Below are 42,610 nucleotides of genomic sequence, written 5' to 3'. Positions count from 1 at the left end.
AAAGTAATCTTCCGCTTTTGTGGCAAATTTCGCTTGCCGTTCTTTTAAATCTAAGGCTCGGACTTGATGGCATAAGATCACACCTGTTACTTTACCGGATTGTGTGCTATTGCCGTCAAGCACTACCGTTACATTTTGTGAACGTGCAGCATTTCCACCTGAAGAAATAGGGCAACAAATTGCTGTACCTAATGCTTTGTTAAGCAACTCATCAGAAATCACAATAAAGTAATGCGGATTGCGTAGCTCGTGCCCTTTAGTTGGGTCGGGGTCAACATACCAAATTTCGCCTTTTTTAGGAATGCGCATTACCACACCTCTTTGCCAACCGCTTCAGATTGTGTGAATTCGCTCACATTGGCGTTTAAGGTTGCAATTTCTTGGCTGTCAATACCTGCTAATAATTCGGCTACGGTTTTTCGTCCGCGCGCTTGGCGTTTAGCCGGTGTAATCACAACACTTTCGCCTTGCGTTTCCAAATTAACTTTGTTGCCAATTTGCCACCCCATCTGCTGAAGTATTGCGATAGGCACGGTTAAAACGGCAGCACCGCCTTGTTGTCTTAATGTCGATTGCATAACTCCCCCTTTTGTGTTACTTTGTGTAACATTATAAGCGGATTAAGGGCAAATGCAATAGACATTGTTAAGAAATCGAAATCGTCTTAGCTGTTGAAATGGCATAGCTTAGCACCATGAATTTAGGTGTTAATTTTCTATTATTCCCAAACGTTCCACTTACTTTAATCGTTTTGCTCGTATTTTTAGGTAAAATGAAAGCATCTACATTAACACCAATAAAAGTAATATACCTATCAGTAGCTGCTGCAGTAATAGTGACTGTTGCAGAGTAGATTGTGTAGTATTCACGTATAGGAGATGACGAGTTTTCACCATATTCTTGCCCTACATACTCGCTGTGCGAACTCTCGTATTTCAACGTTCCGGAAACTTGCTCAATAACACCGCCACCAATCAATTGAGTCACTTCAAGCTCACCAGAGAATTTGCCTGTCGCACCTTCAAATCTTGTGCCTTTAATTACACCGCCTGAGATTGTTGAGCCACTTACAGTTGTTCCCGATATAGTTCCGCCTGAGATATTATTCCCGTTGATATTTGTCCCCGTGATCGTTGTACCAGAGATACTACCTCCGTTAATCGCATTACCTGTTATCGTCCCTCCGCTAATTTTAGGAGATGAGAGAGAGACGCTTGCCTTTACGGTATCCGCTGTTACCGTACCGGCACGCAGAACTTTGCCATCAATCGACCCTGCCACCATATGACCTGTGGTTACTTGACCAGCCCCGATTTTATCGGCGGTAATGGTGTTAGTTACAATACTGCCACCGTGTATCGCTGTTACGCCTGAGTTTTGCCAAGGGCTAGGTTCTTTGGTGTACTCAGTACATTCTTCGAGCATTGGGCGAGCAACATAGACATCAGGGTTAGCACCTGTCGTTGTACCACTACATCTAAAACGTAGAGATACACAACCACTAGCAGGGCACTGGAATTTAACCGCATATCTGCTCATTCCTTTAATCGTTTTCTGTGCTGAGCCATTGACAATAGGCGTTGCACTACTTGCTACACTTTTCACAAAAGCTGATCCGTCAGCACTATATTCTTCAACCAAGATGGTTCCTGTTTGGAAACGATAAGGGTTAGCGTAAACACTAAACATATACCATTGACCTGCATTTAAGAATACAGTTCTGTGAAGTGGATCAAGCCATCCAATATTTGTTGCAGTTGCAACTGTTACGGTTGTTTTAATTCGCACCTCATTGTCTAAAGCGTCATTAGGATACCAATCCGCCACACCGTTCTTTTCAGTAAATGTATTATTTACAACTAAACTTGAATTACTTCTAGTACCAACATGCCAACCATGCGCATTATTAGATAAAATAGCATTTTGTAGGAGATTTCCCCCTAACCCAATAGCCAATTTGTCAGCACTAATTTGCCCTGCTTGTAAATGGTTGGCGTTAATCGCTCCTGCCTGAATTGTACCGGCTTGTACAGCGTTCGCCGCCATCATTCGAGCAGATATCGTGCCGTCCGCAATCAAATCGCCATTAACCGCTACTTTGTTATTAACCACGCCAAACATCGGCTTAACGTTGCCATCTTGTGCGTTTTTGACCACGTTAAACTTATCAGCCATCACAATGACGGAGCTTTCGCTTCCGGTTGCGCCCATTGAGATGCCGGCAATAGCTTTCTTACCGCCACTAATTGCAACGGCTTGGATAGTGTGCAGTGCTTGCACCTTACCATCAAGCGTTGCGACAGTGCGGCTTGTGCTGGTTAAACTTGCCTCCGCACTTCCCAATCTTGCCGTATGCGCTGTGATTTGGTCAGTTTGCGCTTTGTCTACATTCGCTTGGGTTTGCTTGTAACTCGTTAGATCGGCTGATACTGCATTAACAGAGTTTTCAATATCCTCAGGGGCTGGCGTCCAGTCTGTGGCTACGTTGCCTTTTTCAAGTTTTACGCTGTGAAACGCCAACCAATCTGTATTCTCATAAGTTCCATTTACACCAATAAGAAGATAAGCTCGCTCACTTGTCCATTCCGCAGTAAAGGTTATCTTAGGTCTGTTTAATAGACTAGCTATAACTGGTATTGTCGCTAACCGTTGATTATCCCCGTCAGCACGCATTAAAAATACATAGTTGAGCCCTGTTTTTCGTATGCCAGCTGTCCCCTGCACATTAAGACTAAGGGTGTACTCTTGACCCTGCCTGATATTACTGACCTGAGTCGCTTGTGCTTGCACAATGCCAGCTACACCTGTACCGCCTAACATACTTAGCCTTAGCAATCGTCTGCCTTGATAAGAGCCACTTTTAATTACTGCCATATCAGGATTGTAATTGTCATACTTAATGTAAGAGCTATCTATCAGTAAGTTTCTTGCTCCGATCGAAAGTGAATCCACTGCAGATTTTGCATCTGCCTTCCAAACTGCCTGCAACGAACTTTGTACAAGGCTCGCAACCTCACTTTTATTCGCTTTGGTTGATTGGATCGTAGCGATATTACTTTCCGCACTGCTCATTTTGCTGTTAAGCGTATTGAGCTGGGTTGCGGTTGATTGATTTAACGTAGTGATTGCCGTGGTATTTCGGGTAATATTGCTTTCTGCTCCAGCCATTCGGGTTGTTAAGCCGGTAATCTGTTGCGATTGAGCTAAATCCGCACTTGCTTGGGTTTGTTTGTAGGTGGTTAAATCAGCTGATACCGCATTAACCGAGCTTTCAATATCCTCAGGGGCTGGTGTCCAGTCTGTGGCTACGTTGCCTTTTTCGAGTTTTAAGCTATGAAACTCAACAAACCGCCCTGAACTAGTATGACGGAAACCAACCAAGAAATAACCTTGTTGCGTGGTGAATGGGGATTTGAACGTAAGTTTGTAATAATTGAACTCTGTTTCAGAAGTAATATTAATTTTTGCTAAATTGACATTATTACCATCTTGACGCATTAGATAGATATAGTCTAATGCCACATTACCTCTAGCAAATAATGAGAGTGTATAAGTTTCTCCTTGTTGGAAATAAGATGTGAAATTGGAACTAAATGAACAAATGCCAACAGGATTTCTATCACTTGTTGAGATTACTTTGATAGTTCGCCGATTTGCATTTTTTGCAAAATCAATCTGTGGCTTACCCCATTTATTATATAAATTGAACTCGCTGTCTCTTAACAAATTCCGCCCACCAACGCTAATCCCATCAATCTTCGCATTGAGATTTTGGCTTAACTCCGACACGCTACGGTTTGCAGTCGCAACACTTGTTTGTAAGGTTGTAATACTGCTTTCAGCACTTCCCACTCTCGAGGTTAAAGCTGTTATCTTGTCCGCATTGGCTTTGTCGCCGTCTGCTCGGGCTTTTTGCTCTGCGGTTATACCGGATAAAGCGTTATCCGCTTTTGCGGTTAGCGTGGTAATTTGTTGAGCTTGTTGGGCATCAACATTTTGCAACTGATTGATTGCCGTACCTCGTGCGTTTGCTTCGTCCTGAATTTTCTTCGTGAGATTAGCGCTTTCGGCTTTGATTGCATTATTGCGGTTAGCAATCTCAGCATTGATCGCATTTTGACGGTTAGTGATTTCTTGAGTAAGGCTGTTTTTCACTTTACCTGCTTCCAGTGCGGCACTGCTTGCCGTGCTGTCGGCTCGGTTTAGTTGCTCAATCAGTGTTTGGTCTAATTGACTGCTTTCAAGTTGTCCCTCTAAATCGACCGCTTGCACTTTTGCGGTGTATTTGTTGCCGTCCCAAACATACAATTTGCCGTCTGCTTCGTTGTAAATTTGATGATGACCAAGGTTTTCCGTTGGAGTTTCGAGCCGTTCAACGGTTTTGATCATCTCCAATTTACGTGCCGGCATTGCGACATCGAAGACTTCTTCAATGATGTTCTTACCAAGCTTCTCATTGAGCAGCGCCAACTCTTCATCAATATCTGCACCGGTTTCCGCTTTTAAGCCTTGCTCTTGATAAAATGGTCCGTTGTTTTGTCCACGGGTATGTCTTACCCAGTAATAACGCACTTGTCTTGCCCCGACTTCGTGGCTGTACATCATACCGTTTACTTTGGCAATGCGTGTCGCGGTGCGAATATCGTTGGTTTCGCTTGCCCAAATTTCGGTAAAGGTCGCCTCATTGACCATTCCCCACGAGATAACCACCGCCGTTAAACCGCCGGAAACCTCAACATTAGTCGGAATAGGCGGTCGGTCAATGATAAAGGTTTGGCTTTTTTCGCTAACAATTTGACCGCTTGCATTTTTGGCAATGATCACAACCGTATAATTGCCGTCCGGTAAATCCTCTAAGGCAAATTCGGTGCTGGATACCGCTTTATGATAGGCGTAGAGTTTGCCCTCTTTGAGGATTTTAATGTCATACGTGAGCGTACCAACGCCCGAAGTAGTGGACCAAGTAATTTTCATTCCACCGTTGATGGTACCTGTTACATCGGCACTTTCGAGGGTCGGTGTTTTGAGTAGGCTGGTATTAACCGGCTCAAAACTTGCCCCGTTGTCCACAATCGCCTCTTTTTGCGGTTCGTGCTGCAGTGCCACAATGGTGTAAGTGCCTTCATCGCTGTTTTCGGTGATGGTCATACAACGATAGAGGCGTGAGGTAATTTTTGACGTAGTAAGCGACCAAACGCCATTGACCGTTAAGCCGGTCGGTACGCTGTCCAAAGTTACGACACGACCTGTCGCTGAGCTGATTTTAATGTTGCTGTGTTTGGCATTTGCATTGATAAAACTGAGGTAACTGTTACCGCTCACTTCAATTTCACGATCGAGCGTTACGCTTCGTCCGTTAATTGCCACCACACGACCGCCAATATTCGCACCGGCATAATGATTGTCCGTTACACGGATAATATCGCCAGGAATATTCATCAAGCCTTCACTGCCTACGGTAAAGGTAACCGTCTCCGTTTCTAAGCGTTCGGTTTCCAACAACCATTTACCCGTGCGAAAGGCTTGCCCACGAGAAGTACAACCGTAAGCGGTCACTTTTTTGAGATTTAAACCAAATTTGCGAATGGCTTCATCATCGGAGACGTATTCAATGGTGTTTGTATAGGCATTGCTAGCGTCCTTGTATTCCACTTGAATAGCATTATGACGTGCTTTCATTGCGGAATACTGGCGTGAGAATTCGCCACCGACAACGTTAGCATTGGTGTACGTCCAAACAGGGTCGGACGGTCTATCCATAATGAAGGTAAGTTCAGTGCCGTTCCACACGGGGATCGCACGGAAAATCGAACACAAATCTGACAACACATCATAAGCGGAACGTTGTTCTGTAATCCATAAGTTACAAGTAAAACGAGGCTCTACACCGCCAAAGCCGTTTGGAATTTGCTGGTCGCAGTACTGCGAGATTTGATACAACGCCCATTTGTCCACGCTGAATTCGCCCAAACGGTCGCCCAAGCCGTAGCGTTTATTGGTCACAATATCCATCAACACCCAAGCGGGGTTATTGGTATAGGCAATTTTGAACGAGCCGTCCCATAAGCCGGAATAAGTGCGCGCAACAGGGTCGTAATTGCTTGGCACGCGCACTTTAATACCGTAAATCTCATAAGTTCGGGTCGGAATACCGCTAAAATACTCCGAGTCGAACTTCACACCGGCATAAGCGGTATTCGGATAAGCAAATTGGCTGTCGATAATCTCGGTATAGCTTGCCCATACCGTTTTATTGGCTAAGCGGTTCGATTTGCTGTCGGCGGTAATACGCTCAACTTTAATCGTAAACGGCACGGCAGGCAAACCGCTAATCTCGATCGCACGAGAGTATGGATTGCTATGCTTGCCATTAAAGGTAAACGGGATTTCGCGCGTACCTACGGTAATTTTTAAATCAACCGTTGTCGGGTTAGTATCGCCCTGATCGTTTTGCTCAAACAGTGCCTGAACGCTCAATTTCATTCGGATACGATTGACCGAAGCATCGGTTACGGTACGGGTAATCGGGGTGGTTTTCTTCACTTCCACGCCTACCGCCACTTCTTTTTCCACCGCATTAAATTCAGGGATAACATCTTGGTCTTGCGTGCCAAGTCGCCCTTCCATTTCCACGTTTGAGAAATTGTAGCTACCGTCTGCCGCTTGAACCGGTGTGTTATCTAAGAATACCGATTTCAACCCATCGACCAAACCGCCAATTTCGCCCTCTGATAAAATCTCAACAATTTTTACTCGCTCTTTACTGCGACCGCTTTCCGGTGCTTCATATGGCGTATGACCGCCACCGCCGCTACTTCCGCCCATAGCATTTCTCCAATAAAAAACGACCATTGCTGGTCGGTTTGTTAAATAAAAAAACTTGATTGTGTGTATTTGTGTGTATATAATTATTCTTGATTAAGACAAAGGAGGATGCATGCACTCAAGCGACTTAATCAAGGAACTAAAAGAATCGGGTTGTTTCTTTGTTAGGCACGGAAAAGGCGATCACCAAATATGGCAATCGCCGATTACAGGAAAACGATTTCCTGTACCACACCCAAAACAAGATTTACCTATTGGCACTTTGCGTTCCATCAAAAAATCGGCAGGGCTTTTATAGCTCTGCCGAGCTTAGCAAAGGAGAGAACTATGTTATTTACCGTTGGTGTAGAAACCCCACAGAATGAGAATGAAGCATTTGGACTTTGTGTACCGGCACTCTTTACCGATGAATATAGTTGCTTTAGTGCAGCTGATACGATTGATGACATTATCCCTAATGTAAAAGACGCCATTCACACAATGTTAGAAATGATGGTAGAAGACGAATTTGATATTAGTACTCTTCAAGATAAGGGATTTGTCCACTACAAACAACAAGAGGATTTTTCCCACTGTGATAGCTGGTTGCTTGTTGATATAGATATTTCTGCATTCTTGGGCAAAAAACAACGGGTAAACATTGTGTTACCACAATATCTATTAGACAGAATTGACAATCGTGTCTCACATAGTAATTTTTATCGAGATAGAAGCCATTTTTTAGCCGTTGCTTCTCAACGTGAATTAATTTCTCAACAGATTTAATCAATAGGCATAAAAACCCCGAACATTCACAGTGTTCGGGGTTTTGTTTTATTTCTGTACTTTCTTACCGTTTCGATAAATCCATTTCGCTGATTGTTGAGAAGCCTCTGCCGTTTCCGCATCGAACACTTCAACCCCTTGCGAAATAATCATTGAGCCGACTAAAATTCGCCCGTAGGCAAGGGGGACTGATTGCCCTTGTGCTGCCATATTCTGTAAGCTGTTAAAGGAAGTTGAGGATTTTTTCTCTGCTTCTTTGCCTGCACCACCCATAGAGGGCATTTTTGTGAGCATTTGAGCAACACCGCCTAACATCATTGAGGCGCCCATACCGCCTAGCATTAGAGCGGCGCTTTTCCCAATCACTCCGCCAACAGGTCCAAGCAATATTGCTGCACCGACTAATGCCACGCCTAACACCGCCTGAAACACTCCAGCACGCTTAGCCCCTTTGACGACGGGCGTGATATGTACGGTCATTCCTTCTTTAAGTCGGTAGTACAAGCCTTTCTCTAAATAGCGGCTATCAATGCACTGCGAGCCAATCCGCACTTTGTAAAAGCCATTTTGCAAGGCTTGGCGTAGCCCTTTGAGTTGGGTCATTAAGGCACGTAAAACCTCCGCCGTGTCTTGGCAATCTAGCTCAAACTTCTCGCCAAACTGTTTAAGGGCGCCGTAAAATCTCACTTTGATCATATTAACCGCCGAATAATGCTAGGAAAAAATTTCCGCTTTCCGGCAAGGTAAAACAGAAAACGGTAAAACAAATAACCAGTAAAATGGCTAAAAAACGGCAGAATGAAAGTTTTTGTGTTCCCATAATTACCTCTTTTATTAGTGTTAAGCTAACCACGAATGGCATTGATTAAATCAGGCAACACCCACGCCATTCCAAAAATAAAACTTAAAATAACAACCACGTAAGCAAAACGGCGAGCGGTCGCATCTTTTGAAATTACTTCTAGCATTTTTGCTATCTCTATATTAAAATTCATTGTGTTTTATGTCCTCTTAGTGTGGTTAAGTGGATATGAAAAACCCCGAGTGCTGCAAACGCTCGGGGTTTTGTTTTTATAATGTCTTCATTGGAAGGCGGAAATCTAATTTTTCTGCCTCCATATACCGCCAGATAGAATGGGTATGTTTAAGCCAATAGCCGTCATACAAATCCCGTTTTGAGAGGCGTTGTGGGCTGTGGTGTAATACCGTTTGATCGCCCAAATAAATGGCGGCGTGATTGGCTACATCTGCGCCGACTTGCATTAAAATTACATCGCCGATTTGCAATGTTTCTTCCGAATTTAACCGCTTGAAGCCGTTTGCCTCCATATTGGCTAAATAGAGGTCTTGCCCGTTTTTCCACCAGTCGTCCTTTCGCGCAAATTGAGGTAAGTCTGCACCGGCGAGGAAGTAGAAATCTCTAAACAGCGTGTAGCAATCCGTTTCGCCGTGGACAAATTCACGCCCGACAAGCGGTTGAATTTTGGGGAATAAATGCAATTTGCCATCACACACTAAAATCCAATCGCTATCGCTTTGGCTCATCATTTGCCGATCGGCAAGCGATAAGGTCGGTTCGCCATTAGGGTGTGAATGGACAATCGCTTCAATCCAACCGAGCTTTTCCGCTTCGATTTGTGCTTCAGGGGCAATCTCAAAATAATTTTTAGGATCGCCCGCCACATTTTGGCAAGGGTAGAAAAAAGGCTTGCCGTCCATATAATCACGCAATAAAAAACCGCACATTTCGTGCGGTGCTTGAGATTTGGCGTAGGACAGGATTTCTTGTTCAATTCTGTGGGGTACTGATCTTTTTTGCATAGATAGAAATAAAAAATTTTGGCGTGAAAAAATGCGGAGGGCTTAGGAATATCAAGGCTGTCCGCATTTTTGTTTGGTTGGGCTATGCAAAAAACAAAATGAGCAGGAATAGTAAAAAAATGGGCAAAATTGTACTATTTTTTGCATAGGTATAATCGGTTTTTAAATAGTTTTTAAAATGATTTTAAAAATTTAAACTAAGCTATGCCCAATATGAACCACTTGCCCGATGATTTGCAGGTTTTGGGCTTCATCTGCAGATATTCTGATTGGGCGGTATTCTTCTTTGTTGTCGCTAATTAGCTCTACACCGTCCCATTCTATTTTTACACGTTTAACCCATACGCTGTCGCCATTTTGAACTAAATATACTTTGTTATTTTTAACTTCTTTCTTACTGAAATCAACTAACAGCTGGTCGCCGTTATGAATGGTGGGTAGCATTGATGAGCCATTCGCCCAAAATACGCCACAGTGCTTCGGTTTAACGCCTAGATTGCGTAGAAGGTTGCTGTCGTAAGGTACTTGCCCGTCTGGTTCGGTTACGCCCACGTTAAAGCTTCCAAAGCCCGCTGACACTTCAATGCTTTCAAAGCTTGATAGCATTTCAACTTCGTCCTGTTCTGTGCGTTCTTTTTCTAATGCTTCAAACGCTCGTGCCACAATGCCTTTTGCTTCTTGTGGTTGGCTTTGTTCGCCTGTTAGCAGGTAGTTAGGTGCTACCCCTAAAAATTCTGCTATCTTAATGATCATTGAAGCCTGAGGCTCTCGTTCATTCATTTCCCAGTTTTGTAGCGCAGATAGTGATACATCAAGCCTATCTGCCATTTCATTTCGACTTAAACCGAGCTTTTCTCTTTGCTCTCTAATTCGGTTTCCAATCATTGATTTGTTTTTAAACTTCTCAGTCATAACTTTAAAAAATCCTAATTTCTTTTTTAATGTTTTTAAAGTTCCAAAAAGAACAATTAAAACAATAATTTAGATTAAAAGCCTCAAAAGAAACGATTAAAATGCAATCAATTAACTTTAAAAAGAACTTTTTAAGCTTGATTTAGTTTCTTTTGAGGTTTATTATCTCTCGTGTTAAACAAATGGAGTTATCTAATGAGTACATTAACAGAGCCAAAAAAAACAGCACAAGACTGGCATAGAGCCGACATTATTGCTGCGTTACATAAGGCTGGTTGGTCGTTACGCCAGCTTTCATTACAACACGGTTATAGCCAAGCCAGTACATTAAAGAATGCCCTTGATAGACCGTGGCGAAAAGGCGAACAAATCATTGCAGATGCAATCGGTGTACCGCCTGAAGAAATTTGGGCGGGGCGATTTGCTCAGCGTAGCCTTAAAAAATTCGCTGAGAGAACGCTCTAAGGAGCTTTTATGAGTGAAAACAACTTAAAAACGCACTACTCAGCCAAAGAATTATTACTTTTAAGTTTAACCTGTTTACCGAATTCGGTGCAAGGAATTATTTATCAAGCTAAAAAACAACTTTGGGAAACTCGTAAAAGAGTTGGTCAAGGTGGCGGGAATGAATACGAGCTTAGTTCAATGCCCGAAGAAGTCCAAACCGAAATCCGCTCACGTTTTGCGGTGGCGGTGGTAGGGAGTAAACCTAAAGCACCGGCGGTACGAGCTGAGGTTGATTTAGCCAACCTAACCAACAAACAACGGGCGGTGGCAGATGCCAGAATGGCAATTATCGCCAAGGTGTTATCGCTAGAAGATAGCGGAATGAGCCGTATTAAAGCGGTGGAATTTTTCTGTGATCTTGCAAAATCCGGCAAATTACCGGAAGAAATGGCAGATTTAGTGGCAGTGGCGAATGCGAAAAAGAATGCCAAACGTACCCTTGGGGTGCGGACGTTAAATCAATGGGTAATTGATTACTGCAAGGCTGACAATGCCGAGCAACGGTTAAAAGCGACCGCACCGCAAGTGAGACAACCGGTTGATATTGCCGAGCTAAATTGGTTGCCGGCATTTTTAGCGGTGTATCGCAACACTAACGGCATCAACATTGCCGAAGCCTATCACGAATTTGAATGGCGGTGGCAATCAACCTACGCAGACCAGCCGTTATGGTTGGATATGATGCCGAGTATCTCGCAAGTACGCCGAGCGATGGCTAAATTTAGCAAGCTATTTAAAGCGATTGGTCGCAAAACAGGTGCAGAGCTTCGGGCGATGAATACTTATGTGAAGCGTGATTGGTCGGTGTTAAAAGCCAATGACGTGTGGGTGGGAGACGGTCACTCAATGAAGATGAAGGTTGCCCACCCTGACCACGGCAGACCGTTTATTCCGGAGCTTACGATGGTTATGGACGCTGCGTGCCGATTTGTTGTGGGTTGGTCGGTTAGTTTAGCGGAAAACTGTATTGCGGTCGCTGATGCCATCCGCTATGGCGTGGAACGGTACGGTATCCCTGCGGTGTACTACTCTGATAACGGGGGCGGGGAGAAAAACTGGACGTTAGATGCCGATATTACGGGGATTTTGCCAAGATTGGGCATTAACCACCAGACCGGTATTCCCGGTAACCCACAGGGGCGAGGCATTATTGAGCGGGTAAACCAAACTATCGCCTTACGCATTGCCCGACAGTTTGAAACCTATCACGGACGAGGTGCAGACCGTGAGACAGTTCGCCAAGTTTCGACCGGTGTGGTGAGTTTAGAAAAAGCCTTGCGCCAAGGCAAGACGGCATTGACCGATAAGCAGAAACGAGCAAAAGGCAAATTGCCAAGCTGGCAGCAGTTTGTTGATGCGGTTGAAGCAACGATTGATTGGTACAACAACGAACACGTCCACCGTGAAATCGGTACAACGCCGGCAAAAAAACGCCAACAGTTATTACAAGATGTGGAAGTCTTGCATATTACCCCGATTGAAGCTCGGGATATGTTCCGCCCTCAAGTTATTCGTGTGGCGCAACGTGGTTGGTTATCGCTCTTTAACAATGACTACTTTAACCAGAAGTTAATTGAGGTTGATGGCGAGAAGGTTACCGTCAGCTTTGATATCCACAATGCGGAAAGCGTGATTGTACGCCATTTAGACGGCAGATTTATTTGTGAGGCTCAATTTGACGGCAATAAACGTGCGGCATTCCCTGAAGCATTTATGGAAAAATCTCGCCGAGAACGTGCAAACCGCCGAATGAAGCTCAAACAAGAGCAAGTGGACGAAATCCAAGCGGAATTAAATCCAGTCAGAACCATTGAACATATACCGGAGTTTAGTTTTATACCAACCACGAAAGCTAAACAAGCCAAACCAATATTCCTCACTCAAGCCGATAAGGATGAGTGGGAAAAGAAACAAAGAGCCTACGGGTAAGGAGCAATAAATGAAACCTAATCAGACATCTTCAAACGGTCAAGTAACTCAGTCAAGTTGGATTGAGCGAATTCGACAACAACGTCAGGCTCGCCGTCGGGAGTTGTTATCAAAGCAAGTTGAGATTCTAGCAAAGCAACAAGCTCAGTCTGAGAAATAACTTGTTTGCTTAATAGTAAATGAAACAAATCTCCCAGCAGATCATTAGCAGCGAGGTTTGCATATTCAAGAGCTTTAACTCTTTGTTCAAGCGTTTTTAACGTGATGTTAGGCATAACAATTCCCCTACTTTAAACCAATTTTAAAACCACATTATAACGAGGTTAAAAATGAAAAACCAAGAACTTAGAACCTTAATGGATAGCAAAGGCTATCAGCAAAAACAGGTGGCACAGCTTTTAGGTGTGTCGGTGGCAACGGTGAGCCTGTATCTCAAAGGCGAATATAACGGCAACGTAAGCGATATTGACCGCAAGGTGGACGAGCTGATTGAGCGTGATAAGGCAAAAGTGGTAGAAGCGAAATATAACGCCGCTTTTGTACCAACTTTAGCGGCAAGACGTGGAATGGAAGTCATGGCATTTGCTCACGTTGAGGGCGAAATTAATGTGATTTACGGCTCGGCAGGTTTAGGCAAAACGCAGATGTTAAAAGAGTACGCACGCAGAAACAGCTCGGCGGTGTTAATTGAGGTTGATCCGAGTTGTACGCCTAAAGTGTTGCTCCGCAAGATTGCCGAAACGGTGGGGGCAAATGCACGAGGGGTGAATAACGAATTGCTCGACAGCATTGTGAGCAAGCTCAAAGGCTCAGAGCGTTTACTGATGATTGATGAGGCTGAATTGCTCTCCACTCGCTCGCTCGAATTTATCCGCCGTATCCACGATTTAACTGGTGTGGGCGTTGTGTTAGCCGGAATGCCACGCTTGCTGATTAACTTAAAAGGCAAGAATAACGAGCTGGCACAGCTTTATAGCCGAGTGGGATTTGCGTGCGATTTGGGTAATGCGTTGAGTGAGGAAGATTTAGGACTGTTAGCAGAAAGTGCATTAGGTACGAATGAATTTAATGCCCCATTGATTAAAGCCTGCCACGGTAATGCTCGCCGATTAAGCAAGTTAATGCGTGGCGTGGTGCGGTCTAGCGAGATTAACCAAACGCCAATCAGCAAAGAGTTAGTTGAGCAATATAGCAAGATGTTGATTAGTTAGGGGCAAATATGAAAAAGGTATTTAGCGAAACCGCAAACGAGTTAATGAACCCATTAAACGCTTATATTCACGACAGCCTTGTGAAGTTGGAGATTGCCACGCTTGAGTGCGAGGCGTTGGATTTGGAAATTGAGCGTGTGGAATTTGAGGCGGCAAGCCCACCTCGCCTTGTGTTGCGAGATAACCGCAAAACGCAGGATTTTGTGAAAAACGGCTTAGCGAGCCTGTTTGGAATGAAAACTAAAGGCGGCAGACGGTATGACAGTTATCAAATGCAAGTGCGAGGCGTGAAGTGTGTGTGGGAGTCCGAACGTGTTGCGAAGGTGTAGGAATGAAGAAACGGCGAATGATTTATGCCCTGTATGTTGGCGAGGAGAATGTGGCTGACGGTACGGCGGAAGAATTAGCAAAACGGTTGGGAGTGGAGGCAAAGACGATCAGATTTATGTCGTCTCCCGCTCACAATAAACGAGTGAAATATAACGGTAAAGCAGTCCGCACCGTGAAAGTTGGACTGGAATAGAGAGGAAAAAACAATGAGCAAAGTAACGATTGAAAATGAAATCTACTGGCGAGATGCAGACGGTAATTTAAAGCCGGAAGCATTAGTAAAAGAAATCGACAAAGAACGTGATGAATTAGTCCGTCAATTTGTGAGTAAAGCACAAGAGCTAAGTAAAGCGTTAGGCAATTTTAAGCAATCCGTATTTGATGATGTAGGGGCTTTTGTCAGCCTGTCGGCTGAAAAATATGGGGTAAAAATCGGCGGTGCAAAAGGCAATATCACACTATTTACCTATGATGGTGAATATAAGTTGCAGTTAGCAGTGCAAGAAAATATCCGTTTTGACGAACGAATCCACGCAGCAAAAGCCTTGATTGATGAGTGTTTGCACGATTGGTCGGAGGGGGCAAAACCGGAACTTAAAGCGTTAATTGATAATGCGTTTGAGGTGGATAAGGAAGGCAATTTATCTACGGCGAAAATCCTATCCCTACGCCGTGTTGAGATTGATGATGCACGCTGGAATCAAGCAATGACGGCAATTTCAGACAGCGTGCAGGTAATTGGTAGCAAAGGTTATATCCGTTTTTATAAACGCGATGAAAATGGCAAATATCAGCCGATTTCGTTGGATATGGCGGGGGTTTAAAGCCCTTTTAAATGCCCTTTAAAAATCTCCCCTAACCCCTCTTTTTCAAAGAGGGGAACAAGATAGAAGGGCATTTATAAAGTGTTTTAACCACAGGAGAAAAATATGAAACCTAAACCACCAAACATTAAAGCGGTTAAGTTTGACCGATATAAACACTATGCCGAAAAGGCAGCAGAAGCTGAACGCAAAGGCAACTATGCAGAAGCTAAAGATCATTGGGAAGTTGCAAAATTATCGGCGAAAACGACCGCTAACCGAGACTGGGCGGAACAGCGGGCAGAATTTTGCAAACGTATGAACAAGAAGCCTTTTAGGGGGAAATGATGACCGAAACCATAAAAGAACAACTTAACAGCCAGTTAAATGAGGCAATTATCCAGCTGATACAGGCACAGAAATATTTAAACCAAGATGATGCTATTCGTAGTGGTGTGTATGTCGGTACAGTGCAAGACCTACTACCGAAAGTACATTTAAAGTTATTAACAGTAAATCGTAAGCATTAACCAACCACACTAGGAGTTAAAAATGAAAAACAGTGATTTTATCCAAATGAGCCAATGCCATATTTTTAGCATTAAGTTCCCAACGGACAATATCAAAGGAGTCTTGGAGGAAGCCGAAATTGATGTAGGCGATAGCTACACTCAAGTTGAAATTGTAAAAAATCCAATGACAGGTCAGAAAGTGCAAGAGCTTGAAAATGGCTTGTTCTTCACGGTACGAGCCACTTTTAAGAAAGTTACCAAAGAATTACTTTCAGCCAAGATTTATGAATTAAAACAAAAAGCCAAAGAACGTCCTGATTTAGTGCCTCCAAGCAATGAAAAAGAGTGGCGGTTAGAAGCAGAAATGCAACTTTTCCACATTGTGCCGTTTTCAAGCGAGTTAGTGAATATCTTTTACAGTCCTGAAAAAGAATTGCTGATCACAAATAGCCGCTCAAAGCACACTCAATTGGCATTACATCACTTAATTAAATTATTCGGATTAGCTGGATTTAGAAGTGTAGTGGTATCTGATGAAAAACTGGGTTTAAACACACGCCTGAAAGATTACTTAGCTGAAGGCAAACCGATGTTTAAATTCTTAAATTTTGAACACGAAGCTACGTTAGGTAATCGTGACGAGGGTGACGAAACATTTTTGACTTGTCGCCACCTAGATAGTGAAAAAGGGAAAAATAAAGCCCTTGAAGCGTTAAATAACGGTTTTAGAGTGAAATCGGCAAAAATGCGATATGACGAGGGCAATTTCCCGGTGCATTTTAAGTTAGATGGTAATTTAAAAATCCGCTCAATGCGTTTTAGCGAATGTAGTGATGTTAGCAAGCAATTAAACGCACCAAATTTTGCAGCTAAATCATTGGCATTTACTGAATACTTAGAAAGTCAGCTTAATGCCTTATTGAAAATTGCAGAATGTACGGTACTGGAATTTGTGAATGAAACGAAGTTAGAAAGTTTTGTTTAAAACCCATTTACAGCCCATTTACCCCCGCTTTAAGTGGGCTGAATAATGTGTTTTACAGGAGGAAAAAATGAAGTTATGCAAATGCCCGATTTGCCATTCGGACATCTCGTTTGAGGCGTTGATTGAAGATGATGCCGCTCGGGAGTTATTTAACACGGTGATCACGATGGGAAGTGGTTGCGGTGCAGCGGTTGTGCCTTATTTGGGGTTGTTTAAGCCGGAAAAATCCAGCCTATCTAACAGTCGAGCGTTAAAGCTGGTGAAGAGTTTGTTAGAGATGTATCAACCCTCTAATGTGCTAGAAAGAGCGTTGCGAGATACGGTGGAGCAAGTCCGCCGAAATCGTAGAGAAACCGGCAGAATTGAGCCATTAGCAAACCATAATTACCTTAAAAAGGTGTATGAAAGTGTCAAAGTGCAGTTTGCCGTTGTGCGAACTGATAGCGACTTTAAGCCTCAGCATGAAAGCCCTGAACGGCAACAACGCAACCAAGAAGAGAAACTCAGAGGGGCTATCCAATATGTTGAGCGAATGAAAGGCTTGGGGCAATTAGAGCACATCAAAAACACGGAAAGCTATCAACTTTGGCTGAAATGGCAGGAGGAAAAGCAAAATGCAGCCGCAAACTAGAAAACAGATGATACAGAAAATCCATATTGGCAAAAATGAACTCAAACTTGATGATAACGCCTATAAAATGTTGTTATTAGAGGCGGTAGATAAGCCAAGTTGCTCAATGATGACCGACAGCGAATTAATGACAGTGCTGCAAACAATGAAAGCCAAAGGCTTTGTGGTGAAATCGAAAAAGTACGGCAAACGCCCAACCGCAAGCAAAACTGCCCCACATCGACAAGGGCTAATGAATAAGATTGGAGCTTTGCTTTATGAGAATAAAAAGCCGTGGGATTATGCCAACGCTATCGCCAAACGCTCTTTTGGGATTGAGCGGGTGCAATGGCTAACGGACGACCAGTTGCATAAGTTGGTGCAGATGTTGGCAAGTTATAACCATAGGCACGGAATGAGAGTATAGAGTTTATTTACAGCCTTATGCGGAGGGCTGAATAATAAATTTTACGAAATTTTTTGCATAGCCCACTTTTTAAAGTGGGCTTTTTTGTGGTAGATTTTAGGTGATTTGAGCTCATTAAAGGAAATTGAAAATGAAGAAACTATTAGCTTTTGCTTTCTTTTTGCCTGTTCTTACTCACGCAAATACTTTGAATCTACCGCTATGTGATGATCGTAATATTCAAGAAACATTAGCAGGTGTATTTAAGTTGAGAGGTGATGAAACTGGTGTTGATTTAACACCTAAAAGTATTGATTTTGTCAAAGAGGTTAAATTTCCAAATCAAGAAAAAGATATAAGAGCTTGTTCTGCTATTGTTCAAGCTAATATTTATAAATTTGATACGATATACTCCATTTCCCCTTATGAAAAAGGATTTTGGGTTCAATTAGAAGATGCTCAAATTATTATGGATCAAGAAACCCTATCGAAAGGTAAAAGCCAGTTCTCAAATTCTTTAGCAGAGGATAAATTGAAATCGTTTGAGTTAGCTAAGAAACACGGCAATATGTCGGAGGCTTGTACATCGTTGAGAGTTGCAAAGCAGTTTTATTTAGATGCTAATAATGAAGATGGATATATAAAAGTGAGTGATTTACTCAAAGAAAATAATTGTAAATAACCTTATTTTAGACCGCATAAAAGCGGTCTTTTTTTATGTTGTTATATCCAGTTATGCAAAATAAATCGCAAATAAGGCGGTTTTTAGCGGTTTTTAGCGATTTTAGTAACAAGGCAGGTTACAACTTAAGTTATATTAAAAAATGGCTTGTAGAGTGTTTTTGATAGGTTTTGCAGATCAAATCTATTGCAATGATCGGTAAAAGATTATAGAATGACTACTATCTGCTAAATAGCAGATAAAGGGAAGCCCTAAAAGGCTATAAACCTCTTAGGGCTTGTATTATTGCTAGTATATATTTTGAGTTTGCCGACCGAATATATATTAGCTAACCACGAAATCCCTTGAATACTTCAAGGAATAAGGGATTTTTGTATAAAAATACAGAAGCCAAGACTTGACTTCTGTGAAAACTGGTTACAAATTTTACCTGTTTTTCGTGAGTTTTCAAGGGTTTTTTCACTTTTTAGGAAAAATCTAATGAAAAAAGAAATTAAAAAGCAGGATAATTCTAGCTCTTGTGGCTATATTTTCAGACGTTTCAGACGAGTAAAAGGCTCTAAAGCGAAAGGTGAGGAGCGTTTCTTAGATGCTTGGGAATATGGTTATGAAGCTTGGAGAATCCCTATTAGAAAATGCTAATTTTTTCAAGACCGCTTTCACAAGCGGTCTTTTTTTATGCAAAATTTGCAAAAAAATTTTTAAGTAAGTATTACAGATTTGAACAACCCCCTTGGATAATGGCTTTCGTGGAAATTACTCAAGGGGGATTTTTATGTCTGAATTTGAAAGTGTTGAAGATTATTTGCCGGAAACGGTGAAAGAAATTGTGGGCGTGATTGGTTTGCCGGCAACTGAAAAGCTAATTAAAGCCTTTGGGGGCTTTTCATTTCAATTTTCTAACGGTAAAGTCTATTTTGACAAACTCAAAGAAGTATTAGGGCAAGATGATGCTGTGAAATTACAGGCTTATATGGGAGCTTGTGAGATCTATTTACCACGTTGCGAAACCGCATTGAGAATGTTGCGTAATCAGCAAATTTACGCCGATTATTGCCAATTAACCAAGCAAGGGGGATTAAGTGGTCGATTGGCAATTATGCAAATTTGCCCTAAATATAGCGTGTGTGATCGTGTTGCGTGGGAGGCAGTACGATATTATCAGCGTAAGCATACCGTTTCTCAAGCCACTTTGTTTTAGTGTGGAATCCTTTCGCCTGCTCCCCGTTGCTCTAAATCATTAAAGTCTCTTTAAATCATCATTGTATTTAAAGAGGCTTTTTTTATGACTGAACCTACCAAAACTAAGGCAACTCTTGCCGATTTTAATCTTGCATTTGACCGCTTAATCGGGCACGAGGGCGGTTATGTCAATGACCCGAAAGACCCGGGCGGTGAAACAAATTGGGGCATCACTATTCATACAGCTCGTGCGAATGGCTACACAGGCTCAATGCGTGCAATGAGCCGTGCAGATGCCAAAACGATTTACCTCAAAGCCTTTTGGCAACGCTACAACTGTGACCAATTCCCACCTGAGTTGGCTTTTCAGTTTTTGGATGCCTGTGTTAATCACGGCTCCGGTAATGCCAGCCGTATGTTGCAACGTGCGGTGGGTGTAGCGGATGACGGCATTATCGGCAAAGTGACTTTGGCTGCGATTGAGCGTTATTCGGTGGCTGATGTGGGCTTGCTTTTCCAGGCAGAACGTCTTGAGTTTTATACCAAGCTCAAACACTTTGACCGTTTTGGTAGAGGTTGGATTAACCGTATGGCAAGCAATTTGCGTTATTTTGCCAAAGATACAGAGGAGTAAAAATGAAACAGTTTTTACTTGATTTGATTACTAACAAAGACGGTAAGGCGAGCACTACCGGTTTTATTCAGTTTATCAGTTGGCTGGTGCTGTCGGGCATTTTAATTCACGCCTACCTTTACGATAAGCCGTTTATTTCTGATTGGTGGTTTGCCTATGCCGGTATTTGTGTGTTAGGCAGCCCTGCCACTAAAGGTGTGGTGAGTGCGTTAAAACAAAAAGAACGCTCAAGGGAGAATGAAGAATGATGACACAACAAATTGTCGGCTTTGCTGGTGTGATTGGCACGGTGCTTGCCTATGCGTTTTTTAAAGGTTGGCAATTAAAACAAGAACGTAAAAAGACCGCGATTTTAGAGGCTGAAAAACAGCAACAAGCGGTCGAAATTCAACAAAAAAATGCAGAGGTGAAAAATGCTCAAATTCAGCAAAAACACGTTAATGAAACTCGCCGCATTCAGCCTAGTGCCGTTGATGAGCAGTTGCACCAACACGGTTACTTCCGTGACGAACACCGGCTGCACAGCGTTCAGTCTGATTTATCCGAGCCGTGCCGACACGGTGGAAACGAAACGCCAAGTGCTTGCACACAATCTGACTTATGAGGAAGTTTGCAAGAATGAGCTTAATTAAAAAACTCAGACAACGTTGGCAAAAATGGCGATTTTACCGCCGCCGTCCTGACCTTGCAGAACTGCATAACGTGGTGCGTGCGGCGGTAGCAAAAGGCAATCAACACCCTGTTGGGCGAGCGAAACGGGGGCGTTATGATTGATGAGAAACTATTTCAAATTTTGCTCTCGTTTGTGATTGCTCCATTACTCGGTTTTGCGATTAAAGTTGTTTTTGACCGTATTAGCCGAAACGAGCAAGCGGTAAAAGAGCTAAAAGCAGAAATGGAGAGTAAATATCAATCGAAAGAGCTTGCCCACGAGGTTAATCGGGGCATTAGAGAGAAATTGGACGATATTTTGGACTCCATCAAAGAAGTAAACCAAAAACTAGATAAAAAGGCGGATAAGTAATGAGCCGTAGAAAACATAAACAAACTGATTCGGAAAAACTAGACCTGATTTTAGGTGGGCTTACCGAGCTTAATGGCAAAGTGGATAAGCAAAACGAAGAAATTGAACGCTTACACCGTGAAATCCAAGCCACAAATCGCTTAGTGAATGAAATGACTCGCAAAAATCGCCGTGATGCGGTGATTGCCGGTGGTGTAGGTGGTGGCATTATCGCGGTAGGTTTTGAGCTGTTACGCCTGAAATTTGGAATGTAGAGGACGTATGGCACACGATGTTGAAGTACAAAAAGCGGTTAGACAGGCTTATGTATTTGACCGTTTAAGCCTTGAAATGGCAGCCGAGCGTGCCGGTGTGTCGTTTGGCACAGCTCGCCGCTGGAAAGCCAACGCTGAAAAGAACGGTGATAACTGGGAAAAAGCCCGTGATGTGCAAGCAATGGCAAGTGGTGGCATTGAGAATATCGCTCAAGGCTTATTAGCCGGTTTTTTAATTAAATACCGCACGTTGATGACGGAACTTGAGGAAAACACGGAAATGACCACTGAGGCGAAAGTTGAGGCGTTATCTGCTTTAGCTGATTCTTTTGCGAAGATGACTGCTTCGAGCAAGAAGATTTTGCCAAGTGTGAGTGAACAAGCCACCGCTATTCGTACCGTTGAGATTATTGCCACCAAGCTCAAGCAACGCAGCCCTGCTCTGTTAGCAGAATTTATGGCAATGACTACTGAGCTAGAAGCAGAATTTGACAAAGCGTTTAAGAAGTAGCCTAGCACGGCAAGCCGTGCTGGGTTACGCATAATTCAGCCCCGTTGGGGCTGTTGGGTTATTTATGAGTTCAACAGAATTAAGAAAAAGCCTTGAAGCAATTCGTGCCGACTTGCAAAAATTTATTGAAGCAAGCAATGAGGGGTGGAGTGATAAACCTGACGATATTTTAAAGCGACGTGAGCAGGTATTTGATGTGGGAAGTGGTTTTGAGTTTTTTGTCTCTAACTACTTTCCGCATTATGTTCGCTCGCCACATAAATCTCAGTTGCATCATTATTTGTTTAAGCGGTTGCCGGAAATTATTCAAAGTCCGAAAAAGTGCTTAGATGCCATTGCCGCCCCTCGTGGTGAGGCAAAATCGACCATTGTGTCGCAGTTGTTTGTGTTGTGGTGTTTAGTGACGAACCGCAAAAAATACGCCTTGATTGTGATGGACAGTATCGACCAAGCCTACCCGATGTTAGAGGCGATTAAGGCAGAGCTGGAATTTAATAATCGTATTGGCATTGATTTCCCTGAAATTGCAGGGGTTGGGCGTGTGTGGCAGGTGGGTACAATCATTACTAAATTTGACCAAAAGGTGCAAGTTGCCGGTTCGGGCAAAAAATTACGTGGTTTAAGACACGGTGCGTACCGTCCTGATTTGGTGGTGCTGGACGATATTGAAAATGACGAGCAAGTCAGAAGCCCTGAACAGCGAGACAAACTCCACAACTGGCTGAAAAAGACCGTGCTGCCTTTGGGCTCTGCCGATGGCAAGTTAGATATTGTTTATATCGGCACCATTTTACATTACGACAGCGTGCTCAACCGCACTTTAGCCAGTAAAGCGTGGCATACCGCCCATTTTAAAGCGATTTTACAAATGCCCGACAATATGGCGTTGTGGGATAAATGGGAAGAATTTTACTTAACAGAGGGTGAGTTAGTTGCGGATGCCTTTTACTCGGCAAATAAAGCAGAAATGGACAAAGGAGCGATTGTCTCTTGGGCTGCTCGTCCGATTTTAGACTTAATGAAAATTCGGGCAAGGGACGGACACGCCACTTTTGACTCCGAGTATCAAAATGACCCTGTCTCGGGTGATGATGCGATTTTTGCCAACAGTATCCAGTATTGGACGGAACTGCCTGATGACCTGATTTATTTCGGGGCGTTAGACCCCTCAATGGGTAAAGCCGGAGCAAGCCGAGACCCAAGTGCGATTTTGGTCGGTGGCTATCACCGTGCAAGCGGCAAGTTATATGTGGTAGAAGCACAGATTAAGAAGCGTTTGCCTGATTTGATTATCGAAGATGTGATTAGGCTACATACGCAATATCACTGCCATAAATGGTTTGTAGAAACGGTGCAGTTTCAGGAGTTTTTGCAGACGGAGCTGGTTAAACGCTCGGCACAACGTGGCAAGCCTGTGCCAGCAATGGCAGTTAAACCTAACACCGATAAAATGTTGCGGATTGAGAGCTTGCAACCGCATATTGCTAACGGTTTGATTTTAATTCATCGCTCGCAATCGACCCTTGAAAGCCAGCTTAGACATTTTCCGAAAGCAGACCACGATGACGGCCCTGACGCTTTAGAGATGTTGTGGCGTAATGCGGTAACGGCTTCAGCTCCGATTGAGTGGGAGTCGATAGAAGATGAAGATTGGGAGTATCGGAGTAAATGGCGACATTAATGATGGGTAGGGACACACTGCGTGTATCCGTGAAATATGCCCTGCTATGCAGGGCAAGACATAATTAACGAACGAGTTCTGCTTTGGCTTGGTTAAGGCGGTATTGCAATCCATCGCCTACTAACCGAAGCAAGTTAGATAAATGGTAATTGGAGATTTGGTCGCTCGTATTATCCACAATCTCTAATAAATGGCTCACGCTGTATAAGGCTCCGCTTGCATAATCGAAGCCGTCTAGTGTGTCTTGAACTTGAATAGGTGTGATATTCATATTGCCCCCTTATGCATTTAAGCTAAGTGAAAGTTGATTGTGTCGATTTTGCAAAAGACGGTGTGTGTTAGGTGAATTTGTTGCTCTGCGCTCTATTAAGCCTAATTCAAACATTTTCGCTAAACGTGTGCCAAGTGCTTTTTTGCCTAAATTGAGTAGCTTACTAATTTCAGGGTTGCTCAAGCCCATTCCGCGATAACGCAAGATTTCTTTTGCTTCAGGATAAGCAACAAAGAAGGCTTGATGAGCACGCTCAATCAGCATTGTCGTTTGGTCTGGATTATTGAGTAAAAATGGCGGAATTTGTGCCAGTAATTTGGCGTTTTGTTCCGCAAGGGCTTTGGCATTTTTCTCTTGCTCAATGAAATAACGGCGAGCTTGGCGACCGAGTTCGGAGCGTTCGAGCATACAGAGCTCTTTCGCCATATCAAGGGTTAGGTGGTATTCCTTGACTTCGATTTCACGAGTTCCAAAGAACCCTCGCTCGACATTCTCAAATTTGAGAACCTCGATAAAATCAAGGGTTTTAGTAAAACCGTACTCTGAAATTCTACGGGTAATCCAGTCTTGGAATTTAGTAGAAACTTGAAGGCGAGCGTGTAGCTCACGAGCATTAACAAGAAGTGTAGTTTGGTTGGCGATAACGCCTGTGAAAGTAGTGATTGGCATTTTGACATTCCTTTTGATGGAAATCCCTAAATAACATTTAGGGCGGTCGAGAGCTCAAAACTCGTGTCAAATCGAGCGGAATTATTCCCCTTTCGGGTGTTGTATTCTTCGCACTCTCGACCATTGATAAAAATTGTTACTTTTTGACCGCTTGTAAATTGCGGATACAAAAAAATCACACTGACGGGGTGAATTAACCGTTTGACATAAGGCTTTTGAGACCTTGAATAAAAGAGTAACTCTACTTTAAAAGTTAGTCAATAACCTATGCAAAATAAATTGCAAAACAGGATGAAAAAATGAGCAAAAAGAAAAAACAATCCGGCGTTAAACCGAATTTAAAACAGGTTTCAAGCCCTATTCAAACCGATTTAGCCGAAATTACCGCCACAGGTCGGGTACTCTCCGACCACCCGAGCAATTTTATTACGCCAGCAAAGATGAAAAGCATTTTTGAAGATGCGGAGAACGGCGATATTACCGCTCAGCACGAGTTGTTTATGGATATTGAGGAGCGAGATAGCTCTATTTTTGCCAATATCCAAACCCGTAAGCGTGCCGCATTGGGCGTGGATTGGGCGATTGTTGCCCCTCGCAATGCCACACCGCAAGAAGAAAAATTGCGTGATGAGGTGGATGAGTTATTTTATCAGCTCGGCAACCTTGAAGATTTGGTAATGGACTGTATGGACGCTGTGGGACACGGCTTTGCTGCCCTCGAAATTGAATGGGCGTTTAACGGCAAGTTGTGGTATCCGAACGCCTTTATCCACCGTCCGCAATCGTGGTTTAAGTGGGATAAGGTAGATAATCTGTTGCTGAAAACCCGACAAAATACCGAAGGTGAGCCATTACGAGAATTTGGCTGGGTGGTGCATACGCATAAATCACGCTCCACACAGGCGGCACGCAATAATTTATTCCGCACGCTGGCGTGGCTGTATATGTTTAAGCATTACAGTATTCACGATTTTGCGGAGTTTTTGGAGTTGTACGGTATGCCTATCCGTATTGGTAAATATGGTGCTGGTGCAACGCCGGGCGAGAAAGACACGTTAAAACGTGCGTTAGCGGAAATCGGACACAACGCCGCAGGAATTATGCCGGAGTCGATGAGTATTGAGTTGCATAACGCCGCAAACGCAGGTGGTGCAGCCGGTAATAATCCGTTTTTGCAGATGGTGGATTGGTGCGAGAAATCCATTGCACGATTGATTTTGGGGCAGACCTTAACCAGCGGTGCGGATAATAAAATTTCAACGAATGCACTTGGCAATGTGCATAACGAGGTGCGGCGTGATTTGTTGGTGTCGGACGTGAAACAGCTGGGGCAGACGTTTACCCAGCAAATTATTTTGCCGTTTTTGCAAATTAACTTCGGGAATATCGACCCAACCCGCATTCCGAGTTTTGAGTTTGACACCAAAGAGCCTGCCGACTTGGCGTTATTTGCCGAGAGCTTGCCGAAATTGGTGGATATTGGCTTACCGATTCCGACTCAATGGGCGATGGATAAATTAGGCATTCCGGAGGCTCAAGAGGGCGAAGCGGTGCTAGGGCGTGCTGCCCCACTACAAGCGGTGGGATTGTCTGCAAAAATTGCAAATTTTCCGCAAAAAACAACCGCTTGCGAATGTGGTTGTGGTGGCAAAGCTCATGCTCTGTCAGCAGATTTGGGTGATAGTCAGTTGCCAGCAAATAGTCTGAATCAGCAAATGTTACCAATAGTAACGCAGTTAGCGAAAGCTTTTACGAATGGGAAAAACTACGAAGAAGTGGAACAAATTGCACTGAGTCAATTTAATGAATTAGATGATGAGCAACTTATTCAAGGATTAGCCCAAGCTCTGTTTGTAGCTGATATTTGGGGACAAATTCAAGGGAAGGCTCAACATGAATGAGAAAGACTTGTTGTTTGCTATTGGTTTAAAACCTAAAGAAGCGATAGCTTTTTTAGAGCAAAAAGGCTATGTATTGGGCTTTAACTGGCACGAAGTTTGGCAAGAGGCTCACGCCAAAGCCTTTACAGTAGCAGGTGTATTGAAGCAGGATATTTTAATTGATATTCATCAAAGTTTATTAGAGGCTCAATATAACGGTATTCCACAAGAAGAGTGGGAAAAGCAAATTACGAGAACGTTGCATCGCAAAGGTTGGATTGGTGATACACCAGATTTGATAGTAGATGAAAATGGTGAATTATTAGGGAAACGCTTAATCCCCCGTCGTTTGCATACCATTTATCAGACCAATATGCGAACGGCTGAACGGATTGGCGAATATAAAGCAATGCGTGAAATTATGCATTTACGCCCTTATTGGCGATATGTGGCGGTAAATGATAAATTTACTCGCCCTGCTCACGCTCAGTTACATAATAGTGTATATCATGCAGATGATCCGTTTTGGCATACATTTTATCCACCGAATGGCTGGAATTGCCGTTGTAAAGTTATTGCGGTGAAAAAACGTGATATTGAGCGAGAAGAAAAATGGGTTCTGCGTGAAACTAAGCCAGAAGATTTTGAAGAATACACAGAAACTATTGGTGGCATTGATCGAAAATTACAAGCCTATCGCTTGCCAAGTGGAAAATTATTTAAAACTGATGCAGCATTTAACTACAACGCTGGTCAATCACACCTTGCCAATTTAGGGCAAGCAATGCTGGAGAAAAGCATTTCAGCACCGCCTAAGTTAGCAGCGATTGCCATCAATGAAACTTTTAAGCATCCTAAGTTGATGCAAGCAATTAAAGACAGTTTTACGTTAGAAGTGCTGGCAGTTTCCCAGAATTTGGAGCAAGGTATTGCTCGACCACAAGGGAAAATTCATCATATTGGGGCAATATTGCCGCCTGTGGTCATTGCATTAGAGCGTGAGGGTATTGCACTTGAAAGTGCGGTAATTTCTATTGAAGATCGGGTTTTATATCACGCCTTGCGAAATGATAAAGCTAACCGCAAACAAGGTGATAAAAGATTGCCTGTGGATTTCTGGAAAGACTTGCCTGAAATGCTATTAAAACCTGTTGCAGTGTTGAGGGATAAAACAAGTAGAAATCCTGAAACTAGGGAAAATTCATTACTCTATATTTTTAATACCCCGAAAGGTAAAGTTTCAATTCGGTTTAACTACATAGAGAATGGAGAAAGAATAAATAGTGTTCGTAGTGGTGAAATTATTTTAGATGTAAGAACACTTAAAGATAAAAAACAATTCGACTTATTGTATGGAAGTTTAGATTAATAAAAAATACTTGCACTGGTGGTGGGATTCGAACCCACATAAACGGCTTTTACCCCGGCCCTTTTCCCATTGGTAACAACCAGTGCAAGTTGATTTTATACTACGCTTACTGAATTAAAAAATCAACAATAGTAAAAAAAATGATTGAGATACAAATTCACGGTATTGATGAAATTATTCAAACCTTAAATCGCATAGCTCAAAAAACTGAGAATAAACAAGACTTGATGGCTGATATTGCCGAAACAATGAGACTAGCAGTTGATAAAAACTTTGAAGAAGAAGGTCGCCCTGCTTGGCTAGGTCTAAAATATCCTAATAAATCCGGTAATATTTTACAGGGAGAGAGTGGAGATCTACGTTCAGGCATTACAGCAGAAAGCAATAATAACCAAGCTATTGTAGGAAGTAATAAAGTTTATGCTGCTATCCACCAATTCGGCGGAATGGCTGGGCGTGGGCGGAAAGTGAAAATTCCTGCCCGTCCGTTTTTACAGCTTACCGAGCAAGATGAGGCGGATATTTTAGATGATGTGCAGGATTATTGGCAAAAGTTGATCGGTTAGGCTTAAAATGACCGCCCCAAAAACGCCCCAAATTAACGATTAGGGGCGTTTTTGTTTTGTATGGTATGATTTATCATTCTTTCTTTTTTAAAATTTTTTAAAGCAGTTTTAAAGCGTTTTAAAACAAACATCACTCCTCGCTTAATGCAAGCGGTCGATTTTTTCTAAAGATTTGCAATTTGTGGAAGTTGCTCTCCTCTTTTCTTTTTCCCCAATTCTTTATTCTCTAACCTCATTAATTTGTTTTGAGGTGTTTTTGTGTTTAAGCAGAAATTCAAACTAAACCCGATTGCGTGCAGTTTTCAGCTTGAGCAAGAAGTGAATGGTCGTATTCAGCTTTTTCCTTATGGTTGGTTCTATCCGCAAGATGGGCGTGATGGAGGTTGGTATGTAGATGACACAAACGGTTATCAGCTTGCTGATGACATTAATAATTTGCAAATCCAACTGATGATCGACTATGAGCATCAAACCCTTTATGTAGCAACCAATGGCAAAGGCAACCCTGCTGCCGGCTGGATGGTGAAAGCGGAATATATTTCGGGGCAAGGCATTTTTGTTGAGGTGAAGTGGACGGAAAAAGCCACCGCTGAAATTAAAAATGGCGAGTACCGTTATCTCTCTCCACTGTTTTTAGCGGACAAATCAGGGCGTGTGATTAAGGTGCTAAATGCGGCTTTAACCAACCGACCAGCTTTACACAATCTTGCCGAAGTGGTGGCAACCTCAAGCCAATTTGCTCATTACCTAGAACCTAGCGAGGACAATTCTCAAATGAAAGAACTCTTAATTAAATTATTTGCATTGTCGGCAAATGCGACCGATGAGCAGATTACCGAAAAGCTGACCGCACTGGATAAAGCCAAAGGCGATAGCCCTGTGGCGTTGAGCGATGTGTATGCCGAACTTGCCAAAGAGCAAGGGCAAGTTGTGGCATTATCCGCAAAAGTGAATAACCCCGACCCGGCTAAATATGTGGCATTAAGCGACTTACAAGCGGTGCAGTCAGAATTAAATGGCTTAAAACAGCAAATGAACGATAAAGAGCGTGATGCGTTAATTCAAACTGCTCTCTCTGATGGTCGTTTATTACCTGCTCAAAAAGAGTGGGCGGAGAATTTAGGTAAGCAGAATTTAGTGGCGTTATCGGACTTTTTAAAAACGGTTACCCCTAATCCTGCTTTAGCAGGTACGCAATCGGGCGGTGAAGACCCGAATAAAGGTGCGGAGAAAGTGGCGTTATCGGCTGCGGAAATTGCAGCAGCAAAATCGCTTGGTTTAAGCGAAACAGCTTACATTGAAAAATATAAAACGGAGGAATCCAAGTAATGTTTAAAAAATCTGAATTATTAAAGGCACTTGATACTGCATTTCGCAAAGAATTTAGTGCCGGTTTAAAAGTGCTTGAACCACAATGGGGTACGGTTGCGATGAAGGTAAGTTCCAGCACTGCAACTAATACCTATGCTTGGTTGGGTCAATTTCCGAAAATGCAAGAATGGGTGGGTGACCGTCAAATTAAAAATATGCAAGCACAAGGGATGACGATTGAGAATAAATTATTTGAATCAACTGTTGCCGTGCCTCGTACTGCCATTGAAGATGACCAAGTAGGCTTATTTACCCCAATGGTGAAACAAGCTGCTCAAAGTGCGGCTGAATTACCGGATGATTTGGTCTTTAGCTTGTTGAAAAAAGGTAAAACAACCCTTTGCTATGATGGTCAGAACTTCTTTGATACCGATCACCCTGTTTATCAGAATGTTGATGGAACCGGCACAAGTAAAACGCAAAGTAATATCACTACAGGCTCTGCCAGCGGTAAGCCTGCGTTCTATGTGCTAGATGATAGCCAAGCCATTAAGCCGTTAATTTGGCAAGAACGCACTACACCTGAAATTGAAACGAAGTTTGACCCAAGTGAGTCAGACCACGTCTTTATGAAAGACCAATATTTATGGGGTGTTCGCTCTCGTGGTAATGCCGGTTTTGGTTTCTGGCAGTTAATTCACCGTGTTGAAGATAGTGAGTTAAACAGTGAAACGTTGGAAAAAGTATTAACTGCAATGCGTACCTTAAAAGGCGATGGCGATAAGCAGTTAAATATTCGCCCGACCACCTTGCTTGTGCCACCTTCGCTTGAGTTTGCTGCACGCAAATTGCTTGAGGCGGAATTGATTAACGGCACCACTAATACGCTAAAAGGCGTATTAAAGGTGGTAGTAAATCCATTTATTACTGAATAGGTTTAATGTTTGGCGTAGCAATACGCCCATTTTGAGAGGGTAGCAAAATGGCAAAACCAAAGAAAAATGACAGTGAAGCTTTGAACACAAACGAAAATACACCGCCTGAAGATAAAGTGAATAAACAGCCTGAAGATAAAACGGATGAACAACCTAAACCGCCTGAAAGTGAAACTAAGCCAGATGACGGTGCTTTGATTAATCCTATCGCCTTTGAAATCAAACTGAAATCCATTCACCCACAGGCGACCTATGGGCGTTGTGGCTACCGTTTCAATAAAGAAACGGCGGTGGAAATTGCTCGTGCTGATTTAACTGATGAGCAGATTATCACATTAGCTAACGACCCTTATTTGGAGTTTGTGCCGGTTGTTGAGGGTGATGCGTAATGTATGCGTTGGTTGATGATTTCGTGTTGCGAATTGGCGAACAGGAATCCATTGAACTAACCGACCGTGATATGGCAGGTGTAGTTGATGAGGCGACTCTTGAAGTGGCTTTAGTGGATTCCTCCAGCCAAATTGACGGCTATTTAAGTGGGCGTTACCGTCTGCCATTAAAGACTGTACCGCAAAATTTAAAGCGTATTTGCTGTGATTTGGCTCGTTATCATTTAACCAGCAAATCATTAGTAACGATGACCGAAGAGGTAGAAAACCGCTACAAACTTTGCTTAAAAGAGCTGGAAAACATCTCAAAAGGTGTGGTGTCGTTGAGCTTAGATGAAGAGGCTGCCGCTGAATCGGCAGATGGTGAAAACACGGTGCAGTTTTTCAATGGGGGCAACCGTATTTGGGGGCGAGACCGTAGATGATTAGCAAAATTGAGCAAGCCTTGATTGACCGTTTGCAGTTAGGTTTAGGCAAGATGGTGTATTCCGTTGCCGGTTATGCCGGAGAAATTAACGATGAGCAGTTAGATGTTCGCCGTTTGCCGGCTTGCCTTGTGTCTTACGGTGGCTCGGTATTTGAGGCTAAATCAATGGGGGCAAGGGGTAAACGCTATCAAGCCACCGATGTGTTTGTGGTGTTGGTGATTACCCGCTCAATGCGAAATCAGACCACTGGGCGTTTAGGTGGGGCAACAAGCCGAGAAGTGGGGGTAAATCAGTTATTGGGGGCAGTTAAAACCTTGCTGATTAATCAGACCTTAGGCGGTTTAGTCCACCCTATCCAACCCAAGCGAATCCGTACTATTTGGAATAATGCGGAAGTGAAGAAAGAGAAACTCTCTGCCTATGCTATTGAGTTTGAAATCAGCTACAACGAATGCAATGTGCTTGATGATGGCAGATTCCCGGAAGGGGTTGAGCCGAATGAGCAGGTCTTTAAGCAGTATCAAGGCAAGCTAGATGAACCGCAAGGCGATTTATCGGGCTTTAATAATCGGATTTTTGACCCGAATAACAATGCCGAAGCGGCATTTAGAACAGAATTTAAGGATGGTGATTAGATGTTAAAAGTGAAAGCCGCTAAAGGGGTGCGTGTGCCGGTAGAAAACCGACCGCATCACTATATTGAACAAGAAACAGTAGAGGTTGAAAACACCCTTTACTATCAACGCCGCATTGCGGATGGCGATTTGATTGTCGTCAAAGAAACCAAATCCGCTAAAGAAACAGGGGGCAAATAATGTCAAAAATTGAATTTGAGAAAATCCCGAACAGTATTCGCAAGCCAAGTGTGCTGACGGAATACAACAACAAAGATGCAGTAACTACCTTGCCGACCAATGAGCAAGAGGTGCTGATTATTGCCCCGATGACAGGCGGCGAAGCAGCCTTTACTTCACCGCATAAGTTATTTAGCGATGTGGAGGCAGAAAATTTATTTGGTAAAGGCTCGGTGGCTCATTTAATGGTTCGCCAAGCGATCCAAAATAACCCATTAATCCGTTTGACGGTGGTGGGCTTAAAAGACCACGATGCCGGTGTTGCGGCAAGCGGTCAAGTTACCTTTACCGGTACGGTAACTTATGCCGGTGTCGTTTCCGTTACGATTGCGGGGACAGCGTATGAAGTTGCTGCGGCTAAGGGCGAAGAAGCTCAAGCTATCGTTGCTCGTTTGGTGAATGTGATCAATGCGGCAAGCTATAGCCCAGTAGTGGCAAGTGCTGAAACCGAAACCACGCTGAAACTCACTGCAAAAGCGAAAGGCGAAATCGGCAATGAAATCACGCTTGCAACACGCAATACAGCAACAGGCTTAACTCTTGAAGCTCGTGCATTTGAAAATGGTCAGCGTAATGCTCAAATTGCCCCGGCATTGGCAAGCGTTGCCGGTACACATTATAACGTGATTATTTCGCCTTTTTCAGACGATGAAAATGCCCTTGCATTGCGTAGCCATTTGGAATCGGTTTCTGCCCCGATTGAAGATAAACCGGCTATCGGTGTAATGGGTTGGCGTGGCACTTATGCGACAGGCACAACCTTAACGGCAAGCCTCAATAGCGAACGCATTATTGTGGGCTGGTATAAAGGTTCGGTGGAGTCTAACGCAATGATTGCGGCAGGGCTTGGAGCAGTGATTGCGGGCGAAGAAGATCCTGCTCGCCCATTGAATACCCTTGAAATTAAAGGCTTAACGGTGGTGGACGACTCGCAAAAGCCGTTATTTACCGAAGTAAACCAAGCGTTATATCACGGTTTAAGCCCGATTGAGGTGGTGGCAAGCCGTGTGCAAATTACCCGTGCGATTACCACATACACCAAAAACGCTACCAATACGGACGACCCGAGCTATTTGGATTTAACCACGATTCGCACGTTAGATTATGTGCGTAAGGCAATCCAAACCCGTCAGCGTTTGCGTTTCCCTCGCGCGAAAAACTCGCACCGTATTGTGGCGAAAGTGCGTTCGGAAATTTTAGACGTGCTTTATCAGCTCGAAGGCGAGGAAGTGATTGAAAGTGTGGAAGCGTGGAAGTCTCGCTTATTGGTGGTGCGTAATGCTCAAGACCCGACTTACTTGGATTTAGAAATCCCTGCTGATGTGGTCAATGGCTTACACGTTATCCGCAACAAAATTACGTTAATTTTATAGGGGGTATTAGATGTCGATTGTTTATGAAGGCTCTTGCGTGCTTGAGGTGGACGGCGTTGAGATTGAGATCACCAAACTTGATGTGAAAACCGTCACCGGTCGCAAACTGGTTAAAACGATGAATAGCTCAGGGCGTGCGAGAGGTTATGCTCAAGGCATTGAGGAGCATACGATTTCGGTGACTGCTGTTGAGCCGCAAGACGGCACTTATATTGATTGGGCGAATATTAAAAATGCGAAATTAACCCGTTATCCGCTCAACAATACTGAGAAACGCACGTCTTACTTGGGCTGTTTCAGTACGGATGTGAGCGAGTCTTACACTGTTGATGGTGAATCGGTGCGTGATATTCAGCTCAACGCATTGCGTAAGGTGGAAGAGTAATGAAAGTTACCCTACTTGGTTTTGAACATAACGGCGTAATCTATCGTGATTGCACGGTGCGATTGCTGACAATGGGCGGTCAATGTACCGCTCAAGAAATGGTAGCGGATTTAGGGCTTGAGGAAAACTCGGAAGCCTTATCAAAGCGTGAGCAAACCTTAGTGGATATGGCTTATCTCTCTCAGCAAGTTACCTTTGATGGCTTGGATAAAGAGACCGTTACCCCTCAATTTTTGTTTGATAACCTTGCCGCTGATGACTACTGGACGTTGATTGAGGCAACGCTGGAGCTGCGAAAAAAGCGGTTAGAAAGTGGGGAGAGCCAAAGCGAGAGCGAAAGCCCGGTAAATCCCGATTTGGCGTAGCGGAAGCCTTTAAGCAGTACCGACAAGCGGTGATTTTACTCTCAAAATTTGCAATCACCGCCGAGCAGGTATGGCAAATGCCTTTGCTTGAGGTATTTGCGTGGATTGAGAGCTACTTGGAGAGTGAGGGCGTGAAAACACCGCATAGCCCAATGGGTGCGAATAGTGAAGTGAAACACGAAAGCTATGTCTTTACTCGGCGTGGCAAGATTGAATAAGGGGCGAAAGCCCCTTTTTTGTACTTTAAAATGAGTTTAAAGAGACTTTAAAAATGGCAAAAGATTTAGAAACTAAGCTGGTGCTAACTGCGGTGGATAATGCCTCTAAGGTAGTTAAAGATACCGCCAAAAATGCAGAAAAAGCCTTTAAAGATACCGAGCGAGCGGCACAACAAAGCAGCAATGCACAAGCCCAGTCGGCACAGAAAGCGGCAAATGCAACGGAAACCTCAAATAAAAAGATTGAGCAGAGTTATCGCAATGCCCGCAAAGTGGCTGCGGATGTAGCCAAAGCCCGTGAAACATTGGGCGTTAGAGCTGAAAATGCGATCCAACGAGAAATTGAGCAGACTCGTGCGGCGTATGACCGCTTAAAACGCTCCTGTGTTGCCTCACAAAATGAGCTACGCCGAGCCTCAGAGGCGACTAAACAACGAGTGAGAGAGCTTAATGCAGAATTGGGTAAGACAAGCTTTGGGGATAAAGCTGTAGGAGTAGGACGAGGTTTAATGAATGCTGGAGTTGGGCTTGCAGCCGGTTTTGCGGTGACCAAACCGAAGATGATGGAAGCAGCTGAATATGATATGGCTTTGGCTCGTGTGGCTGACACCGGTTATTCAGGCGGCACGATTGAGGAAAAAACACAAGGGAAGGCGAAAATCCATCAAACAATTAAAAAATCTTTGCAGTATGGAGGTACGAAAGAAGAGGCACTAGGAGCAATTAATAAATTTATGTCTGAAGGTCAAGTAAGTGTTACTGATGCTTTAGATTTACTGCCCATTGCTCAAAAGAATGCAACTGCAACGGGGGCTTCTACAGATGAAATCAGTCAAATGATTAACTCAATGTTACGTTTTGGTGTGCAGAAAGATCAAATTCAACTTGCTTTAGATTATATGAATGCTTCAGGTAAAGCAGGTGGGTTTGAATTGAAAGATATGGCTCAATATTTTCCTGAGGTTTTGGCAAGTGCAGGTGGAGCTGGTTTAAGTGGTTTAGAAGATCTTAAAAAAATAGGCATTAATTTGCAACAAGTTTATGGTGTTTCCGGTGGTGCTGCACAAACTGCAACCAATTTGAATAATTACTTCTCGAAAGTTAAGGCTTCAAGCACGGCAGATAATATTGAAAGTGTTGAGTTTACCAACTCAAAGGGCAAAAAGCAGAAGATTAATATGAAGCAATCTATGCAGAAATATATGAAAGAGGGGCAAAATGCTTCAGAGGCTTTACTTTCGATTATTGAAGATATTTTAGAGAATGACAAAGAATACCAAGCACTTTTGAAACAATATCGCTCTGCTAAAGGAGAAGATAAAAAAGCGATTATGAAAAATATCGCAAAATATATTGAGGGGACGAAAGTTGCTGAAATTATGCCTGATTTACAGGCTGGGCTTGCTACTTATGCGATGCGTAACGACCAAGTAACAAAAGAAAATACGGAAGCTCAATATACAATTGCGGAAAAAGGCAATTATAACGAAGAAAGCTATAAGTGGATTGCTGAGCAGGCTGCTTTTAGTTTTCAAAAAGCAAAGAATAACCAAGAAATGACACAACTTGAGAATTTTCAGAAAGTGAGCGATATGGCTGCCTATGTTGCAGATCAATATTCTGAATTTGCTCAAAATTACCCAAATTTGAACTCTGCCTTAATTGCCACTAAAGACGCTGTAATTGCCTTTGGTATGGCATTAGCCACCTCAAGTATTTTTGATTTATTAACAGGTGGAAAAGCTGGCAACGTAGGCAAAGGAGCTTTAGCTGCTGGAGCAATGGAGGCAGTAAGTAATAGCAAAGGAATTAAATGGGGGGTGGGTGGTTTAACACTTGCTGCCGCTGGGGTTAGTTTATACGCAGCGGCAGAAAATAGCACTGCCTATGCTGCTCAATCAGAGGCAGAAAAAGAAAAGCATTCGGAGGCAATTAAGCAATTTCATCAAGCAAATAGCCCAAAAACTACGCCAACGTTTCGCTATGGAATGCCTTCAGCAACACCAATGCCAACAACACAATATCACGGTGGTTATGTGATTGCCGATAGATTGCGAAATAATGAGATTGGGCAAGAGCGAGTGAAGCAAGGTTCGTTGAGTACAGAAGAATTAAAAGCTCGTACTGAGCGTAACCAATCTATTATTCAAGGTGTAATTAAGCCACAGGTGGATTCAGTTAGCCAAACCTTGTCTAACTACCAAGCCGACTTTCAGGCATTCGGGGCAATGATTTCAGCAGGATTAGAAGCAGGCTTAGCCGCTCAATCTCACACAATAGCAAACCAAATCACGGTTGAGCTAGATGGCTCGGTAGTCGCTGAGAAAGTGGCAGAATATCAGTTTAACTTTAACAAAAGGATGGCGTGATGAGCGGTTGGACAATGCCTATTCAGCAGGCAAGTTTTAAGGGCGTTAAGTTTGATGTTATCGGGGTCGATGATAGCTTTGAGCGAGCAGTGATTGAACACGCTTACCCTTTTGTGAATGGGGCTGATTTAGAGGATATGGGGCTAAACACCCAAACTATTCGGCTGCAAGCGATCTTTTTTGGTTCAAGTTATTACACGGATTATATTAGGTTGCTTTCGGTTTTACAGCAAAAAGGTGCTGATGTTTTAGTCCACCCTATTCGTGGGCGTTTGCCCAATATGTTGCTTGTTTCGGCAAGCCTGCATACCGATGCGGAAAATATCAATTATGTTGCCTTAGATTTGACTTTTAAAGAGGCAACCGAAATGCAGCCGATTTTTGCCTTTGAAGATTCGCTGATTTCGAAAATCGACAAGCTACTACTTGATCTCGAAAACCTGTTTGATGATGGCTTGCGTTTTTGGGATAGCGTTGGGGTGTTTGATCTGAAATCTCGTTTGCTTGGGCTTTGGGGGGCATTATTTGCCTCATTTGAGGCGGTGCGTAACCTGTTTGACTTGGACAAGAAAAAATACAGTATTGCCTCATCAACCTCACAACGCACCTATTTAAAAGACGGTTCGGGGGCATTGCACCAGCTAAAAGAAATGGTGGATAGCGGTATTCAGGGGCGTGCTGATTTAACGACACTATCGTTTAAATCTCAGTTACTCAATATTACTGATGCAGTAGATAACACTCAGGCGATTGTTAGCAAAGTGGCTAGAGATGAGGGCTTTAACCGCTCAAAAACGGTTAAGTTACTTGGCTCTGATGTGGTTGAGCTTGGCATTATGCTTGACCTTATTGCCACGACTAAGCTCACCAAAGTCTTGACTGAGCTGGTAGAAGAGCGTGAGGAAGAGCTGCTAATTGGTGATTTAGAGTTAATTAACCAAATTGTGCGTGAGCATTGGCTGAATATTATCAACAAACTGCGTGAGCAACAGGAGAACACTCAAAAAGGCGTGCCGAGTGATAAGACAAAAGTTATCTATGAGACCGCAGAAAAGCTGATCAACAATATCCGTAATGTTGCCCATCAGTTTACTGCACTTGTGCTTGCGGTAATTAATAAAAAACCGCCTTTGACCGTGCGAATGGTAATGGATAGCGGCACAATCCACAAAGTAGCCCATTATTTTTATGGGGATTACGAGCGGGCGGATGAGCTGTTACACCTTAATCCGCATATTCGCCAACCGAACTTTATCGAACAAGGCACGCTGTTAAATTGTTATTCGGAGTAAGCAATGATTGAAAATGAAATTGTAGTGGAAATTGACGGCTCGCAGCATAAAAACTGGAAAAGTTATGATATTGACAGCGATTTTTTAATCCCTGCGGATAGTTTTAATTTTGAGCTAGGAAAATCCAGCAACTTAGAGGTATTACCTAATTATTCGGGTAAAACGGCGGTGGTAAAAATTAATGGTGAAACGGTTTTAACCGGCATTGTAGATACTACCTACCACACTATTAGCAAAAGTGGGCGTGGTTTTAGCCTAAATGGACGTGATAAGGCGGCTATTTTGGTGGATTGCTCTGCCCCGATTACCAATGTGCAAGGCTTATCGTTACTTGATGCCGTTAAAAAAATTGTTAATCCGCTCGGCATTAAAGAGGTACAACTTAAAGCCGAGAAAAACCCAACTTTAAGCAAGGTCGATATTGACGTGGGCGAGTCGGCGTGGGAGGCAATTATGCGGTGTGCCAACTCTGCTGGTTTGCATTGCTGGTTTGATCCGAAAGGCGTGTTGATTGTGGGCGGAGCGGATTACGCTCAACCGCCCGTTGCCACGTTACATTGCGTGAAAGAGTCTGGCGATAGCCGTAAAAATAACTTTGTTGATGCAACGCTTTCTTACGATGTCTCACAAAGCTATTCGGAGGTTACTTTTCTTGCTCAAAAACACGGCAAAGATTCTGACAATGCCAAGCACGATTTTAAGTGGGTATATAAAAATGACGAAATGGAGCTTTATAAGCCCAAAACTATTGTGCTGGGCGATGTGGAGAACCTTGAAGCCTTGATGAAACAGGCGAAAAAGCAGGTATCAGATTGGCAGTTAGAGTCGTTTAGCCTCACCATTATTGTGCCTGACCATAAAACCAAAGACGGCACATTATGGCAAGCCGGACAACGGGTTCATGTGGTGTGTGAAGAATATGATCTCGATGGCATTTTCTTTCTGATGGGGCGGCGTTTTCGGCTTTCTCGTAGTGGTGGCACAACCACCGAGCTGCGGTTAAAACTGGATGGTGTGTGGACTCCGGACGCTTATCAAGCCAAAGCGGAAGAAGCTCGTAAGCGTAAAGGCAAAAAAGGTGATAAAGCCTCGAAAGCTAAAACGAAAAAAGGTAAAAAAGGACGTAAGAAAAAAGAGCCGGTGGAATATGTAGGCTCTTGGGAGTTGGGGCAATAAGTATGATGCGAAAACTGGCAAAACAGACAAAAGAGGTGGCAAAAGGCGTGCAAGATGGTGTGCGTGCTGCTTTTAGGGGGGTATTAAATTTAGTCAAAAGTGGGAGCGATATTCAGCAGGTGCAAGTTTCCGGTTTGGCTGATGAGACTATCCAAGACTTAGAGTTAATGCAGCACTTTGGCTTTACCTCTGTGCCTCCTGCCGGTACGCAAGTGGTTGTTATCCCTTTGGGTGGTAAAACTACACACGGTATTATAGTCGCAACCGAGAATGGCTCGTTTCGGGTTAAAAATCTGAAAAATGGTGAGGTGGCGATTTATGATTCAAGTGGTTCAACGATTATCCTTAAAAATAACCGTGTGATTGATGTAGAGTGTGATGCTTACAATGTTAAATGCAAAACTTATCAAGTTACAGCAAGTGAGGGGGCAACAATTAATGGTGATCTTACTCAAGCTGTTGGGAGCTTTTCAACAAGCGGTGATGTCACTGCAAGTGGGGATGTTTCCGCAAACGGCACATCATTAAGCACACACAAACATAATGAACAAGGTGATGGCAGACCAACTTCTGCTCCAATTTAATCTTACATAACTCACAAGCGGTCGAATTTTGCAAATTTTTTGCAGAAAATGACCGCTTGTTGTTTGTGGAAGTCTCTCCCCGTTACTCCTATCTTTAACTGCTCTACCATAGCAATATGGACAGAGAAATCAGCCCGCTCACTCGGGACTATACAAGTGACAAAATAGATACACTCCAAAATGCGGTGTATATCAGATTAACAACCCCTAAAGGCTCGTGGTGGGCAGATGGGACGTTGGGGTCTCTGCTCCATCTTATTCAACGTGAGAAAGATTTAAGCCGTGTGGGGCTGTTAGCCCAGCAGTACGCCGAGGAGGCGTTGCAACCGATTATTGATGACGGACGGGCGAAAAGTATTGTGGTCACACACGAGCAGCCAAAAGATGGCTCGTTAAATCTTTTGATCTCCGTTATTGATAATCGTGGGGTTAAATTTGAGTTTAAACACCCTGTAAAACTGGTTTAGGTAGTTTTTAAAATGTATCAAATCCCAACACTTGATGATGTGCGAAGTGAAATCCTACGAGATATTCAATCTTTAGAGCCGGCAGCTGATATTGAGGTGGACTCGGATTATTACGTCCGTGCATCTGCCTTAGCAAGCTGTGCGGTTGGTCTTTATACCCATCAAAATTGGATTGTTCGCCAGTATTTTCCTGATACGGCGGACTCAGAATACCTCGAAATGCACGCCAAACTACGGAATATTTACCGCAAAAATGCCACCTATGCGAGTGGCTCACTGAAAGTGTTTGGCACAGTCGGCTCAACAATCCAAGAGGGCTTGCAGGTTAAATATGGTGAGCGTTTTTATGTTACTAAAAGCTCAGGCGTTATTGGCTATGATGGCTCTGCTACTGTGCGGGTGATTGCAGTGGCAACAGGGGCATCAAGCAATGTTAAATCTGAAAGTAAAGCACAACTGACTGCTGCTCCTGTCGGGGTATCAAGCGACTGTTTGTTATTGCCTGATGTGACCGGCGGAACAGAAGTAGAAAGTGATGCGGCGTTATTAGCCCGACTATTAGAGCGTATCCGCCGACCACCTTCGGGCGGTAATAAAAATGACTTCAGGCAATGGGCAGAAAGCATTGATGGCGTAACCTCGGCTTTTATTTATCCACTAAGACGAGGCGAAGGCACGGTAGATATTGCCATTACCTCCGGCGATACAGTGCCAAGTGATGAAATCGTACAAGCAACTCAAGCTTATATTGACAAAGTTCGCCCTGTTACGGCTAAGTCGGTTTATGTCTTAAAACCTGTGCAAAAGAGAGTCGATTTTGAAATTAGGGTGTTACTGGATATGGATACTACGCTTGAGGGCGTAAAAGCGGAAATCGAAAATGCCTTAGAGAACTACTTTTTATCACTGAAACCTGCGGATACGCTAATTATCTCGCAAATTGAAGCGGTGATTAGTGACTTGGTCGGTGTGGTTGACCGTGAAGTGATTAAGCCAGCTCGAAATCAGGTGATTGATGCCTATCGTGAGATGGGTTGGTTTAGGCTTGGGAATATTGTTGTGAGTGAAATGTGATGGCGATTGAATCTAAACATGGTCAGGCTCTAGCAGGGTTATTACCGCCAGTTTCATACGATCCTAACGGTCGGTGGCTCGCATTATCGCTCGAAGTAGAAGGGCGAATGCTAGACCGTGTGTCTGCGAAAGCAGAAATGTTACGAGATGCGGTGGATGTTAGTACTGGGATTTTTATTGGTGATTGGGAACGAGTTTGTGGTTTAACCGCAAATAGCAAGCTAGATTTAGCAACACGTGTGCAACGAGTGATTGCGAAGTTAAATCAGCTTGGTGGGTTGTCGATTGGGTACATCACTCAAGTTGCTAAAGATTTGGGCTACTGCATAAAAATTAACGAACCTCAGCCATTTATTGCAGGGATTAGTCGAACTGGGGATATGCTTTGGCACAAAGATATTATGTGGACATTTTTTGTTGATGTTTGCAACCCAACAGATGACCACGAACGTTTTAGAGCTGGTATATCAAAAGCTGGCGATACATTGATGGGACGATATAGCGACCCAGTATTAGAAAGTTTATTGGAAGAAGTCAAACCTGCATTTAGTCGTGTGTGGGTTAGATATTTAGGAGATTTTTAATGAAACAAGTAATGAATCCAATCAATACTCCTACACAGCGTTTTAAAGATGGTAATCCAGCAACGGGTGAATATGGCACGATTGTTACCGCCCAGTTTTTGAATGATACGCAAGATTCAATCATTAATATACAGCAAGAGTTGCATAGTGTACTTGCTGAAGCAGATATTGAAGCAAATAATGAACAACTTGATCAGCTAGCTAAAGCAATCAAGAAAATTGCGGGCGATGCTACACGTGATAATTTTAACGAATTAGCCAATCCAGACGGTTACAAACACATCGGCCGATGTAAATCTGTAGCCGAACTTCGTACCATCCGCCCAACTGAACACGGTCAGCGTATTTTGGTGGATACTTACTATGAGGGTGGCACAACAGGCGGTGGCGAGTTTGTGGCTGATTTGCAGGATTTAATCACGCCTGACGATGGTGGGACGTGTTTTGTGGTTGATGGAAATGGGGGA

At 43.3% G+C, this 42,610-nt stretch carries 55 protein-coding genes, 1 tRNA gene and 1 pseudogene; 46 read left to right on the top strand and 11 right to left on the bottom strand.

The window, feature by feature from the left end:
* The 3 genes from AM305_RS02690 to AM305_RS02680 all read right to left on the bottom strand — a co-directional run.
* Positions 1–309: type II toxin-antitoxin system PemK/MazF family toxin (locus tag AM305_RS02690; protein WP_005822947.1), on the bottom strand; the 309-nt coding region annotated here is incomplete at its 3' end.
* Complete coding sequence (locus AM305_RS02685) at positions 309–578, bottom strand: AbrB/MazE/SpoVT family DNA-binding domain-containing protein (RefSeq protein WP_005822946.1); 270 nt, start codon at positions 576–578, stop codon at positions 309–311. The genes AM305_RS02690 and AM305_RS02685, both read right to left, overlap by 1 nt.
* Before the next feature lie 67 nt (positions 579–645).
* Positions 646–6,825 carry a TipJ family phage tail tip protein gene (locus AM305_RS02680; RefSeq protein ID WP_005822945.1) on the bottom strand — a complete coding sequence of 2,060 codons (6,180 nt, stop codon included), beginning with the start codon at positions 6,823–6,825 and terminating at the stop codon, positions 646–648.
* Between the two features lie 112 nt (positions 6,826–6,937).
* On the opposite strand from AM305_RS02680, the gene AM305_RS02675 reads away from it, so the two are divergent.
* Both AM305_RS02675 and AM305_RS02670 read left to right on the top strand, forming a co-directional pair.
* Positions 6,938–7,123, top strand: coding sequence for a type II toxin-antitoxin system HicA family toxin (locus AM305_RS02675; RefSeq protein ID WP_005822944.1), 186 nt, complete (start codon positions 6,938–6,940; stop codon positions 7,121–7,123).
* A 29-nt stretch (positions 7,124–7,152) separates the two neighbouring features.
* Positions 7,153–7,590, top strand: coding sequence for a type II toxin-antitoxin system HicB family antitoxin (locus AM305_RS02670; RefSeq protein WP_005822943.1), 438 nt, complete (start codon positions 7,153–7,155; stop codon positions 7,588–7,590).
* Between the two features lie 48 nt (positions 7,591–7,638).
* Here AM305_RS02670 and AM305_RS02665 read toward each other — a convergent pair whose 3' ends face one another.
* The 5 genes from AM305_RS02665 to AM305_RS02655 all read right to left on the bottom strand — a co-directional run bounded on the left by AM305_RS02665 (position 7,639) and on the right by AM305_RS02655 (position 10,323).
* Entirely contained in the window at positions 7,639–8,286 is a 648-nt protein-coding gene (locus AM305_RS02665; protein WP_005822942.1) for a tail assembly protein, read from the bottom strand.
* Position 8,287: 1 nt separating this feature from the next.
* Positions 8,288–8,410: a hypothetical protein gene (locus tag AM305_RS12860; RefSeq protein ID WP_005822941.1), complete on the bottom strand. Its 123-nt coding sequence runs from the start codon at positions 8,408–8,410 to the stop codon at positions 8,288–8,290.
* A 25-nt stretch (positions 8,411–8,435) separates the two neighbouring features.
* Positions 8,436–8,558 carry a hypothetical protein gene (locus AM305_RS12855; RefSeq protein WP_272941016.1) on the bottom strand — a complete coding sequence of 41 codons (123 nt, stop codon included), beginning with the start codon at positions 8,556–8,558 and terminating at the stop codon, positions 8,436–8,438.
* Positions 8,559–8,661: 103 nt separating this feature from the next.
* A complete protein-coding gene (locus AM305_RS02660; RefSeq protein ID WP_005822939.1) occupies positions 8,662–9,336 on the bottom strand; it encodes a C40 family peptidase in 675 nt (224 codons plus the stop codon).
* Between the two features lie 267 nt (positions 9,337–9,603).
* Positions 9,604–10,323: an XRE family transcriptional regulator gene (locus AM305_RS02655; protein ID WP_005822938.1), complete on the bottom strand. Its 720-nt coding sequence runs from the start codon at positions 10,321–10,323 to the stop codon at positions 9,604–9,606.
* A gap of 195 nt (positions 10,324–10,518) precedes the next feature.
* Here AM305_RS02655 and AM305_RS02650 point away from each other — a divergent pair, with 195 nt between their 5' ends.
* The 23 genes from AM305_RS02650 (at position 10,519) to terL (ending at position 23,584) form a co-directional block, all read left to right on the top strand.
* Positions 10,519–10,788, top strand: a complete 270-nt coding sequence (locus AM305_RS02650; protein WP_005822937.1) for a helix-turn-helix domain-containing protein — start codon at positions 10,519–10,521, stop codon at positions 10,786–10,788.
* Between the two features lie 9 nt (positions 10,789–10,797).
* The gene (locus AM305_RS02645; RefSeq protein ID WP_005822936.1) at positions 10,798–12,759 is read left to right on the top strand and encodes a Mu transposase C-terminal domain-containing protein; all 1,962 of its coding nucleotides are present in this window, start codon (positions 10,798–10,800) and stop codon (positions 12,757–12,759) included.
* A 10-nt stretch (positions 12,760–12,769) separates the two neighbouring features.
* On the top strand, positions 12,770–12,919 hold the full coding sequence (locus AM305_RS12405; RefSeq protein ID WP_160162326.1) for a hypothetical protein: 150 nt from the start codon (positions 12,770–12,772) through the stop codon (positions 12,917–12,919).
* 169 nt (positions 12,920–13,088) lie between these two features.
* The gene (locus tag AM305_RS02635; RefSeq protein WP_005822934.1) at positions 13,089–13,970 is read left to right on the top strand and encodes an AAA family ATPase; all 882 of its coding nucleotides are present in this window, start codon (positions 13,089–13,091) and stop codon (positions 13,968–13,970) included.
* An 8-nt stretch (positions 13,971–13,978) separates the two neighbouring features.
* On the top strand, positions 13,979–14,299 hold the full coding sequence (locus AM305_RS02630; protein WP_005822933.1) for a hypothetical protein: 321 nt from the start codon (positions 13,979–13,981) through the stop codon (positions 14,297–14,299).
* The gene (locus tag AM305_RS02625) at positions 14,269–14,493 is read left to right on the top strand and encodes a hypothetical protein (RefSeq protein ID WP_237698367.1); all 225 of its coding nucleotides are present in this window, start codon (positions 14,269–14,271) and stop codon (positions 14,491–14,493) included. Before AM305_RS02630 ends, AM305_RS02625 begins: the two co-directional genes overlap by 31 nt.
* Positions 14,494–14,506: 13 nt before the next feature.
* Positions 14,507–15,124 carry a DUF3164 family protein gene (locus tag AM305_RS02620; protein ID WP_005822931.1) on the top strand — a complete coding sequence of 206 codons (618 nt, stop codon included), beginning with the start codon at positions 14,507–14,509 and terminating at the stop codon, positions 15,122–15,124.
* Positions 15,125–15,229: 105 nt separating this feature from the next.
* A complete protein-coding gene (locus tag AM305_RS02615; protein WP_005822930.1) occupies positions 15,230–15,451 on the top strand; it encodes an ANR family transcriptional regulator in 222 nt (73 codons plus the stop codon).
* Positions 15,451–15,633, top strand: a complete 183-nt coding sequence (locus tag AM305_RS02610) for a hypothetical protein (protein WP_005822929.1) — start codon at positions 15,451–15,453, stop codon at positions 15,631–15,633. The genes AM305_RS02615 and AM305_RS02610 overlap by 1 nt, the downstream gene beginning before the upstream one ends.
* Before the next feature lie 22 nt (positions 15,634–15,655).
* On the top strand, positions 15,656–16,600 hold the full coding sequence (locus AM305_RS02605) for a hypothetical protein (RefSeq protein WP_005822928.1): 945 nt from the start codon (positions 15,656–15,658) through the stop codon (positions 16,598–16,600).
* A gap of 67 nt (positions 16,601–16,667) precedes the next feature.
* On the top strand, positions 16,668–17,231 hold the full coding sequence (locus tag AM305_RS02600; protein WP_005822927.1) for a hypothetical protein: 564 nt from the start codon (positions 16,668–16,670) through the stop codon (positions 17,229–17,231).
* On the top strand, positions 17,215–17,637 hold the full coding sequence (locus AM305_RS02595) for a gp16 family protein (protein ID WP_005822926.1): 423 nt from the start codon (positions 17,215–17,217) through the stop codon (positions 17,635–17,637). Before AM305_RS02600 ends, AM305_RS02595 begins: the two co-directional genes overlap by 17 nt.
* A gap of 130 nt (positions 17,638–17,767) precedes the next feature.
* A complete protein-coding gene (locus tag AM305_RS02590) occupies positions 17,768–18,298 on the top strand; it encodes a hypothetical protein (RefSeq protein ID WP_005822925.1) in 531 nt (176 codons plus the stop codon).
* 480 nt (positions 18,299–18,778) lie between these two features.
* A complete protein-coding gene (locus AM305_RS12525) occupies positions 18,779–18,940 on the top strand; it encodes a hypothetical protein (protein WP_005822924.1) in 162 nt (53 codons plus the stop codon).
* Positions 18,941–19,073: 133 nt separating this feature from the next.
* Entirely contained in the window at positions 19,074–19,499 is a 426-nt protein-coding gene (locus AM305_RS02585) for a Mor transcription activator family protein (protein ID WP_005822923.1), read from the top strand.
* A gap of 84 nt (positions 19,500–19,583) precedes the next feature.
* Positions 19,584–20,114, top strand: a complete 531-nt coding sequence (locus AM305_RS02580) for a glycoside hydrolase family 108 protein (protein ID WP_005822922.1) — start codon at positions 19,584–19,586, stop codon at positions 20,112–20,114.
* Positions 20,115–20,116: 2 nt separating this feature from the next.
* Positions 20,117–20,362 carry a DUF2644 domain-containing protein gene (locus tag AM305_RS02575; RefSeq protein ID WP_005822920.1) on the top strand — a complete coding sequence of 82 codons (246 nt, stop codon included), beginning with the start codon at positions 20,117–20,119 and terminating at the stop codon, positions 20,360–20,362.
* Positions 20,359–20,718, top strand: coding sequence for a DUF2681 domain-containing protein (locus tag AM305_RS12885; protein WP_005822919.1), 360 nt, complete (start codon positions 20,359–20,361; stop codon positions 20,716–20,718). Before AM305_RS02575 ends, AM305_RS12885 begins: the two co-directional genes overlap by 4 nt.
* 14 nt (positions 20,719–20,732) lie before the next feature.
* A complete protein-coding gene (locus tag AM305_RS12520) occupies positions 20,733–20,888 on the top strand; it encodes a hypothetical protein (protein ID WP_005822917.1) in 156 nt (51 codons plus the stop codon).
* Positions 20,881–21,138: a hypothetical protein gene (locus AM305_RS02565; RefSeq protein WP_005822915.1), complete on the top strand. Its 258-nt coding sequence runs from the start codon at positions 20,881–20,883 to the stop codon at positions 21,136–21,138. Before AM305_RS12520 ends, AM305_RS02565 begins: the two co-directional genes overlap by 8 nt.
* A complete protein-coding gene (locus tag AM305_RS02560) occupies positions 21,138–21,392 on the top strand; it encodes a hypothetical protein (RefSeq protein ID WP_005822913.1) in 255 nt (84 codons plus the stop codon). Before AM305_RS02565 ends, AM305_RS02560 begins: the two co-directional genes overlap by 1 nt.
* A gap of 7 nt (positions 21,393–21,399) precedes the next feature.
* Positions 21,400–21,903 (top strand): DUF1804 family protein, encoded by a 504-nt coding sequence (locus AM305_RS02555; RefSeq protein WP_005822911.1) that lies wholly within the window; start codon positions 21,400–21,402, stop codon positions 21,901–21,903.
* Between the two features lie 64 nt (positions 21,904–21,967).
* On the top strand, positions 21,968–23,584 hold the full coding sequence (gene terL, locus AM305_RS02550; RefSeq protein WP_005822909.1) for a phage terminase large subunit: 1,617 nt from the start codon (positions 21,968–21,970) through the stop codon (positions 23,582–23,584).
* Between the two features lie 64 nt (positions 23,585–23,648).
* Here terL and AM305_RS02545 read toward each other — a convergent pair whose 3' ends face one another.
* On the bottom strand, positions 23,649–23,855 hold the full coding sequence (locus tag AM305_RS02545; RefSeq protein WP_005822907.1) for a hypothetical protein: 207 nt from the start codon (positions 23,853–23,855) through the stop codon (positions 23,649–23,651).
* A gap of 9 nt (positions 23,856–23,864) precedes the next feature.
* Positions 23,865–24,524, bottom strand: a complete 660-nt coding sequence (locus tag AM305_RS02540) for an antA/AntB antirepressor family protein (RefSeq protein ID WP_005822905.1) — start codon at positions 24,522–24,524, stop codon at positions 23,865–23,867.
* Between the two features lie 299 nt (positions 24,525–24,823).
* Here AM305_RS02540 and AM305_RS02535 point away from each other — a divergent pair, with 299 nt between their 5' ends.
* Both AM305_RS02535 and AM305_RS02530 read left to right on the top strand, forming a co-directional pair.
* On the top strand, positions 24,824–26,425 hold the full coding sequence (locus tag AM305_RS02535; protein WP_005822904.1) for a DUF935 domain-containing protein: 1,602 nt from the start codon (positions 24,824–24,826) through the stop codon (positions 26,423–26,425).
* Complete coding sequence (locus AM305_RS02530) at positions 26,418–27,773, top strand: phage minor head protein (protein WP_005822901.1); 1,356 nt, start codon at positions 26,418–26,420, stop codon at positions 27,771–27,773. The genes AM305_RS02535 and AM305_RS02530 overlap by 8 nt, the downstream gene beginning before the upstream one ends.
* A gap of 11 nt (positions 27,774–27,784) precedes the next feature.
* On the opposite strand, the gene AM305_RS12320 is transcribed toward AM305_RS02530, so the two are convergent.
* A tRNA-OTHER gene (locus AM305_RS12320) sits at positions 27,785–27,859 on the bottom strand.
* A gap of 54 nt (positions 27,860–27,913) precedes the next feature.
* Between AM305_RS12320 and AM305_RS02525 the strand changes: the two genes are divergently transcribed.
* The 19 genes and pseudogenes from AM305_RS02525 to AM305_RS02435 form a co-directional block, all read left to right on the top strand.
* Positions 27,914–28,339, top strand: coding sequence for a phage virion morphogenesis protein (locus AM305_RS02525; RefSeq protein WP_005822899.1), 426 nt, complete (start codon positions 27,914–27,916; stop codon positions 28,337–28,339).
* Positions 28,340–28,597: 258 nt separating this feature from the next.
* Complete coding sequence (locus AM305_RS02520; protein WP_005822894.1) at positions 28,598–29,668, top strand: phage protease; 1,071 nt, start codon at positions 28,598–28,600, stop codon at positions 29,666–29,668.
* The gene (locus AM305_RS02515; RefSeq protein ID WP_005606542.1) at positions 29,668–30,585 is read left to right on the top strand and encodes a Mu-like prophage major head subunit gpT family protein; all 918 of its coding nucleotides are present in this window, start codon (positions 29,668–29,670) and stop codon (positions 30,583–30,585) included. The genes AM305_RS02520 and AM305_RS02515 overlap by 1 nt, the downstream gene beginning before the upstream one ends.
* Before the next feature lie 47 nt (positions 30,586–30,632).
* A complete protein-coding gene (locus tag AM305_RS02510) occupies positions 30,633–30,974 on the top strand; it encodes a hypothetical protein (RefSeq protein WP_005822892.1) in 342 nt (113 codons plus the stop codon).
* Positions 30,974–31,399, top strand: a complete 426-nt coding sequence (locus AM305_RS02505) for a gp436 family protein (RefSeq protein WP_005822890.1) — start codon at positions 30,974–30,976, stop codon at positions 31,397–31,399. Before AM305_RS02510 ends, AM305_RS02505 begins: the two co-directional genes overlap by 1 nt.
* Positions 31,396–32,037, top strand: coding sequence for a DUF1834 family protein (locus AM305_RS02500; protein WP_005822889.1), 642 nt, complete (start codon positions 31,396–31,398; stop codon positions 32,035–32,037). Before AM305_RS02505 ends, AM305_RS02500 begins: the two co-directional genes overlap by 4 nt.
* A complete protein-coding gene (locus AM305_RS02495; protein WP_005822887.1) occupies positions 32,038–32,217 on the top strand; it encodes a DUF2635 domain-containing protein in 180 nt (59 codons plus the stop codon). It begins immediately after the preceding gene.
* Positions 32,217–33,629, top strand: coding sequence for a phage tail sheath subtilisin-like domain-containing protein (locus tag AM305_RS02490; protein ID WP_005822886.1), 1,413 nt, complete (start codon positions 32,217–32,219; stop codon positions 33,627–33,629). Before AM305_RS02495 ends, AM305_RS02490 begins: the two co-directional genes overlap by 1 nt.
* A 10-nt stretch (positions 33,630–33,639) precedes the next feature.
* Positions 33,640–34,014, top strand: coding sequence for a phage tail protein (locus tag AM305_RS02485; protein ID WP_005606530.1), 375 nt, complete (start codon positions 33,640–33,642; stop codon positions 34,012–34,014).
* Positions 34,014–34,379: a hypothetical protein gene (locus AM305_RS02480; protein ID WP_005822884.1), complete on the top strand. Its 366-nt coding sequence runs from the start codon at positions 34,014–34,016 to the stop codon at positions 34,377–34,379. Before AM305_RS02485 ends, AM305_RS02480 begins: the two co-directional genes overlap by 1 nt.
* Positions 34,380–34,456: 77 nt before the next feature.
* Positions 34,457–34,597 (top strand): hypothetical protein, encoded by a 141-nt coding sequence (locus AM305_RS02475; RefSeq protein ID WP_237698365.1) that lies wholly within the window; start codon positions 34,457–34,459, stop codon positions 34,595–34,597.
* Positions 34,598–34,650: 53 nt separating this feature from the next.
* Positions 34,651–36,966 (top strand): phage tail tape measure protein, encoded by a 2,316-nt coding sequence (locus AM305_RS02470; RefSeq protein WP_005822882.1) that lies wholly within the window; start codon positions 34,651–34,653, stop codon positions 36,964–36,966.
* A complete protein-coding gene (locus AM305_RS02465; protein WP_005822880.1) occupies positions 36,966–38,258 on the top strand; it encodes a DNA circularization protein in 1,293 nt (430 codons plus the stop codon). Before AM305_RS02470 ends, AM305_RS02465 begins: the two co-directional genes overlap by 1 nt.
* 3 nt (positions 38,259–38,261) lie before the next feature.
* On the top strand, positions 38,262–39,434 hold the full coding sequence (locus AM305_RS02460; RefSeq protein WP_005822878.1) for a phage baseplate assembly protein: 1,173 nt from the start codon (positions 38,262–38,264) through the stop codon (positions 39,432–39,434).
* Positions 39,435–39,436: 2 nt separating this feature from the next.
* On the top strand, positions 39,437–40,018 hold the full coding sequence (locus tag AM305_RS02455; RefSeq protein WP_005822876.1) for a phage baseplate assembly protein V: 582 nt from the start codon (positions 39,437–39,439) through the stop codon (positions 40,016–40,018).
* A gap of 116 nt (positions 40,019–40,134) precedes the next feature.
* Positions 40,135–40,485, top strand: a complete 351-nt coding sequence (locus tag AM305_RS02450) for a phage GP46 family protein (protein WP_005822875.1) — start codon at positions 40,135–40,137, stop codon at positions 40,483–40,485.
* A 12-nt stretch (positions 40,486–40,497) separates the two neighbouring features.
* Positions 40,498–41,559, top strand: a complete 1,062-nt coding sequence (locus AM305_RS02445; protein WP_005822873.1) for a baseplate J/gp47 family protein — start codon at positions 40,498–40,500, stop codon at positions 41,557–41,559.
* The gene (locus tag AM305_RS02440; protein WP_005822871.1) at positions 41,559–42,143 is read left to right on the top strand and encodes a YmfQ family protein; all 585 of its coding nucleotides are present in this window, start codon (positions 41,559–41,561) and stop codon (positions 42,141–42,143) included. The genes AM305_RS02445 and AM305_RS02440 overlap by 1 nt, the downstream gene beginning before the upstream one ends.
* Positions 42,143–42,610, top strand: a pseudogene (locus tag AM305_RS02435) (phage tail protein); the annotation flags it as partial. The gene AM305_RS02440 and the pseudogene AM305_RS02435, both read left to right, overlap by 1 nt.

This window comes from Actinobacillus minor NM305, from assembly GCF_000175195.1.
Classification (GTDB): Bacteria; Pseudomonadota; Gammaproteobacteria; order Enterobacterales; family Pasteurellaceae; genus Haemophilus_A; species Haemophilus_A minor.
Note: the sequence above shows the minus strand (reverse complement) of the source record. Positions and strands in the feature narration are given on the sequence as shown.

What these genes read in the sequence shown, in the direction of transcription:
- AM305_RS02675 (WP_005822944.1), top strand. Translation starts at nt 6,938, where the DNA reads ATGCACTCAAGCGACTTAATCAAGGAACTAAAAGAATCGGGTTGTTTC.
- AM305_RS02655 (WP_005822938.1), bottom strand. Translation starts at nt 10,323, where the DNA reads ATGACTGAGAAGTTTAAAAACAAATCAATGATTGGAAACCGAATTAGA.
- AM305_RS02470 (WP_005822882.1), top strand. Translation starts at nt 34,651, where the DNA reads ATGGCAAAAGATTTAGAAACTAAGCTGGTGCTAACTGCGGTGGATAAT.
- AM305_RS02450 (WP_005822875.1), top strand. Translation starts at nt 40,135, where the DNA reads ATGGACAGAGAAATCAGCCCGCTCACTCGGGACTATACAAGTGACAAA.
- AM305_RS02545 (WP_005822907.1), bottom strand. Translation starts at nt 23,855, where the DNA reads ATGAATATCACACCTATTCAAGTTCAAGACACACTAGACGGCTTCGAT.
- AM305_RS02600 (WP_005822927.1), top strand. Translation starts at nt 16,668, where the DNA reads ATGAAGTTATGCAAATGCCCGATTTGCCATTCGGACATCTCGTTTGAG.
- AM305_RS02645 (WP_005822936.1), top strand. Translation starts at nt 10,798, where the DNA reads ATGAGTGAAAACAACTTAAAAACGCACTACTCAGCCAAAGAATTATTA.
- AM305_RS02440 (WP_005822871.1), top strand. Translation starts at nt 41,559, where the DNA reads ATGGCGATTGAATCTAAACATGGTCAGGCTCTAGCAGGGTTATTACCG.
- AM305_RS02620 (WP_005822931.1), top strand. Translation starts at nt 14,507, where the DNA reads ATGAGCAAAGTAACGATTGAAAATGAAATCTACTGGCGAGATGCAGAC.
- AM305_RS02445 (WP_005822873.1), top strand. Translation starts at nt 40,498, where the DNA reads ATGTATCAAATCCCAACACTTGATGATGTGCGAAGTGAAATCCTACGA.
- AM305_RS02660 (WP_005822939.1), bottom strand. Translation starts at nt 9,336, where the DNA reads ATGTGCGGTTTTTTATTGCGTGATTATATGGACGGCAAGCCTTTTTTC.
- AM305_RS02610 (WP_005822929.1), top strand. Translation starts at nt 15,451, where the DNA reads ATGACCGAAACCATAAAAGAACAACTTAACAGCCAGTTAAATGAGGCA.
- AM305_RS02515 (WP_005606542.1), top strand. Translation starts at nt 29,668, where the DNA reads ATGTTTAAAAAATCTGAATTATTAAAGGCACTTGATACTGCATTTCGC.
- AM305_RS02680 (WP_005822945.1), bottom strand. Translation starts at nt 6,825, where the DNA reads ATGGGCGGAAGTAGCGGCGGTGGCGGTCATACGCCATATGAAGCACCG.
- AM305_RS02475 (WP_237698365.1), top strand. Translation starts at nt 34,457, where the DNA reads ATGCCTTTGCTTGAGGTATTTGCGTGGATTGAGAGCTACTTGGAGAGT.
- AM305_RS02590 (WP_005822925.1), top strand. Translation starts at nt 17,768, where the DNA reads ATGAAGAAACTATTAGCTTTTGCTTTCTTTTTGCCTGTTCTTACTCAC.
- AM305_RS12885 (WP_005822919.1), top strand. Translation starts at nt 20,359, where the DNA reads ATGATGACACAACAAATTGTCGGCTTTGCTGGTGTGATTGGCACGGTG.
- AM305_RS02525 (WP_005822899.1), top strand. Translation starts at nt 27,914, where the DNA reads ATGATTGAGATACAAATTCACGGTATTGATGAAATTATTCAAACCTTA.
- AM305_RS02665 (WP_005822942.1), bottom strand. Translation starts at nt 8,286, where the DNA reads ATGATCAAAGTGAGATTTTACGGCGCCCTTAAACAGTTTGGCGAGAAG.
- AM305_RS02685 (WP_005822946.1), bottom strand. Translation starts at nt 578, where the DNA reads ATGCAATCGACATTAAGACAACAAGGCGGTGCTGCCGTTTTAACCGTG.
- AM305_RS02615 (WP_005822930.1), top strand. Translation starts at nt 15,230, where the DNA reads ATGAAACCTAAACCACCAAACATTAAAGCGGTTAAGTTTGACCGATAT.
- AM305_RS12855 (WP_272941016.1), bottom strand. Translation starts at nt 8,558, where the DNA reads ATGCTAGAAGTAATTTCAAAAGATGCGACCGCTCGCCGTTTTGCTTAC.
- AM305_RS02575 (WP_005822920.1), top strand. Translation starts at nt 20,117, where the DNA reads ATGAAACAGTTTTTACTTGATTTGATTACTAACAAAGACGGTAAGGCG.
- AM305_RS12520 (WP_005822917.1), top strand. Translation starts at nt 20,733, where the DNA reads ATGAGCTTAATTAAAAAACTCAGACAACGTTGGCAAAAATGGCGATTT.
- AM305_RS02455 (WP_005822876.1), top strand. Translation starts at nt 39,437, where the DNA reads ATGATGCGAAAACTGGCAAAACAGACAAAAGAGGTGGCAAAAGGCGTG.
- AM305_RS02505 (WP_005822890.1), top strand. Translation starts at nt 30,974, where the DNA reads ATGTATGCGTTGGTTGATGATTTCGTGTTGCGAATTGGCGAACAGGAA.
- AM305_RS02630 (WP_005822933.1), top strand. Translation starts at nt 13,979, where the DNA reads ATGAAAAAGGTATTTAGCGAAACCGCAAACGAGTTAATGAACCCATTA.
- AM305_RS02510 (WP_005822892.1), top strand. Translation starts at nt 30,633, where the DNA reads ATGGCAAAACCAAAGAAAAATGACAGTGAAGCTTTGAACACAAACGAA.
- AM305_RS12405 (WP_160162326.1), top strand. Translation starts at nt 12,770, where the DNA reads ATGAAACCTAATCAGACATCTTCAAACGGTCAAGTAACTCAGTCAAGT.
- AM305_RS02565 (WP_005822915.1), top strand. Translation starts at nt 20,881, where the DNA reads ATGATTGATGAGAAACTATTTCAAATTTTGCTCTCGTTTGTGATTGCT.
- AM305_RS02555 (WP_005822911.1), top strand. Translation starts at nt 21,400, where the DNA reads ATGGCACACGATGTTGAAGTACAAAAAGCGGTTAGACAGGCTTATGTA.
- AM305_RS02485 (WP_005606530.1), top strand. Translation starts at nt 33,640, where the DNA reads ATGTCGATTGTTTATGAAGGCTCTTGCGTGCTTGAGGTGGACGGCGTT.
- AM305_RS02495 (WP_005822887.1), top strand. Translation starts at nt 32,038, where the DNA reads ATGTTAAAAGTGAAAGCCGCTAAAGGGGTGCGTGTGCCGGTAGAAAAC.
- AM305_RS02670 (WP_005822943.1), top strand. Translation starts at nt 7,153, where the DNA reads ATGTTATTTACCGTTGGTGTAGAAACCCCACAGAATGAGAATGAAGCA.
- AM305_RS02540 (WP_005822905.1), bottom strand. Translation starts at nt 24,524, where the DNA reads ATGCCAATCACTACTTTCACAGGCGTTATCGCCAACCAAACTACACTT.
- AM305_RS02650 (WP_005822937.1), top strand. Translation starts at nt 10,519, where the DNA reads ATGAGTACATTAACAGAGCCAAAAAAAACAGCACAAGACTGGCATAGA.
- AM305_RS02490 (WP_005822886.1), top strand. Translation starts at nt 32,217, where the DNA reads ATGTCAAAAATTGAATTTGAGAAAATCCCGAACAGTATTCGCAAGCCA.
- AM305_RS12860 (WP_005822941.1), bottom strand. Translation starts at nt 8,410, where the DNA reads ATGGGAACACAAAAACTTTCATTCTGCCGTTTTTTAGCCATTTTACTG.
- AM305_RS02535 (WP_005822904.1), top strand. Translation starts at nt 24,824, where the DNA reads ATGAGCAAAAAGAAAAAACAATCCGGCGTTAAACCGAATTTAAAACAG.
- AM305_RS02480 (WP_005822884.1), top strand. Translation starts at nt 34,014, where the DNA reads ATGAAAGTTACCCTACTTGGTTTTGAACATAACGGCGTAATCTATCGT.
- AM305_RS02580 (WP_005822922.1), top strand. Translation starts at nt 19,584, where the DNA reads ATGACTGAACCTACCAAAACTAAGGCAACTCTTGCCGATTTTAATCTT.
- AM305_RS02500 (WP_005822889.1), top strand. Translation starts at nt 31,396, where the DNA reads ATGATTAGCAAAATTGAGCAAGCCTTGATTGACCGTTTGCAGTTAGGT.
- AM305_RS12525 (WP_005822924.1), top strand. Translation starts at nt 18,779, where the DNA reads ATGAAAAAAGAAATTAAAAAGCAGGATAATTCTAGCTCTTGTGGCTAT.
- AM305_RS02560 (WP_005822913.1), top strand. Translation starts at nt 21,138, where the DNA reads ATGAGCCGTAGAAAACATAAACAAACTGATTCGGAAAAACTAGACCTG.
- AM305_RS02635 (WP_005822934.1), top strand. Translation starts at nt 13,089, where the DNA reads ATGAAAAACCAAGAACTTAGAACCTTAATGGATAGCAAAGGCTATCAG.
- AM305_RS02585 (WP_005822923.1), top strand. Translation starts at nt 19,074, where the DNA reads ATGTCTGAATTTGAAAGTGTTGAAGATTATTTGCCGGAAACGGTGAAA.
- AM305_RS02605 (WP_005822928.1), top strand. Translation starts at nt 15,656, where the DNA reads ATGAAAAACAGTGATTTTATCCAAATGAGCCAATGCCATATTTTTAGC.
- AM305_RS02465 (WP_005822880.1), top strand. Translation starts at nt 36,966, where the DNA reads ATGAGCGGTTGGACAATGCCTATTCAGCAGGCAAGTTTTAAGGGCGTT.
- AM305_RS02530 (WP_005822901.1), top strand. Translation starts at nt 26,418, where the DNA reads ATGAATGAGAAAGACTTGTTGTTTGCTATTGGTTTAAAACCTAAAGAA.
- terL (WP_005822909.1), top strand. Translation starts at nt 21,968, where the DNA reads ATGAGTTCAACAGAATTAAGAAAAAGCCTTGAAGCAATTCGTGCCGAC.
- AM305_RS02595 (WP_005822926.1), top strand. Translation starts at nt 17,215, where the DNA reads ATGCAGCCGCAAACTAGAAAACAGATGATACAGAAAATCCATATTGGC.
- AM305_RS02460 (WP_005822878.1), top strand. Translation starts at nt 38,262, where the DNA reads ATGATTGAAAATGAAATTGTAGTGGAAATTGACGGCTCGCAGCATAAA.